Raw genomic sequence first — 56,144 nt, 5'->3', positions numbered from 1 at the left:
CGGCCCCGGCAAGCAGCAGTTTGATGGCATCTTCAGCGGTGTGCACGCCGCCTGTGGCACCTAGGGAGAGGGTGGTTCGGCCATGCAGGATGGCGATCCAGCGCATCGTCAGCAGCGATTCTGCTGAGACTGAGGTGTGCAGGCTGGAGACCAGGCGCAGATTGTCGATATTGATGTCTGGTTGGTAGAAGCGGTTGAACAGGGCGACCCCTGATGCGCCGGCGTCCTCCAGCTGTTTGGCCATGTTGGCCACCGAACTGAAGGCCGGTGAGAGCTTCATGTTGATCGGGATCGTGACCTGCTGGCGCAGATCCTTCAGCAGTTCCAGGTAGCGCTGTTCGATCTCGCTGCCCGGGGTGTTCAGGTCCGCTGCCACGAAATAGACGTTGAGTTCCAGGGCATCGGCGCCTGCCTGTTCCATCTCGGTGGCGTGCTCGATCCAGCCGCCGGGGGTGATGCCGTTAAGACTAGCGATCACCGGGATCTCCAGGGTCTCCTTCAGAGCACGCAGGTTTTCCAGGTAGAGATCCTGGCCGTTGGAGAAGTCGTAGTGATCGGGCAGAAAGCTGTCGGCCTCACTGAAACCGGTGTCCTGGTGGTGCAGAAAACGCACCATCACCTCCTCCTCTGCAGTTACCGCCTCCTCGAACAGGGAGTACATGATCAGCGCCGAGGCGCCAGCATCCTCGAGCCGCCTGGCATCGTCAATGCTGCGCGACAGGGGCGAGGCGGAGGGCACCAGCGGATTCTTCAACTGCATGCCGAGATAGTTGGTGGTCAGATCCATTTCAAACTCCTGTGCTGTAAACGCAGAGGCCGCGGAGGTGCAGAGTACGTTGAGGATTTATCAGTTTCGGTCAATAGGTGCCTTCCGCAGGAAGAGACTCCGCGTACTTTGCGTCTTTGCGAGTCCTGCATTTTCATCCCAATTCATTCAGAGGATTGTTCCGGTCTCTCTTCCATATTAGCCATTGCGAGCTGGGCCAGCTGTTCGTAGAGGAAGAAGCGCGTCTTGACCTGCTTCTGGGCGCTGCGCAGGAAGCGCTCGGCTGCCTCCGGGTGGGTGCGCGTGAGCACGCTGAAACGGGCCTCGGTGGCGGTGAAATCCCGGTAGGGGATCGACGGCGCCTTGGAGTCCATGTGCAGCGGGTTCTCGCCCTGCTCCGCCTTGCGTGGATCGTAGCGAAATAGTGGCCAGTGGCCGGAGGCCACTGCCAGATCCTGCTGGCGGATGTTGTGGGAGAGGTCTACGCCGTGGGCGATGCAGGGGGAGTAGCAGATGAGCAGCGAGGGCCCGTCGTAGGACTCCGCTTCGAGGAAGGCCTTTAGGGTCTGCACATCCTTGGCGCCGAAGGCGACCTGGCCCACGTAGACGTTGCCGTAGGCCATGGCCATCATCGCCAGATCCTTCTTCGGCGTGGCCTTGCCGCCGGCGGAGAACTTGGCCACCGCGCCCAGTGGGGTTGCCTTGGAGGTCTGGCCGCCGGTGTTGGAGTAGACCTCGGTATCGAGCAGCAGGATGTTGACGTTGCGTCCGGTGGAGAGCACATGGTCGAGACCGCCGTAGCCGATGTCGTAGGCCCAGCCGTCACCGCCCACCAGCCAGACGCTCTTTTTCACCAGGGTGTCGGCGATCCCCTCTAGACTGCGGGCCTCCCGCTTGTCGATACGCTTCAGTTTCTCCTTCAACGCCTTGACCCGGTCGCGCTGCTCGAAGATCCCCGCCTCGCTGTGCTGGTCGGCACCTAGCAGGCCGTCCACCAGTTTGTCGCCGATCTCGCCGCGTAGGGTCTGTAGCAGCTCCCGAGCTTGTTCCGCCTGCTTGTCGATGGCCACCCGCATGCCCAGGCCGAACTCTGCGTTGTCTTCAAACAGGGAGTTGTTCCAGGCCGGGCCGCGCCCATCCGGATTGGTGGTGTAGGGCGTGGTGGGCAGGTTGCCGCCGTAGATCGATGAGCAGCCGGTGGCGTTGGCGATCAGCATGCGGTCGCCAAACAGCTGGGTGGCGAGTTTCACATAGGGGGTCTCGCCGCAGCCGACGCAGGCGCCGGAGAATTCGAACAGGGGTTGCATCACCATCGCCCCCTTGAGGGTGTTCTGGCGCAGCTGGCTGCGGTCAAATTCCGGCAGCCCAAGGAAGAAGGCCCAGTTGGCCCGCTCTTGTTCTTGATAGGCCGGGTCGTCGACCATGTTGAGGGCCTTGCGGTTGGGGTTCTGACGGTCGCGGATCGGGCAGATCTCCACGCAGAGGCCGCAGCCGGTGCAGTCGTCCGGGGCCACCTGGTAGGTGATGCGCAGCCCCTTCTCGAAGCCGCCGCCCTTGACCGGGGCGCTGCGGAAGCTGGCCGGGGCGTCGGCCAGGTCCGCCTCGCGGAACACCTTGGAGCGGATCGCCGCATGCGGGCAGACCAGCGGACACTTGCCGCAGTGGGTGCAGAGGTCGATCTCCAGCTTTGGCCACTGCAGGCCGATGTTGCGCTTTTCGTGGGCGGCGGTGCCCAGGGGCCAGGTGCCGTCCGCCGGGATCGCACTGACCGGGATGGTGTCGCCCTGGCCGGCGATGATCTTTGCCGTGACCGACTGTACAAAGGCTGGGGCATACGCCGGTACCGGTGCTCGGCGTTCGAGGTGACTGCTTATTTCGTCTGGTACTTCGACTTGGTGCAGGCCGGCCAGGGCGGCGTCGATGGCGGCGTAGTTGCGTTCCAGGAGTCTCTTCCCCTTGCGTCCGTAGGTCTTTTTCACCGCCTGTTTGATCAGCGCGATCGCCTTGGTCTTGTCGATGATACCGGTGATGGCGAAGAAACAGGTCTGCATGATGGTGTTGATGCGTCGCCCCATGCCGGTCTGGTCGGCGATGCGGTAGGCGTCGATGACGTAGAACGCGAGCCGCTTGTCGATCATCTGCAGCTGCATCGGGCGGGGCAGGGTATTCCAGACTTTGGCCGGATCGGTGGGTGAGTTGAGCAGGAAGGTTGCCCCCGGCGCTGCCTTGTCGAGCATCTCATAGCGATCGAGGAAGATCGGCTGGTGGCAGGCGACGAAGCTCGCCTCGTTGTCGCCGATCAGGTAGGTGGAGGCGATGGGCCGGGGCCCGAAGCGCAGGTGGGAGACGGTGACCGCGCCGGACTTCTTGGAGTCGTACTGGAAGTAGCCTTGGGCGAAATTATCGGTCTGCTCGCCGATGATCTTGATCGAGTTCTTGTTGGCGGAGACGGTGCCGTCGGCCCCCAGGCCGTAGAAGACGCAGGCGGTGACCCCTTCTGCGGCATCGGGGCGGAAGGCCGGCTCCCAGCCGAGGCTGGTGTGGGTCACATCGTCGATGATGCCCACGGTGAAGGGGTGTTTGGGCTGATCCTGCGCCAGCTCGTCGAAGATCCCCTTGACCATTGCCGGGGTGAACTCCTTGGAGGAGAGGCCGTAGCGGCCGCCACTGATGCGGGGCATGGTGTCGAGGGCGCCGCGGCTGAAGGCCTGGGCGAAGGCGCTGGCCACATCCTTGTAGAGGGGCTCGCCGTCGGCGCCCGGCTCTTTGCAGCGGTCGAGCACGGCGATCTTCTGCACGCTGGTGGGGATCGCCTCGAGCATCTTGTCGGCAGCGAAGGGGCGGAACAGCCGCACCTTCAGCAGGCCGACCTTTTCTCCCCGCTTGGTTAGGTGCCTCACCGTCTCTTCGGCGGCGCCGATGCCCGAGCCCATCAGCATGATCAGCCGCTCGGGGTTCTCTGCGCCGATATATTCGAACAGGCGGTAGTGGCGGCCGGTGAGTTCGCCAAAGCGGTCCATCCATCTCTGGATGATCTCAGGCAGCGCCTGATAGTAGGGGTTGACCGTCTCCCGGCCCTGGAAGTAAACATCCGGGTTCTGCGAGGTGCCGCGGATCACTGGGTGATCCGGGGTCAGGGCCCGGGCGCGATGGGCGCTGACCAGTTCTTCGTCGATCATTGCGCGCACGCTTTCGTCGCTCGGCAGCTCGATCTTGTTCACCTCGTGGGAGGTGCGGAAGCCGTCGAAGAAGTGGAGGAAGGGGATGCGCCCCTCTAGAGTGGCGGCCTGGGTGATCAGGGCGAAGTCCGCTGTCTCCTGCACGCTGGCGGAGCAGAGCATGGCGTAGCCGGTGGCACGCGCCGCCATCACATCGCTGTGGTCGCCGAAGATCGAGAGGGCCTGGGCCGCCAGAGAGCGGGCTGAGACGTGCAGCACCGTGGGGGTCAGCTCGCCGGCGATCTTGTACATGTTGGGGATCATCAGCAGCAAGCCCTGGGAGGCGGTGAAGGAGGTCGAAAGCGACCCTGCCTGCAGGGCACCGTGGATCGCCCCGGCAGCGCCTCCTTCACTCTGCATCTCCACCACGTCGGGCACTGTGCCCCAGATGTTTTTGATGCCCCGGGCCGACCACTCGTCTGACCACTCGCCCATCGGGGAGGCGGGGGTGATGGGGTAGATGGCGATAACTTCGTTGGTGAGGTGAGCGATATGGGCGGCGGCCTCGTTGCCGTCGATGATGACCATCTTGTTTGACATCTATGGATTCCCTGACGCAGTGGGTGAAGCTAGCTTCCTGAAAAGGTATAGCATCTATTCTGGACCTTGGTGAATGGATCGCCGATGACCGAAATCAACCTAAATCGCCCCGCATTTAGATGAACGCCGTTCACAAATCGATCTGTCGGGACCAGGCACTATTTCATACTGTCTGCACCCCAGATAGAGGCGCAGGCACCTTGCGCGGATGCGTTTTTTCATAGCGTGTTTTGCAGAGGCTTGGGAAATAATTCAAACACGAGGATCGATATGATGTACCACAAGGCTTTGAGTGGAGTATTGGCCGGATCACTGGCGCTGATGGCGGGTTGTGCGAGTCAGCCGGATGAGGTGTCGGCGGCCTATGTCTCTCCGGTAAAATATATGAACTACGATTGCGAACAGATCACCTTCGAGATGGATTATGTCTCCAAGCGGACGATCAATCTCTACAGCAAATTGAAGGATAAGGCCGATTCTGATGCGGTGCAGATGGGTGTTGGCCTGGTCTTGTTCTGGCCGGCACTGTTGTTTCTGGAAGGTGGTGATGGCCCCGAAGCCGTTGAGTACGCCAATCTGAAGGGTGAGTTTGAGGCGCTGCGTTCAACCGCCCGTGAGAAACACTGTTCGATGGCTTCGTTGCCACCATCGCCGGAAGAGATCATCCAGAAGCGGGTGGAAGAAGAGAAAGCCTCGCAACAGCAGCAGAACAGTATCGACATTTAGTACGACCTGTTGGGCAGAGGGCAGAGGGCAGAGGGCAGAGGGCAGAGGATGCCAACTGCTCGACTTGGTTAGTCGAACCGCCCATGCAGCCATGCTGGGATGGCTGCATGGGCAAATCAAGCTGAACGTTTGCGGTTATCAAGCCGGTAACACGCTATTTGATTGCCGGTTTAGCGGCGCCCGCGGCCTCCGCCTCCACCGAAACCGCCCCCGCGCCTCTGGCCACCGCCGTCACCTGAGCCATCCCGCAGGCGGGAGCGGGTCATACTCCCCTGGCCCTGCTCGGCACCGGCCATGTTTCTATACCCGCCAGAGCTTGTGCCCATCTCGCTGCGCATGGTCTGTCGCTCCTCCTGACTCATGCTCTGCATACGGCTCTGTCGCTCACTGCGATAGGCATCACGATCTGCTTCGCTCATGTAGCGGACCTCATCCCCCATCTGCAGCAGATCAGGGGTCGAGTATTGTGTGTAGTCCTCTGCTGCCAGGGCGCCGGTGGCGGGGAGCAGGCCGCTCAGGATGAGCGTTGTAATCAAACTTTTTTTCATCAGATAGTCCTCAATTCATCGTCTTGTTTTGGTTTTTAGCGTCTGCCGCGTGTCGTGCGACCTTGTTCCATCGGCTGCTCCAAGATTATCTCCACCTGCAGCTGATCCAGTGCCTGTGCTGTGTAGGGAACGCCCAGGCTTTCAATCTGCCGGACAAATGCTCTGAGATGGTTGCGTGAGCCGCGTATCAGGTTTTCGTAGGTCTGGGTAAGATCCGGGTGAGTGGAATCTGCAATGGCGTGTTGCAGATCTTCAATATCGATCTCTTCGATCAGGGCGCCGACCATGAGTGCATTGATGAGTGATGTCTGCCCCTTGGCGATGAGTTCGGCGTAGAGGTTGGCCAGATCGGTATTGGTAAACATGCCGATGCTGTCATCCATGACCGGGTCGACAATTTCATAGTTGTCGAGCTGTCTCTCCATGGCCTCCATATGTCGTTGTTCAGAACTGGAGATGTTGGAAAAGACCGGGTGTTTCCACTGCTCGTAGAGGGTCAGGTAGACATCCCGTGCCAGTTTCTCCTCCTCCCGCATGAAGGTGAGCTTTTCGCTCTCTTCGAGGCTTAATGGCTCGGATGTGATCGGCTGACTAGTGTAGCTGTCTGGCTGCTGGCCCTGATGTTTCCAACCTGCATGAACAGGTGCGGCAGTGAGCAGGGCGACAATCGAAAGTGCAATTATGGGTTGCTTTGGCTTCATACTTAATCTCCTGAAGGATTATCGGCGATACTCAACTCGCCGCGTGTATGACAGAGGTTAGGTATGAATAGTTTCTGTGCTATTTCTGTAGACCTGCAGAGTGTTTCAATCTGTTTCCGTGAGCAGACTTGTTGCCTGAAATCAGTCCATATAGATGATGATTTTGGTGTGGGGGATATGAGAAGCAGCAGAATCTATGGCGTTAAGCCATGATTGTGGAGCAAGGCCCACTAGCGAGCGTAACGCAATTGTATTCCAACAGCGGCATCCGGACTGGCATTGGAGAAGCCGGCTACGCCATAGCCGTTTATCGACCAGCTATTGTCCATCTCCCAATTCAGGTAGGCAACCCATTCCCTCAATTCAGCAGCGGTCGCTGAGTATGCCTGCCGGTAGTCGAAGCTGATCCCGCTATAGAGCGAATGGCTCAGGCGATAGTCGAGGCCGAGTGAAGCAAAGCTGACGTTACTCAGCTCCATTTGGGGTAGATCCCCCATCAGGCGGTAACCGAGGGTAAAAAAAGGTGTTAACCGGCCTTGGGTGGCAGCCATATTGAGTTGTAGGGAGTAGTCATTGCTGCCGCTGCCCAGCTCTTTTTCCGCATCCGCGGTGGCAAGTTTTGCCTCGCCAATCAGGTCAACTGCATACGGCAGATTCCATAATGGATCGAGCGCGTAGGAGAGACTGGTTACGATATCGGCTAATCCCTGCTGGGTGCGTAGCGTTGGAGTCTCTCCACCACTGCCTCCCCGGTTGCTGCGACGATCTGTATCATCTTTGACGATTATCCCACCACCATTACCGCCAATCACTCCGCCTGGGCCGGTTATACGTAGGTAGGGGATGGTGATGGCCAGCCGCCAGGGAAATTGACTGTATTCCAATGTTGCCGGCAGATAGAGCATCTCGGTGTCGGCCGCGAGGCCATAGTCGCCGGAGCTGTAATCCATGCCGAGACTAAAACTGAAGCTCCCCGATTCATATTCAGAGGCATCCAGACTGCTCATCGCGATGCTGCAGAAGAGAATGAGGGTGTGGGTGCGCCACCCAGGCAGGAACGCAACGGGGTGTTTTGAGCAGGGTCTTATGAACTGCAGATACGCTCTCATCGTCCGGGGCGGTTCGGTCGAACCGGGCGATGTGGACGCGCTGGCCGGTGGCTGCGCCCAGGTCGTTGCATCTTCATGCGGTACTCATAACCAACGCCAAATCGGGTGTGCTTCTTGTCTGGAGTGGATGCCGCGCGATTGCCGGCAGCGGCTTGGCTGTCGACCTTCATAGGATTGTCCCTGCCTTGAACGGCTTTCTCTTGGTGGTGTGGCTCAGGCGACGTGGCTGATTCCTCCAGTAACAGTGGCGCGCTGATGGTATCGTCAGACCACGCCGGGCTGGCGAGCGCGATCCCCCCAAACATGGCTGCTATCGGCCAGCGTGCTTTCACGATTCAGACCCCCCTAAACAGTTATCCCGGTCACACTTCCATAACTGGGATGATAATGACAATTGAGCCCAAATCCATTCCATTTCACCGCTAAAGTGTTTCAACCTATTTCAGCCGGCCACTCTCGGAGCCAGATCGAGGCCGCCTCTGGTAGACTCGCAGGGGTGGACACAAAAAACACCAAGCTGCTGATCGTTGATGATGACCCCCGCCTGCGGGAGTTGCTGCAGCGTTACCTGGGTGAACAGGGGTTTCAAGTTAGCGCCTGCGAAGATGGGGTGGCGATGCAGCGTCATCTGGCAGAGGCGGTGGTAGACCTGATCATCCTGGATCTGATGCTGCCTGGCGATGACGGTCTGACCCTGGCGCGGTGGATTCGGGCGCGCCAGGATACCCCGATCATCATGCTCTCTGCCCGGGGTGAGGATGTGGATCGGATTGTCGGACTGGAGGTGGGGGCGGATGACTATCTGCCGAAGCCGTTTAACCCCCGCGAACTTCTGGCCCGGATACGGGCGGTGCTGCGGCGCAGGCAGCCAGGGGAAGGCGCTGAAGCGATGCAGCCCCCCTCGAAGCTGCTGGAGTTTGGCGAGTTCCAACTCAATCTGAGTACGCTCACCCTGACCCGCGATGGCAACCGGATTTCCCTTACCAGTGGAGAGTTGGCCCTGCTGGAGGTGTTTGTCGAACACCCCAATCAGATCCTGAGCCGAGACAGACTGGTCGATCTGCTGAAAGGATACGATCGCTCGCCATTTGACCGTAGTATCGATGTGAGGATTACCCGCCTGAGGCGCAAGATCGAGACCGATCCGAAAGTCCCCGAGTTTATCCGCACCGTGTGGGGCAAGGGGTATCTGTTTACCCCTCAGGGTGAAGCCTTCCGGGGATAGCTGTGCCGCGCAGAAAGACCCTATTAAGATACACCGGCCAGATCATGGCGGTGTCTATGCTGACCTTTTTGTTGTTTTCCAGCGGGGTGATCGTCTACTACATCCTGGTGCCGATGGCACGCCAGGCGTCTGGGGATCTTGCCGCACTGATCGTCCTGTCGGCACAGACCTGGGTGGAACTGCCACCGGATACGCGCCCCGATTTTGAGGATGAGTTGTATCTTCAGCATGGCCTTTCACTGGTCTCTGCCGAGGCTCAGCTAAAGCCGGTGCGCTACAAGAGCCCCTATCTGAGATTTCTCGAGACGGCACTGTCGCGACGGCTGGGCCAAGAGATCCAGCTGCTTGATGGTGGCACGGCAGATGACTGGGCCTGGGTGGATGTGCCGATGGCAGAGCGGACCGTGCGCATCGGTTTCTCCTCTAAGCATAACGACGCCAGTCCGCCGCTCGCGGTGCTCCTGCTGCTGCTCGGTGGCAGTATGATCACTCTGATCAGCTCGCTGCTACTCGTTAGGCGCCAAACCTATTCGCTGGCTCAGCTTGCCAGTGCGACATCCCGCTTTGGCCGGGGGGAGCGGCCTGAGTCTCTGCCGGAAGAGGGGCCTGAAGAGCTGGCGGTGCTGGCGCGTAACTTCAACCGCATGACCGGGCAGGTCCAGCAGCTGCTGACCAACCGGACCACCCTGTTGGGGGGGATATCCCACGACCTTCGCACCCCGATCGCGCGCCTCCAGCTGGCGCTGGCGTTACTCGATGAGAAGAGTGAACCTGAATTGATAAACGGCATGCGCGAGGACTTGCAGGAGATGGATCTGCTGATCAGGCGCACCCTTGAATTGGCCAGAGGTTTGGAGGGTGCTCCACAGGACGAACAGCTGCTGGATCTGGCTGCATTCCTGGCAGAGGTCGTGGCGGACTACCGGCAGCAGCCGGTTGCGATCGAGTGGGCCGATCCGCCGCCATGCCCGATGCGCTTCAGCCCGCTGGCGTTACGCCGGGTCCTATCCAATCTGCTCGGAAATGGCCTGCAGTATGGTGACGGGAAACCGCTTGAGGTGCGGCTGCAGTGTGATGGAGCGATGGCAGAGATCCAGATCCTGGATCGGGGGGCGGGTATCCCTGAAGCGCAGTTGGAGGCGGTGTTCCAGCCCTTTTTTCGACTCGAAGGGTCGCGCAATCCTGCAACAGGAGGCAGCGGACTGGGGTTGGCAATCGTTCGCCAGCTTTGTGACTTATATGGTTGGCAGATCCAGCTTGTGCCACGCCAGGGTGGCGGGACAAAGGCGTGCCTGAGCCTACCCAACTCGCGCAGTGAGAAAAACTCCCACTAAGCCCATCTTGGCAGGAGAGTATGCAGCCGTGGAAACGCGGAGCGGGGCGCAGGGTTCAATGCCTGACCCGGCTCATCGGCGTTGCCTGGGGCGGCTTTTGTTGTCGCTCCTGATCCCCTCGATGCCCAGATAGAGTTCGACCTCTTTCGATGCCGGCCCTAGATTGTAGTCGCTGCCGAAGTCGGCCAGGGCGAAGCGGGTGTGGCCCTCAAAGCCGCGCCGATAGCCACCCCAGGGGTCCGTGCCGCTGCCGATCTGGGTGACATCGATGGTGACTGGCTGAGTGACCCCGTGCAGGGAGAGATTGCCGTGCAATTTAGCCGTGCCGTCGGCCAGTTCCTGGAAACTGGTGCTGACGAACTCTGCCTTGGGGTAGTTGGCCACGTCGAGGAACTTTTTGCTGCGCAGGTGTTTGTCGCGCTCGGCGTGGTTGGAGTCGATGCTGCTGACATCGATCTCGACCCGGACCTTGGCGGCCGCCGGGTTGTTCTCGTCGTAGCTGAAGCTCCCCGAGAAGTGGTTGAAGCGGCCCAGCAGCCAGCTGTAGCCGAGATGGGATATCTTGAACTGGATGAAGGCGTGGGCGTCTTTGGTGTCGATGGTGTAGTCGGCGGCCTGGGTCGGCAGGGTGGCGAGGCAGAGGCCGGCGGCGAGTAGGCCGCTGATGATCTTGTGTTGCATTAGGGTTGCTCCTTGGTGGACCCCAAGATGTGGGTCAGGGTGGTGTCGTGGTCAAAAAAGTGGTGTTTCAAGGCACCACTGGTGTGAACCGCTGCGGTGCCGATCAGGCCCCAGGCGAGCAGCTTATGCAGCCTGCCCATCACCTCCTCCTGCTGCTCCAGGCCAGTCAACAGCGCCGGTAGCTCGAACCAGTCGAACACTGAGACAGCCCGGCCATCGGCGGTGGAGATCAGGTAGCCGCTCAGCATCACCAGCAGGGGCAGCAGATAGAGCAGCCAATGCACCAGCCGCGCGGCTAAGTGCTCCCAGGGCAGGTGGTTAGGTAGGGCGGTGGGGGTGGGGTTGAGCAGTCGCCAGCCGAGCCGCAGCAGCACCAGCAGAAACAGCAGGCTGCCGATGCTGCGGTGCAGATCGGGGGCTCGACGGTACCAGGGGTGGTAGTAGTCGAGCCCGGTCATCCACAGCCCCAACCCAAACAGACCGAACAGGCCAAGGGCCACTAGCCAGTGCAGCAGGATCGCTGGCAGGCCCCAGGCGTCTGTCGTGTTACGCCACTGCATCGGGTGTCTCATCGAGCCTGCCGAACAGGCCGGCCTGGTAGTCCCGATAGGCCTGCTCGATCTGCTCGGTGCTGTTCATCACGAACGGGCCGTGGCGTACTACTGGCTCACCGATCGGGCGTCCGGCCAGCAGCAACAGACGACTCGCCTGGTTCGCCTCGATGACGACGCTGTCGCCATCACTCAGCACCCCCAATTGTCGCGGTTCGATCCGGTTGTTCTGCGTCTTATCACCGGCAATCGTTAGGCTCCCTGAGATCAGATAGATGAAGGCATTGTGGCCGCTGGCCAGTCTCTCCTGGTAGGTCTCGCCGGCAGGCAGGGCGATATCCAGATAGAGTGGCTGCACACTGATCCCATTGACTGCACCTCGGGTGCCGCAGGCGGTCTGCCCGGCGATGACCTGGATACGGGTGCCGTTTTCATGCGGCTCCAGCGGTATCTCCTGTGGTGCAAACTCCTGGTAACAGGGGGTGGCCATCTTCTGTGCGGCGGGCAGGTTGACCCAGAGCTGGAACCCCTCCAGCAGCCCCTGCTCCTGTTCAGGCATCTCGGAGTGCTCTATGCCCCGCCCGGCGGTCATCCACTGTACCCCGCCCGCTTCTTCCACCACCCCGCTGTGGCCGGCGCTGTCGCGGTGCCGCACCCGTCCGGCCAACAGGTAGGTGACCGTTTCGAACCCCCGGTGCGGGTGGGGCGGAAAGCCGGCGATATAGTCCTGTGGATTGTTGGAGCGAAAGCTATCGAGCAGCAGAAATGGGTCGAGCAGCGGCAGGCTGTGGCTCGGGATGAACCGGGTCAACTGCACCCCAGCGCCATCCTGGGTGTCGCTGCCGCGGATGATGCGGATCAGCTGGCGTGGTTTTTTAAAGATGGTGGTCATCGTGTCCCTCCAGATTTTGAGCATCATGTGGAGAGAGTTTAGGCGGCAATAGCTGACTAAACCAGTCGGTCAAGTCGGGATGCAAGCCCCAAATCTATGGAACAAACTGACAATCTGCCGTGCCGTTGCCAGGTTCACCTGTTCAGGATGGAGGAGTCACTGTTGGTTGGCTATGCACCAATATTTTGTTCATAGTCCAAAATTTGTAGGAGCGTCCGCTTGCGGCGCGAATCAAACGACACTGAAGATATTTGCATCGCAAGCGGTCGCTTCTACAGGGTTTTGCTGTCGTGGAACAGGAGCCATAAGTGCGGCTCAGTGAAGATCCCCCGCCAGCGATGCCCTGATCGGCTCCTCCAGAGTGATCTCTGCCTGGTAGTGCGGGTGATCGATGCCAGCCTTGATGGTGGCCCCCTGCTTGACGGCGGCAGCCATCTCCGGGGTCAACTCAAAACGCACGAAGTGTACCGAGGCGGTCTTCTCTTCGGTTTCACGCTCCAGATCCTCATTGGCGATGGGGCGCACCTTAGCGAAACCTTCAACCGCCACCCACAGCGCCCGCTCGATGCCGATCAGGCGGGCGAGTGCCTGGTGTCGCTCCTGCGGGTCTTCGTACTCCACCATGAAGGTTGCCTTCCAGTTCATACCGTCGGGGATCAGGGGATTGTAGACATCCAGTTCGTCCTGAATCCCTTGATGCTCGAAGATGCGCTCGATGCGCAGCATCTCCTGAATCTGGTACTGCATGGTTAGGGCGTCCTCGAAGTAGAGAGCAGCATGCTCGCCCAGAGGTACCCGGCGGTTTTTCTTGTGTTCCATCACCTTGCCGCGGAATTCGCCGCGCATGTTCGAGTACTCTTCCAGACTGTAGAGATCGTGGTGTGACAATTTGCTCATCAGTTCTTCTCCGTTAACAGGTTTCTCTCTCGTGCGGGTGTTGGTTTGGATCGTAGGTCCGACTTCAGTCGGACCTACAGCCGGACCCGCAGGATGATCCATTGGGCTATCAGATCCCATAGGCCTTGCGCAGTAGGCCCATCGGGTGTTCGGTGTGGCTGCCATCGGCCATGCCCTGTTCGATATGGTGTCCGGCCATCGGGCAGTCGCTGCCGTAGTGGTCCGCTTCGGCCTTTTTGACCCGGTTCACCACCGGCCGGACAATCTTCATCGCGGCGTCGTGGGTCTCTTTTTTGACGGCGTAGGTGCCGTCGTGGCCGGAGCAGCGTTCGATCGCCTCGATGGTGGTCTCCGGTATCAGCGACAGCAGCTCGCGGGTCTTGGAACCCACGTTCTGTACCCGCTGGTGGCAGGCGGCATGGTAGGCCACCTTGCCCAGAGGGGTCTTGAAATCGGTATTCAGCTTGCCAGCTTTGTGGCGCTGCATCAGGTATTCGAAAGGGTCGAAGATCGCCTTGGAAACCTTGATGACATCGGGCTCGTCGGGGAACATTAGCGGCAGCTCTTGCTTGAACATCAGAGCACAGGAGGGGACCGGGGCGACGATATCCCAACCCTCGTCCACCAGTCTGGTCAGCACCGGGATGTTGGCATTCTTCGCCGCTTCCACCGCCTCCAGATCGCCTAGCTCCAGCTTGGGCATGCCGCAGCACTGCTCCTTCTCGGCCAGGGTCACGGGGATGCCGTTGTGCTCGAACACCGCCACCAGATCTTCGCCAATCAGCGGCTCGTTGCGATTGCCGTAACAGGTGGCGAATAGCGCCACTTTGCCCTTGGTGGGGCCGGCCAGTTCACCTTTCGCCTCTCTGCCGCGCCTGTCGGCCAGACGTGAACGCAGGCTCTTCGAGTGGAACTCTGGCAGGCGGGCTTCGGCATGTACCTCCAGCACGGCCTCCAATGCCTTGCGGGCGGGCTTGGCCTTGTTGATTGCGTTGATGACTCCGGCAACCACTGGGATTCCGGCGATGCTGCCGACCGCATCGGTGCTGGTGAGAATCCTGTCGCGCAGTTTTACATCGCCCTTTTTGTACTTCACCGCTTTGGCGCGCAGCATCAGGTGGGGGAAGTCCAGATTCCAGTCGTGGGGTGGGACATAGGGGCACTTGGTCATGAAGCAGAGATCACAGAGGTAGCAGTGATCGACTACCTTCCAGTAGTCCGCCTTGGCGATGCCATCCACCTCCAGGGTCTCTGATTCGTCCACCAGGTCGAACAGGGTGGGGAAAGATTGGCAGAGACTGACGCAGCGCCGGCAGCCGTGGCAGATATCGAATGCCCGCTCCAGCTCCTGAAACAGCGACGCTTCGCTGTAGAAGTCTGCCTCTTTCCAGTTGAGTGGGTGGCGGGTGGGTGCTTCCAGGTTACCTTCTCTGATACTCATGGTGTCGTCTCCGCTGATTACTGTTGAGATGGGGAGGTGCCGGGACCATCCGGCCCCGGCGTCTACCGCTTACTCCATCTCGTTCAGAGCCTTCTGGTAGCGGTTGGCGTGGGAACGCTCTGCCTTGGCTAGGGTCTCGAACCAATCGGCGATCTCGTCGAAGCCTTCGTCACGGGCGGCCTTGGCCATGCCGGGGTACATGTCGGTGTACTCGTGGGTTTCGCCGGCCACTGCGGTCTTGAGGTTGTCGACGGTGCTGCCAAAGGGCATGCCGGTAGCGGGGTCGCCGCACTCTTCCAGGTATTCCAGATGGCCATGGGCATGGCCGGTTTCGCCTTCAGCGGTGGAGCGGAACAGGGCTGCCACATCGTTGTAGCCCTCGATATCCGCCTTGGAGGCGAAGTAGAGATAGCGGCGGTTGGCCTGGGATTCGCCGGCAAAGGCGTCTTTCAGGTTCTGCTCAGTCTTGCTGCCTTTCAGGGACATGGTCTCTTTCTCCTTGCGGTTCAGTTGGTTTGTGCCTGCTAGGCACGGAGAAAATATAGTTGCTGACCTGAAATACCTCTAATTGTTTGTTTGAATCCAAATGATTGACACTGTGAATGAATGTGTGATTATTTATTCATAGGAATCACGGGTGGGGCGTCATGAATCTAAGAGATCTGAGCTATCTGGTGGCGGTTGCCGAGACCGGCCATTTTGGGCGGGCCGCTGAGCGCTGTTTTGTCAGCCAACCGACCTTGAGCAACCAGATCAAAAAGCTCGAGAAGAGCTTGGGTGTCACCCTGTTTGAGCGCACCAACCGCTCGGTCCGGGTGACGCCAGTGGGTGAGGTGATCATCGAACACGCCCGTCGCAGCATCCAGGAGGCGGAGGCGATCAAACATATCGCGGAAGGCTTTCATGATCCTTTTTCAGGCCCTTTGCGGTTGGGCGCCATCCCGACTCTGAGCCCCTATCTGATCCCGCTGATCCTGAAGCCGTTGCGGGAGCGCTACCCCAAGCTGCAACTGGCCCTGACGGATGAGGTGACCGCATCGTTGACCGACAAGCTGGCAAACCATGAGATTGATGCGGCGCTGCTGGCGACACCGATCAAGGCGCCTGGTTACGATTCGCTGCTACTGTTTGATGAGCCGTTCTGGCTGGCGCATCTCAGCAAGCACCCGCTCTACACCAAGGATGAGATCAGCTGCGAAGATCTGGCGGAGGTGGAGATGCTGCTGCTGTCGGATGTGCATTGCCTGTCGGGGCAGATTATGTCTGTCTGCCCCCACCAACGAAGTTCACAGGAGTATCTGCGAGCATTTGGTATGGAGACGCTGATCCGGCTGGTGGCGGCAGGATATGGCTGCACACTGGTGCCCGCGTTGACAGTACATGGCAGCGGGCTGATCGGTTCCGGGGTGATTGCACGCAAGCTCGAGATCCCCACTGCCTTCCGGCGCATCCGTCTGGTCTACCGATCGAGTTTCCCCCGCAAGACGATGCTGCAAGGTTTGGCGCAACTGATCGACGAACAGCTGCCGAACACGGTCAGGCGCTTGGATGCTGATATGGAATAGCCAGATATGCTGGCCACTACTCGATTTACTTAATTATTAGTCAACGGGATGTCGATGTGATCTACATACATATGCATACCCTACAAGATATGCATAGAAAACAGTAAAAACTATACATGCAGGCTCTTCACTTTTGCCGACCAGATCGAACAGCGGCACAAAGATGCCCAGGCACCTGTCAACCACCTCACCCAACCCATCCTTGCCAAAGCCTTCCGCGGTGAACTCACCGCCGAGGCGCTGCTGCAACGAATCAAGGCCGAGGGGGAGAAGATGAAGTCTGTTAAGCGGGGGAGAAAAAACGGGCGGCTTCTTGATGTGCGGCGCTCCTACAGGGTCAGGTGGCGCCCAATAAAAAAACGCCCTCAAACGAGGGCGTCAAATGGAGAGTTAAGATCGTTATTGTTATAGGTCAGGAACTAAGCCTGTTTGCGCCGCAGACGCTTGCGGCTGGCGAAGCCGATCAGGCCGATGGCGAGCAGTACCAATGAAGCGGGCTCCGGCACCTGGGCGTGCTGCATATCGAGCTGGATCCAGTCGTTGTTGCAGTTTGCAGTCCAGTGCACGCGCAGGTCGAAGTCATTCAGCGAGCCCAGGTTGAGCAGAGCCAGATCGACGCTGGTCTCAATCATGTAGTGGCGGTCCTTTTTATACTTGCCGATCTTATCGGGCTTTGAGTCACCAAAGTTCATGCTGCCGTGGGTCATCTCACCGTAGGCGAGGTCCACGCTACCCAGCAGATCACCAGACTTGATACTGGTGGGGTGGGAGAGCTTGTAGGTATTCATCGCGCTGCTGGTCTTTTTGGGCTTGACCCAGAGGCCGTAGTTCCAATTATCGACCGAGTAGACGTCACCCTGGCTCATGCCGTTGTGATCGCGGGTGACGATGCCATATTCGAAGGAGGTGGCGTCGCTGCCGAAATCGAAGTTGAGGGCGATATCACCGGCGGCCCAGCCTTTGGCGTGGGGGGCACGGCCAGTGGCGATACCGATATTGAGCATGCTGCCGACTAGCTCCACATACATCGCCTCGGCATCATACTTCTGACCGCCATAGCCGGGGTTGAGATACCATTTGTGCTGATCCTCGACCACTACCGAGATGCTGCTGCGCAGGGTCTTGTTCCAGTCGGATGCCTTGCCCTTGGGGGCCTTGATCCAATCACTGATATCAGAATCGATGGTGATCGCCTGAGCGGCGCTGCCGGCGAGCAGTAGCAGTGCGGCAGCGCTCAGTTTGAGAGCCTTCTGGGTAAAAGTGGTTGCGTTAGCCATGGTCCCAATCTCCTGATGGATCTGCTGAAAGTGAACTTGCCTGCTATGTGGCAAGTGGCGGGCCAGCTTGGGATGAGGCGATCTCAGCTGCGGAATTAAACGCGGATGAGGTGGCGATAGTTGCGCAAATAATGACGAAACTTATTGAATATTAAAGATAAAAATTAAAAGGAATGGGTTTCTCTGATGAGCGTGTTTGGAGAAGGATATTCTCGCCGGAAAAGGGCATGGGAAAGCGGGTCATAGTCTGGGGAATAAAAGTCGAGTTTGTCAGGCAGACCGACAGAGAGAAGAATGGATTTCCGGGGAATGGAATCGATTTCCCGTGATCTGAACGGGCTTCTTGCCCAGCCAGCGGATAGGAAGCAGCTTCAGCGTCAGTGGCCGGAATGGGGCGGGGCTTCCTGTCGGAGTGTAAAGCCAAGCGACGGATTGGGAAGAGTGATCTCTCTTTCTGAGTCATGGATGTCGTCTACACTGCTAGAGGATTGCAGCAAAGGTGTGTTGCCCTGCCGATTTCAGGCTCCGGCGAATGGAGAGAAGTAAGGGTGGAGAGTTCAGTATCTTCAAGCGGCGCACGGCGACCGGGATTTCTGCCACGAAACGCATTCGATCGCCTGCTCAATGCGATCTCGGAGGCGGGATGGCAGTTGCTCGGTCCGGTGGTTGAATCTGGGGTGATCCAATTTCGTCCGATCAGCGGTATGGCCGCCCTGCCGACAGGGGTAGTGAACCGGCAGCAGCCGGGCAGCTATCGTCTTGAGCAGCGAGAGGATCAGCGCCTGTTCGCCTGGAACCAGGGCCCGCAGGGACTGAAACCCCTCTGCTTCGCGCCGGAAGAGTGCCTTTGGCAAGAGTCCCAGGGGCCGGATGGGAAGATGCAGCTAGAGTCCGGGCTGGCTGAGGCGACTCCGATCGCGGTGATCGGTGTGCGCGGCTGTGACCTGGCAGCCTTGGCGATCCAGGACAGACACTTCCTCTCCAGCACCGCCCCCGATCCTCATTATAAAGCGCGGCGCGAGGCGCTGTTTCTGGTAGGGGTTGACTGTGCCGAGTCGGCAGAGACCTGTTTCTGTACCTCCACCGGCGATGGCCCTTCTTTAAACGGGGGGTTCGACATCGGGTTGGCAGAACTGGATGCGGGTTTTCTCACCTGGGGAGGGTCACAGCGGGGCGAGGCGCTGCTGCAATCTTTGGCCTTGCCGCTCGCCAGCGACCCACAGCTTGCCGAGATGAATGAGGCGACAGACCGGGCCGCCGCCGCCCAGCAGCGACGTTTGCCGTCGCCGGCGGTGCTGCGCCGTCTCTACGACAACCTGGCCCATCCAGACTGGGATCAGGTCGGGGAGCGCTGCCTCTCCTGCGGCAACTGTACCGCGGTCTGTCCCACCTGTTTTTGCTACTCCACCGAATACCGCACGGCGCTGGACGGGACAAGCGCCGTGCGCATCCGCCAGTGGGACTCCTGCTTCAACCCGGCCCACAGCAGCATGGGCCGTTTCAATGTGCGCACCACCATCCCGCAGCGCTACCGGCAGTGGCTGACCCATAAGCTGGCCGGCTGGCAGGATCAGTTCGGGCGCATCGGCTGCACCGGCTGCGGCCGCTGTATCAGCTGGTGTCCGGTAGGGATCGACCTGACCCGGGAGGTGGGTTTGGTGCTCGGGGAGGATGATTTTGATGTTTGACCCGCACCTGCCCCGTATCGCCATCATCGATCGCCGTACCCAGGAGTCGGAGACGATCTTCACCCTACGGTTGGAGTTTGAGGATAGTGATCAGCAGCAGGCGTTCGAGTTTAAGCCTGGGCAGTTCAACATGGTGTCGTTGTTCGGTGTCGGCGAGATCCCGATCTCTATCGTCTCCGATCCGCAGGACAGCCACTTCTTCGACCACACCATCCGTGTGGTGGGCCGAGTGACACGCAAAATGCAGAGCCTCAAGCCGGGCGACCGGGTGGGCATTCGCGGGCCCTTCGGTCGTGGCTGGCCGCTGGCCGAGGCCGAGGGTAAGGATCTGTTGCTGATTACTGGCGGCTTAGGCTGCGCGCCGCTGATGTCGGTGATCGGCTACCTGCTGCGGCGGCGTGAGCGGTTTGGTCGCATCTATATCCTGCAGGGGGTCAAACACTGCGACGATCTGATCTGGCGTGACCAGTATGATCAGTGGACCCAGCAGCATGATGTGCATGTCCACCTGGCTGCCGATGTGACAAGCCGGGATTGGCCCTGGCAGCAGGGTATGGTCACTGAGCTGATCGGGATGTTGGAGTTGCACACCCAAAAGACCCTCACCATGCTGTGTGGGCCGGAGATGATGATGATTGCCGCCATTGCCCAGCTGCGTGACCTAGGGCTGCCTGATCGGCGCATCTGGCTGAGCATGGAGCGCAACATGCAGTGCGGCATCGGTCAGTGCGGGCACTGCCAGATCGGGCCGAAGCGCGTCTGCCACGACGGACCGATCTTCAGTTATGAGGAGGTGGCAGACTTCCTCGGCGTAAAGGGGTTTTGATGATGAGAGAAACAAAACCCACCCTTGCAGTGCACAAATTCAGCTCCTGTGATGGCTGTCAGCTTGCCCTGCTCAATCTGGGTGAGGCACTGCTCGAGCTGCCAAACTATCTCGAGATCGTCCACTTTGCCGAGGCAGGGCCCAGTGATCCGACTGCCCATGTCGATCTGGCGCTGGTGGAGGGCAGCATCTCCACCCCCGAGGATATCGAGCGCATTCGCCAGGTGCGGAAGAATAGCGACTACCTGATCAGCATCGGCGCCTGCGCCACCGCGGGCGGGATCCAGGCGCTGCGCAATCTGGCCGATGCGGCTGCCTGGATGGCGGCACTCTATCCCCACCCAGAACAGATCGAGATCCTGCCGGAGTCCGGTGCCATCGCTGCACATGTCAAAGTGGACCTGGAGTTGCCGGGCTGCCCGGTCAATTCAAACCAGCTGCTGCGCGCCCTGCGGGACCTGCTGAACGGGGTTGAGCCGGTGCGGGAACGGCGTGCACTCTGCATGGAGTGCAAACGTCAGGGGTTGGTCTGCACCCTGGTGAGCAGCGGTCAGCCCTGTCTGGGACCGGTGACCCTGGCTGGTTGCGGCGCACTCTGCCCCTCCCAGGGGCGGGGCTGTTACGGCTGTTACGGGCCGGTGGAGTCGGTGCACCATGAGAGCCTGGCGCAGCGCTTCAGTGAGCTGGGGCTGGATCAGGCAGCCAGCGCACGGCGCTTTCTCTTCATCCAGGGTGGCGCGCCGACGTTTGCCGAGGCGGGTGTGCGGTTGCGCGCCAGAGCGACGGAGGAGGAATGAGGAGCATGGGCGACTCCCGCGAGATCCACATCAATGTGCCGGTGCTGACCCGAGTCGAGGGCGAGGGTGCACTGGAGCTCGATATCGTTGATGGCAAGATCGAGCAGCTGCGGCTGCGTATCTTTGAGCCGCCACGGCTGTTCGAGAAGTTCATCGAAGGCTACGAGTGCGACCAGGTAATCGACATGGTGGCGCGCATCTGCGGCATCTGTCCGGTCGCCTACCAGATGAGTGCGGTGCAGGCCTTCGAGAGCATTTTCGGCATCGAGCCGACACCCTGGATCAAGCGCATGCGCAGGGCGATGTATTGCGGTGAGTGGCTGCAGAGCCATGCGCTGCATATCCACCTGCTGGCCGCGCCCGACTTCTTCGGCTACGAGAGCGCCATCGCGATGGCCGTGGATCACCCCGAGATAGTGCGCCGCGGGCTGCGCCTGCAGAGCCTGGGCAACGATCTGATTGCGCTGTTTGGTGCTCGTTCGGTGCATCCGGTGGGGGTGCGGGTGGGCGGCTTCTACCGTGCGCCGGAGCCGGCTGCGGTGGAGGCAATGGTGCATCGCCTGGAGGCGGCTTTGCTGGAGGCGGAGGCGCTGTTGCGTTTGTGTGCTGGGCTCGATTTCCCGCAGGATGAGCAGGCTTTTGTCAGTGTCGCCCTGAGTGCGCCAGATGAGTACGCCATCGGTGTGGGGCGGCTGATCTCCGGGCAGGGGCTCGACATCCCGATCAACCAGTTCGCCAGCCACTTTCGCGAAAAGCAGGTGGACCACTCCACCGCCTTCCACTCCGAACTGGAGGGTAGATCCTATCTAGTGGGGCCGCTGGCGAGGCTCAATCTCAACTTTCATCAGCTGCCGCTTGGGCTGCGCAGACTGCTGGATGAGTGCGGTATTCATATCCCCAGCCACAACATGTTTCACAGTATCTTGGCACGGGCGGTGGAGCTCTATCTGGCGGTCGCTGAGGCAGTCGAGCTGCTGCAGGATTACCAACTGCCCGAGATGCCGGCACTGCCCTTCACGCCCCGCGCCGGTACCGGCTTTGGCTGCACTGAGGCGCCGCGCGGCATCCTCTGGCATCGCTACGACGTGGATGAGCAGGGACGGGTGTTGAGTGGCCGTATCGTGCCCCCCACCAGCCAGAATCAGGCGCGCATCGAGGAGGATATCCACAATTCGCTGACGCTGATGGGGCTAGACAAGGATGACCTGGCATTGCGCCTGCGTGCCGAGCAGGTGATCCGCAACTATGACCCCTGCATCTCCTGTGCGACCCACTTCCTGACACTGAAGGTCCGCCGCCGCTGATGCGAGTGATTGCAGTCGGATCTCCCTTCGGCGCTGATCGTGTCGCTTGGCATGCCGCCGAATGGCTAGGTGCGGAGTTACCGGATGTGGAGGTGGTGTGTCTCGACCGTCCCGGCAGCGCCTTGATCCCCTGGCTAGAGGAGTCGGTGGTGTTGCTAGATGCGCTGCGGGCGGAGGGGCAGCCGGGGCAGATCCGCCGGCTCGATCTGGCGGAGCTGGCCGATCCTGGCCAGATCAACGCGGTGCATGGTTTTGGTGTGGCGCAGGCGTTGGCGCTGGCGCAAGCCTTGGGGGAGCTGCCGCAGCGCCTGCTACTGCTCGGCATTGTGATCGATGCCGCTACACCCTCTCCCCCTGAGCTGGATGGTGCCGCACTGTTGGCGCAGCTCGAAGCGTGGCAGCGGGGCGCTATTAACCCGGCAATTAAATAGATATAGGGTGGCCCGTGGCCAGCGCGTGTCACCGATTGAAATCAAGGATAATGTCGAGCACAGCCCGACCAATACATGTGCCATATTTAATTGCCTGGTTAATAAGGTAAGAAATTCCCTGTATGGCCGATAACCCGGCAGAGCTATAGGGGAAAGTGGATGACGCTAAACCAGATCGGGCGTTTCAAGGTGGGCAAGAAGCTGGGGGCCGGGGCCCAGGGCACGGTCTATCTGTGCTTCGACACCCAGCTGCAGCGCCGGGTCGCGATCAAGCTGCTCGATCGCTCGGTAAAGGAGTCGGCGCAGTGCGGCGAGGCGCGCGCCATGAGCCGGCTGCAGCATCCCAACATCGTCTCCATCTACGAGGCCGGCGAGCAGCGCGGTCTGCCCTTTATGGTGTTCGAGTATGTGGAAGGAGAGCTGCTCAGCGATCAGATCCGTTCTGCCAGGCTGGAGCTACCCCTGGCACTGAATATCTTCCGCGGCATCCTTCAGGGTATGGCGGAGGCGCACCGGGCCGGTATCGTGCATCGGGATCTGAAGCCCGGCAACATCATCATCAATCCGGATGGGGTGGCCAAGATCATGGATTTTGGCATTGCCCGTCTGCTTTCGGAAGGGCGTGAGCGGGATCGGTCGCGCATCGGCACGCCGCGTTACCTGGCCCCTGAGTACATCAGTCGCGGTGAGGTGGGAGCGCCGGCGGATGTCTTTGCCCTCGGTCTGATCCTGGATGAGATGCTCACCGGGATGCCGGTGTTCAGTGGCAGCAGTCAGCAGATCGTATTGGACAGCATTCTCAAGGCCCGGGTGCAGCCGCCCTCGCGCTTCAATGAGGCGGTGGATGAGCGCCTCGACCGGTTTGTTTTGAAGGCGCTGGAGAAGGATCCTGATGCGCGCTACGCGGATGCCGGTGACATGCTCAAGGCCTTCGAGGCGCTCAAGGGCGAGCCAGCAGAAGAGGTGGATGGCGCCCATGGCACGGTCGAATTTCTGCTGCGTCGGATGCGCCGCAAGAGCGACTTCCCGGTGCTCTCCCAGTCGGTACGCCGGATCAATGCCATGTCGCAGGTGAGAGGCAAGGATGCGGGGCAGATGGCGAGCGTGATCGTGAAAGACTTTGCGCTGACCAACAAGATCCTGAAGGTGGTCAATTCTGCCTACTACGGTAGATTCTCCGGCAAGATTGGTACTGTCTCCCGGGCGGTGGTGGTGCTCGGTATCCAGGCGATCCGCTCACTGGCAGCTTCGCTGATCTTTTTTGAACACCTGGGGGACAAGCAGCAGGCAGAGCGGCTGCGGGAGCAGGTCTCGGCTGCGATGTTCAGTGCGGTGTTCGCCAGTCAGCTGGCCCGGCAGCAGGGTGAGAACGATACGGAGGGGTTCTTTCTGGCCGCTATGCTGCGGGATCTGGGCAGAATACTGGTGGCGTTCTATCTGCCTGATGAGAGCCGCGAGGTGGAACGGCTGCAGCAGCTGGAGTCGTTGCAGCCAATCCAGGCGCAGCACCAGGTGTTGGGGGTCAGCTTTGAGACGGTCGGTATCGAAATTGCCCGGCAGTGGAACTTTCCCGACTTGTTGACGGATGCAATGAAGCATTGGAAGGAGGATCGGCCACCAACGAGTGAGACCGAGCGGCGACGCATGCTTGCCGCCTTCGCCGGGGATGCCACCCGACTGATGGCAGAACAGGGAATCGGCGACAGTCAGGCTGTCAGCAGGTTGCTGGAGCGTTATCGAAAGGGCCTTGGTTTTGATCGCAAAACCTTTCTTCACCTGAGCCACAACGCGATGGATGAATTCAAGGCCTATGCCAAGGTACTGAACAGCGATATCTCGCAGGGCTTTGTCAGCAAGATTGTATCCGGCAGTGGCAAACCGCCAGTAACTGAGCCCGTGGGCGATGCTCAGCCGGGTGGCGGTGCGACGCTTCCGGATGGCCTGACAGAGACCCGCATCCTCAATGGCAGTAATGAGCAGGAGGAGGTGGAGCAGGCAGTGACAGCGGAGAGCCTGATCACGCCGCAGGAGAGCGAGACATTGCTGATGGACGGACTGCAGGAGGTGACCAGTCTGATGGTGGCGGATTGTGAGATCTCCGAACTGTTCAATGTGGTGTTGGAGACCATGTACCGCTCGATGGGATTCCGCCGTGTGGTGCTGGCGTTGTACAACCGCCAGAGTGGTGAAGTGATGGGGCGCAGTGGCTTTGGGGACGATCTGGAGCCGTTCATCAAGGCGTTCCGTTTTCCGATGAAATACAGCGTGGATGTGTTCCATGGGGCGCTGAAAAATGCGGTAGATGTCTACATCGCCAATACTGCAGAGCAGAAGATGCAGCAGGACATCCCGCAGTGGTACAAACAAATCTCCAACGCCGGCTCTTTCCTGCTGTTTCCATTGGTGCTGAACGGTCGGCCGCTGGGACTGATCTATGCGGATCACCCGCAGCCCGATGCGCTTGAGATCGATAAGAAAAAACTCAACCTGCTGAAGGCGCTGCGCAACCAGATCCTGCTCGCACTGCGCAGCCAGTGAGTCGATGGGGGTATTGAGCAGGTGCTCAATGCGCAGGAGAGTCGAGCTTGCTTGTGGTTGCAATGGGGGCGTCGGTTTCTCCAATATCAATGTGCAAATAATATCGACAGCCGTTTGAAAAAGCCCCGGGTTTCCTTGTGATTACCTGTGATAAACGTGGATCGTTTTACGACCAGGTCGAGGGTGTGGAAAATTCACACCAGATACGTGGGGGGGGGCCGGATCAGGCAGCTGGGTGGTTTGGGCGGTGATTTAAAAACGGGGAACTGGAGGTGAGTGGAGAGGAGTTGATAAGCTCCTGGGAGACTTCACCCAATTGGAGAAAAATATGCAGATCGGCACCCCTCTCTCAGCCTCGGCAACCCGTGTGATGCTGCTCGGTAGTGGCGAACTGGGCAAGGAGGTGATCATCTCCCTGCAGCGGCTTGGAGCAGAGGTGATCGCGGTGGATCGTTATCCGCATGCGCCAGGGCATCAGGTGGCGCACCGTTGGTATGCCATCGACATGAGCGACCCGGCGGCACTGCGGGCGCTGGTGGAGCAGGAGCGCCCACATCTGATCGTGCCGGAGATCGAGGCGATTGCCACCGATGAGCTGGCGCGCATCGAGACCGAAGGGCTGGCGGAGGTGATCCCGACGGCACGCGCCGCCCAGCTGACCATGAATCGCGAGGGGATACGTCGGCTGGTCGCCGAAGAACTTGGCCTGCCCACCTCAGGTTACGCCTTCGCCGAGAGCCTGGAGGCGCTGCAGCAGGCGATCGATGGCGGGGTGGGATACCCCTGTATCGTCAAGCCCGTGATGTCATCCTCCGGCAAAGGGCAGTCGACATTGCACGGACCGGAGGATCTGGAGTCGGCCTGGAACTATGCGATGCGCGGCGGACGGGTGCAGCGTGGCCGGGTGATCGTCGAGGCGATGATCGAGTTTGACTATGAGATCACCCTGCTGACGGTGCGTGCTGCAGATGGAGAGGGAGGCATTGCAACCCACTTTTGCGAACCCATCGGCCATCGTCAGGAGCAGGGGGACTATGTGGAGTCCTGGCAGCCACAGGCGATGAGTGCACGGGCTTTGGAGAAGGCGCGGCAGATCGCGCAGCAGGTCACCAGCGCCCTGGGCGGGCGTGGCATCTTCGGCGTGGAACTGTTCATTCGCGCTGAGCAGGTTTGGTTCTCGGAGGTCAGCCCACGCCCCCACGACACTGGCATGGTCACCATGGCGAGCCAGTACCAGAATGAATTTGAACTGCATGCCCGCGCCATTCTCGGCTTGCCGGTGGATACCAGCCTTAGGGAGAATGCTGCCAGCGCCGTGATCTACGGCGGGCTGGAGGCGAAAGGGATCGCCTTCGAGGGTGTGGCCGAGGCGCTGCAGATACCGGGTAGCGACCTGCGCCTGTTCGGCAAACCCCAATCCTTTACCCGACGCCGCATGGGCGTGGCGTTGGCTCGCGCTGAGAGTGTGGAACAGGCCCGCGAACGGGCGCTGGAGGTGGCGAGGCGGGTTCGGCCTGTACCCGGAGAGTGACCCGCTTCAAGGAGAGAATATGAGGCGGACTTGGTTGATCCCACAGCTGAGGAAAGCCCGGCGCGGAGATTGCCTGAGGCTGTTTGGCTCTTGATGAGGGGGCAGATGAGTCTTAGCGAGAGCTGAACTGCCAGCCGATCAACATTAGCAGGGCGGGGGCAAAAAGAACTTCCATACAGCCAGATAAGCCGCAATGCCCCAAAAGGTGACGAACGAGAGTGTCAGCAGATTAATGATCATACAGAGCGGAATGTAGGCGCTGTGCCGCCTTGCGGTTAAACGTGTAGCTAGTTTCGCAGCTGGTGACGTGCCACGGGTGCGGGGGAACCGCAGATTCAGTAGCGGAGATAATCGACACTCCGGGCCTATCCCCGCGAGTGCGGGGAACTCCAGTTATTACGCGAGGCGATTAGATCGTAAGTAGGTACATCCCCGCGGGTGCGGGGAACACACGGCATTGGGTCGCGCGAATTCAACAGGCACAGGTTCATCCCCGCGGGTGCGGGGAACACGTCAATGGGCAGATAAAATCACCCAGCTATTCCGGTTCATCCCCGCGGGTGCGGGGAACACGTGACAGCTATAAAGCCGCCCTGGCCCAACAGCGGTTCATCCCCGCGGGTGCGGGGAACACTGATTGACGCAGTACACAAGATTCTGCCTATTCGGTTCATCCCCGCGGGTGCGGGGAACACGCTTGCCTCTGCCCAAGGCAGTTTCGTCGCGTCGGTTCATCCCCGCGGGTGCGGGGAACACTAAATTGTCCGTGTTTATTGCGCTTGTTATAACGGTTCATCCCCGCGGGTGCGGGGAACACCGCCCAACGCGTTTTTTCTCGGCGTCATAGCTCGGTTCATCCCCGCGGGTGCGGGGAACACGCCCTGGCTCACCGCCTCGCGCTCCACTCCAGCGGTTCATCCCCGCGGGTGCGGGGAACACATGTTGTTAACGTGATCGAAGCCCTTGAGGAGCGGTTCATCCCCGCGGGTGCGGGGAACACATGCTGGCGTGGGGTATGTGATGCCGATTAGTCGGTTCATCCCCGCGGGTGCGGGGAACACGTCTCAATTACCGGGTGTGGGTTGCGTTTATGCGGTTCATCCCCGCGGGTGCGGGGAACACCAGGTGTCGCAAAAGTGGATTGGGTCTTTGTCCGGTTCATCCCCGCGGGTGCGGGGAACACCTTTGTGATGCTAAGCATTAGGTAGTCGTCGCCGGTTCATCCCCGCGGGTGCGGGGAATACCCACCAGGTTTGCTCTGTGCGTTGCGATTTGCCGGTTCATCCCCGCGGGTGCGGGGAACACGACACGGCGGCCGCTCGATAATTATTTTGTCGCGGTTCATCCCCGCGGGTGCGGGGAACACTGATAGAGGAGGCCCTTTGTAGGGCGCACGACCGGTTCATCCCCGCGGGTGCGGGGAACACCACGTCATTAAAGGCGATTAACCAATGATAAACGGTTCATCCCCGCGGGTGCGGGGAACACGGAGCAGAAGACCGCAGCGATCTGGCCGTCGAACGGTTCATCCCCGCGGGTGCGGGGAACACTGCAATTATCGGCTGCGGGACAGGCGCGGATTGGGTTCATCCCCGCGGGTGCGGGGAACACAACGTAGGATAGAACGCGACTGGACGCCCTAGCGGTTCATCCCCGCGGGTGCGGGGAACACCCAAAAATACAACACACAACAGGACGCCAGATCGGTTCATCCCCGCGGGTGCGGGGAACACGCACAGCCGCACTATCCCGCTGATCTGGCCGTCCGGTTCATCCCCGCGGGTGCGGGGAACACCATTAGCTCAACATCGTCGTCGCTCAAACGCGCGGTTCATCCCCGCGGGTGCGGGGAACACCAAGTGATTGTGCCCAGAAAAATAACACAGACCGGTTCATCCCCGCGGGTGCGGGGAACACCCAACGAAGTTTGACAGCCAGATCGCTGCGTTCGGTTCATCCCCGCGGGTGCGGGGAACACTCAAGTGGATTGACCAGGCAGGCTGGAATTTCCGGTTCATCCCCGCGGGTGCGGGGAACACATTTTGGCTTGCTGCCGTTGTCTGCTGTGGCGCGGTTCATCCCCGCGGGTGCGGGGAACACTTGGTGGGTCGATGAAAACGAGTTGCATTCAGCGGTTCATCCCCGCGGGTGCGGGGAACACGTTGCAGCTGCCATTCGTAGATCCTAGTCTAGCGGTTCATCCCCGCGGGTGCGGGGAACACCATTAGCTCAACATCGTCGTCGCTCAAACGCGCGGTTCATCCCCGCGGGTGCGGGGAACACAGCAACGCCACCAGCGGACGGCGTACTGGCGGCGGTTCATCCCCGCGGGTGCGGGGAACACTGTGAATCACCAACAGTTGACGATTTGATGATCGGTTCATCCCCGCGGGTGCGGGGAACACGGTGATTATCAACTCAGCCAAAGTCGAGGTCGACGGTTCATCCCCGCGGGTGCGGGGAACACTAGGCACAGCACTACTGAATTAAGGCTCGACTCGGTTCATCCCCGCGGGTGCGGGGAACACTTGATAATCGCCTGAGCGACGCCACTAATTGCCGGTTCATCCCCGCGGGTGCGGGGAACACTTTTGATCGCGAATTAGAAGTGGTTTTGACCGCGGTTCATCCCCGCGGGTGCGGGGAACACTCACTTGGCGGCGACGCATGGCCCTCCCTTTGAGGTTCATCCCCGCGGGTGCGGGGAACACTCTTATTCTATCTATTTGATAGAGATAAGAAAAATCATCGTGTTGATTTCTACCGATCTTTTTGGCCGATCGGATGGTTTCCAATCGAGGTGCCTGAAGGTCATTTCCAGGTTGTTAAAGAGCATTTGTTTCTTCCTTTTCGGGAAGAAAGGCGACCAGGCGGATGCCGTCGAAGTCGACGGGGATTCTGCGGTTCGTACCAAGGGTTTTGAAGTCGTAGCCCGATTCGGTGTTGGTGCTCCAGGCCATGATGGCGTTCCCGTTCTCGAGTCCTTCTTCCACCTGTTCCCAGATGAAGTCACGCAGCCGGGCGGAGGGGTTGCCGACGTAGACGCCGGCGCGCACTTCCACCAGCCAGACGCCGAGGCGTCCGCGCAGTCGGGGCGGGATGGCTTCAGTGACGATGACCAGCATCGCCCAGGCCTTTCTCTTCGGGGATGGCGACGGGCTGGGTGTCCGGCGCCGGTTTTGGCATCTCGAGTTCGCCGGCGGTGAGTATCTCTTCGATGGCCGGGATGATCTTGCCGAGGAGTTTGCTCTGGCGGAAGTGGTCGCGGCAGGCGAGGCGGACCTGACGTTCCGGCTGGGCGGGGGCGCGGGCGGCGATCTGGAAGGCGATGGGCACCACGCTGTCGAATTTGAATATGTCGGCGATGTCGTAGACGAAGGAGAGGGGCTTGCCGGTGTGGATGAAACCCACCGCCGGGGCGTAGCCGGCGGCCAGCACGGCGGCCTCGGTGATGCCGTAGAGGCAGGCGGTGGCGGCGCTGAGGCAGAGGTTGGGCAGGTCGCTCTTGTCCCACTGGCTGGGGTCGTAGCTGCGCCCTTTCCAGGCCACGCCGTGACGCTGGGCGAGCAGTTTGTAGGTTTTGCGGACCCGTGCCCCTTCGATGCCGCGTAGCTGATCGACGCTGCGTTTTGCCGGAGGCTCTTCGTCGAAGCGCATGGCGTACATTTTGCGCACCACCTTGAGCCGGGCCTTTTCGTCCAGGGCGAGTTTGGCCTGGTAGAGCAGCCGGTCGGAGCGCGCCCCGCCGGGCTGGCCGGAGGCGTAGAGCCGAACACCCGCCTCGCCGACCCAGACCAGCAGGGTGCCGACCCGGGCAGCGAGTGCGGCAGCGCGGTGGGAGACCCGGGTGCCGGGTTCGAGCATCAGGCAGGCGATGCTGCCGACCGGGATCTGGGTGCGGACGCCGGTCTTGTCGATGACGACGAAGGCGCCGTCGAGTACGTCGATCTCACCGTATTCGATGAAGAGCATGGAGATCCGTTCCTTCATGGCGATGGGTTTGAGTGGCGGCAGCATGGTTTATTGGTCGCTCCAGCCTAACGGAGAACGTTTCTGGTGCAGTACGGCATGGACAGTGGTTTTGTTTGCAGTTGGCTGGTAATAAACCGCATATGGAAAACGATGGGTTAGCGCTCTATGAATGCCTGCGCGTACCTCGGGAAAGATCCGTGGGTTTTCGATGATCTGCTCAAATAGTCGATAGATCTCGGTGAGGAGTGAGTCACCTACGCCAATCTGCTGTTGGTTGTACCAGTGTATTGCGGAAGAGATGTCTTGCTCCGCTTCCTTGCGGATTATTAAGATCATTGTTTGCCAAGTCGTTTTTTTACGTTTTCCCAAGAGTCTGTTTCGGCGTTCTCGTCAGCCAGACGTCTATCCAATATATCTTTGTGCCATTGTGGTACGGGTACTGCTTCTGGTGAGGTGGCAATTGAATCCCAGATGGCTTCGACAAGCGCCAGCTTAGTGTCGATCGGCATGGCATCAATATCGGCTTGGGTGATTTTGCTCATGGTATTGGAGGTCATGTGAAATCTTCCTTGAGTATGATCTAGAGGCGGCGGACGAGCAATAAGCCGCAGCCGAAGGCCTTGGCGGGGCCAAGACCGGTATAGAGCAGTTGGGTGAATGGCTCGGGGTCTTCCACCTGCAGGGTGCCCTCGAAATCCAGGCTGCTATGGGTGATCGGTTTTTTGGCCCCCTTCTTGTGGCTGCTCTGGGGTTGGTAGCCGTCGACCCGCACCGCTTCGAGATTGGCCCCATGGCGGGCGAGTCGTTCGGCCAACCAGCGCTCACCTGCCTGCTGGATCAGCGTCGGCAAGTGGGGACGCTCGGCGGCAGGAAGTGTGCTCCAGCTGATCTGTTTTTTTGCGTCCATGATGATGTCGTGGCGGCTTGATCGTCCCTGTGCGTTTTTGCGTGTGACAACCGGGTTGGCGCGTAGCTGAAAGGCGAGCCGCTGGCCGCTGTGGAGTCTGGGGCGGTACGTTTTTGTCTCGACCTGCCAGATCGCCGGGTCGGCCTCCGGCTGGCGTTGCGAGAGTAGCAGGTAGCGCTGGGTTCCGTTCCTTTTTTCGGCACGAAACAGAAAGTCGCGCTCGGCGTTTGGATCGCGGGGGAAGAGCTGCCAGATGAGCTGGTGTTCCCGGTAGGTAGATGAGTTGTCAAACTGCCGGGCGAGGCGCATTGGGTCGGTGTCTGGCCGCAGGCGGATTTGGCTGATGAACATTAGCTATTGTCCTCCTTGACGGGTTGCGCGGCATAACATTCATTGCGTGGATCGAACTGCCAGCGTCTGCGGCTGCGTAGGCAGTCGCGGCGTGGGTAGATCATCTCTGTCTGCATGCCGGGGGTGGGTTCGCTCTCTTCCCAGAAAAAACGGATCAGATCTGGGCGGGGGAGGCCATCACCGTAGGCGCGGCTCTCCTGGGTAATCTCATTGAGCTGGGCGAGGCTGTCGGGGTAGGCAGCGAAAGCGCTGCTGAGGCTGTCAGCGATGATGATTTCCGGGGCGAGCGGCAGTGCCAGAGGACAGGACTTCCGGCCTAGGTAGAGGGGCAGGGCTGGACGTTGCAGAGCGTGTTTGATCCTGTCGAGACTGATCTTGGCGTCTGTGCCCAGGCTCAGGGCGATGCTGGCGGCGGTGTCGGTGCGGTAGTCGCGCTGGGAGAGGATGGTGTGCAGCTTGTCGGCGTTGAGTTCGTCCCGGCGGGTGTAGTGACGTCCCTTGCGCTGCTGCGGTGGCACCTGGGTGGTGTGGTAATCGCGCAGCAGTTCACCGGGGGCGTCGAGGCGCACGGCGATGCGGCAGCCCCGGTCGAGTGCCAGCAGCTGTGCCTCGTTATCCCGGGTGATGCCCAATGCGGCAGCGACCAGCCCGAGCACCCCGGTGCGGGTGGGGTGGCCGTGGCTGGGGCGGAACTCGCCCACTGCGGTGTCGCCCCAGGCGGCCATCGGGCCGTAGAGACGGAAGAGCAGGTAGTCGGCCATGATCTACTCTCCGGTGGCGCAGGCGATGATGGCGTCGAGGCTCCCCTCGCCGGTCCGGGCATTGAGGCGCGCCGGGTTCTCGATACCATCGCCGTAGACCGCGTCCATCCGCTCCCGGGTCTGTTCCAGGGCGTCGATGGCGTTGGTGAGCAGATCCTGACCGGCCACCGGTTTGAGGAAGGCGACGGAGAGGGAGCGGGGCTGGGCCTCGCCCCGTTCGCAGAGGATGTAGGAGGCTCGTGCCCGGGAGGCGAAGCTGTTCTGCTTGCCGCAGGGGGCGACGGTGGCGGCGGCTCGGATCAGTGCGTCGAGAGTCTTGTCCGCCAGCTCCGTATCGCCGGAGAGGTTCTTTCTGAGCAAATCCCGGTCGATGCAGATGTATTGATAGAAGAGTCCGGCGGCGAACTCGGTCTCGCCCATGTGGCCGGCCCCCATGTCCTCTTCGCCGTTGTTCAGGTCGTCCACCGCGGTAAAGAAGTCGTCCTCTACCGTGACCTTGTGCACGCTGATGGCGTGGGCCACCTGGGCGGCGGCCTCGGTGTTGTATTTGGGGCTGGAGGCGAGCATGCGGCCGAACAGGGCGATGTCGGCGGCGGTGTGACGCTCCCGCAGCAGGGCGAGCCGTTCCTGGGTGGGGGCCTCGCCGGAGGCGGCCAGTTCGTCCACCAGGGCGTCGATGGCGGCCAGCTCCTCAGGACTGAAGTGGGCGAGTTGTTCGATCTCCAGTTCAACCATTAGCTTGGCGGTTTTCTCAGGCTCTTCCATCTGCTTGACGGCTTCCAGCTCCTTTTTTGAGAGGCTCTTCAGCTTGCCGAATTGACCGGCGATCTGTTTGGCCCAATCCATCGCCTTTTTTCCAGACACGTCTTTGTCGATCAGCGATTGGTAGATTTTTGGCCCCATCTCCTTGGTGCGAGTGCCAAGGTGGTCCTTGAGCGCCTGCTCGAAGCTGTCGGAAGTGCGCCAGGCCCGCTTCAGGCTCTGAGATGAGACCCGCAGCCGGTTGGCGCCGCCCATCATGGCGGTTTTGGGGCGGCCCAGGTCGTCCCGGTTGAGGTTGGCGGGTGGGTAAGAGGTGAGCAGGTGGAGCTGTACGAATTGAGTCATGGTTTCTTCCTTGTTGCTTTGTGTCCGGGGTCGGAGTCAATTTTGTTCGTGAGTATTGCTGTCATTAGTTAAGGGAGGAGCCAAAATTGACTCCGATCCCTGGCCAATCAGCCTGCGGCTTTTTCTGGGGTGTTGGGAAAGTAGTCGAAGGCCCAGTCTTTTCTGACCTTGTCGCCCCAGTAGAAGACCGAGCTGATCAGGTCGGGCAGGTTGGCCCTGTGGTCGAGCATGCGCAGGATGCGGATCATGGCGCCGTAGAGGTCGGTCCGGTCCCGTTGCAGCAGGCGGCGGAAGCGCAGTTCGCTGACGACAGGTGGGTTGCCCGCCATTTGATAAGCGAGCTTCTGCCCGGTGGTGTACCGCACATGGGCCAGCAGACCGACCACGCTGGCGAGTTGGCGCTGTTCCTGTGGCTCTGGTTTCAGTCGCTGGCAGAGGCGTTGGAAGGCGGGCTGGAACATCACTTTATCGGGGCTGGTGCAGCGGCGCAGTTCCGCCCTTGTGCCTTTGTTGTTCTCCAGTCCCTGCCACCATTGGATGAGGATCTCGGTGGTGTGTGACTCCTTGTTCAGGGTGAGGCTCATGCGGCTTTCTCCTTGTGCTTTGGCAAGCCCAGAATCTGGGTTCTCAGTTTCTTGCCGTGCAGCCAGTTGTTGAGTTTTCGATGGGCTTGGGCGATACGACGTGGGTTGACTGCCTCGAAGTCGCCCCGGCTGGTCCAGTAGTCGAACAGGTCGAGCGCGGCCTTTTTCAGTTCCCCGTGCCAGACCTCCAGCAGCGCCTTGCCATCCTTCCCTGCTTTCAGTTGCTGTTTGAGCTGTTGCAGATGGGCATAGAAGGCACTTTCGGTGTGGCTGAAGAAGGCTTCGGTTAGAAAAGCAGTGTCCCCCTTGGCTTCACCGGGGCGCTTGAACCAAGCCTCTTTGATGCAGCTGCGGGTGATGCCGGCAGTATCGGTCGCGGCCTCTATCAGCTGTTTGGTGCGCTGGGTGAAAGTTTCGCGGATGGCATCATCGAGCGGGTAGAGGGGGAAGGTGGTTTCGTACCAGCAGCGGGCCTTCATGTTGTCCATGTCGTAGCCAAAGGTGTGCAGGCGAAATTGTTCCTCAGGCAGTTTCCGGTAAGAGAGAAAGGTGCTGACCACCTGTGCCGGTTGTCGATTTTCCTGTTTGCTGACCAGACCAAGCCAGTGGCGGTAGCTGAGTCCGCCGGGTTGGGCGTGTTGCGGCAGTAGTCCTCCCTCCTTGTTGGCAACGTGGGGGCTGAGGGGATGGACCCAGGCGCCACTGTAGTTGATGCCGTAGTTTTGTGTAACGTAGTTGCTGACCAGTTGGTTCGATGCCCGGTCACAGAGATCGCAACGACCATCCTCGGTGGTGTGCCATTTGAGATGTATCCGGCGCGGCATGCCCCAGTACATCTGCAGCGGGTGCCCATCCAGCGGGGTGGTGTCCTGGCCTGTCTTTGCCTCGCTGGTGCGGGTGGCGGCGAGCCAGGGGAAGGTGGCCTCCGGTTTCTTTGGGAAACCGTCTCCAAGCCCACCAATCACGCTTTTTTCTAGTACGTTGAGCCAGCAGGCCCGCCAGAGGGTGTTGTCGAGCTGGCTGCCGGCAGGGTCAAGGGCAATCAGTGTGCTCAGCGGGCCGCCGCCGCGCAGGGAGGTGCGGTGTCCTGCGCCGCCGGCGGGAGCATTGGTCTGTAGCGTAAAGAGGGCGGTGGCGGCACAGCAGGGGCAGATTTTTTCAATGCCACCGCGCTTGATGAAGTGGTCGGCGTTTTGTTTCAGAGTCTGTGCGCCCGGGGCGTCGATCAGCAGGTTGGCAATGGGTTTCTCATCGCCATTCAACGGCTCGAAAGCCTGCATGAAGAGAGGGCTATCCCCCATCAAATTGAAAGAATCGGCGAATGGTTCGAAGTGTTGTTTGAGGCTGGCCGGTGAGGGCGGGTTTTCCAGCCATTGCTCCCACTTGTCGTCGCTTTCTGGTGGGTAGGCAGTCTGCAGCATCCCGATCAGGAATTGCAGCAGGGCACCGTTGAAGTCGGGGCGGGGGGCGGCGAGGGCGATGATCGGGTCGGCCGAGTCGGTGATCTGCCAGGGGGCGATCAGTTCTTCCCTGCCGCTGGCGCGGCGGATGGGTATCCAGGGGTCGTCGATCAGGTTCATTCCTTGTCCTCCATGGCCTGTTGTTCCCGTGCGGTGGTAAGGCCGGTTTCCGGGTTGTAGTAGAGGGCGGATGTGTCGCCCTTTGCGTCCTGCACAATACCCTGCCACTGACCGAGGGATTGTTCAATCAGCGGCAGCAGAACCCCCCACTTGCCCTTGGCGGGCAGGCTCTCCAGACAGGCGTCGATAGCCGACTGCGTGATTTCATCATTCGGTATTGATTCTGATATAAGCGCGCTGCGCAGGCTGAGACTGCTGCGTTGCCAGCGGAAGTCGCCCTCGTCGCACCAGGGTTCGAGCCGCCTCTCCCGCCAGCGAGCGAGCCAGACGGTGGTGCTCTCCTCGCCGAGACGGGTGGGGGTCTTGGCGTCGTCGATCCAGTTCCAGGCATCTTCCCGTGAGTAGCCGGATGGGAGGTTGAGGGCGTTTTGAATGGCGAAGCTGGCGGCGGCTTTGTCGTTGCCTTCGGCTCCCAAGCTGACCGCCAGTAATCCCTCGGGGGGTTCAGCCTCGTTGCCATAGACCCCTTCGATCAGCCCCCGGGCATCTTCCGGCATGGCGAAGCCGCCCCGTTCATGCAGCCGTTTCATGCCGAGCCAGAGCTGACCGTGGTCGGGGTAGATGGGGGCGACTCGAGGGAAGGTCGCCTTGAACCAGTCGCTGCCGGGCGTCTCCGTCCACTCGGGCGTGTGGAGGGTGAGGGTGGGCTGGCCGCGTCGGTCGTCACCGTCGATGCGGTTACCCTGGGGGTCGCGGCTGTGGCGGTGGAGGCGGCCTGCCCGCTGGATCAGCAGGTCAATGGGGGCCAGGTCGCTGATGAGTCGGTCGAAGTCAAGGTCGAGGGACTGCTCCACGACCTGAGTGGCGATGAGGAGGCGACCCCGGCGCGCCTCTTCGTCACTGTTAGGGCCGAAGCGGGCCACCACCTGCTGTTCGATGTTGAGCCGGTCGTCTAGGGCGAAGCGGGCGTGGAAGAGTTCGATCTGCCACTCGGGGTGATCGGCTTTGAGCTGTTGCCAGGCCTCCCGTGCATCGGCCACGCTGTTGCGGATCCAGCAGGCGCACTCACCGTTGGCGACGACCTCTTTCAGGATGGCGGTGATGGCGTCGATCTCGTGGACGCATTCGACCACCACACGCCGCCGCACACTGGGGCGGGTGGCGAGGGGATATTCTCGGATCTGTTCGCCGTTGTAGTGGCTGAGCAGGGGGTAGGCAGTTTGCTTGGGTTCAGGGTGGGGCTGTTGCAGGCCGTCGGCGAAGGCGTTGATCAGTGCCTGGCGCTGCCGCTGGGGCAGGGTGGCGGAGAGTAGGATGGCGCTGCCGCCGGCCATCGCCTGGGCGGTGAGCAGGCGGCAGAGCAGTTGCTGCATGTAGGCGTCGCAGGCGTGGACCTCGTCCACCAGCAACACCTTGCCGAGCAGCCCCAGCAGGCGTAGGGACTGGTGGCGGCTGGGGAGGATGCCGAGCAGGGCCTGGTCGATGGTGCCGACGCCGATCTCCGCCAGCAGGGCCTTCTTGCGGTGGTCGGCGAGCCACTGGCCGCAGTGGGTGGAGGCGGGGGGTGGGTCATCGCGGTGGTGGCTGCTCTCGGGGTGCTGGGTTTCCGGGATTAGCGATTGGCGGAACCGCGTCGAGAGATTGCGGGCGCTGTGGGCCAGCACCAGGGAGGGGGTGCTGGCTTCGCCGTAGAGTTGGCGGTAGCTGTCGCCGAGGCGGTCATACATGGCGTTGGCGGTGGCCATGGTGGGCAGGCCGAAGTAGATGCCATTGGCACTGCCTCTGCTCATCAGCCGGTGGGCGAGCAGCAGGGCCGCCTCAGTCTTGCCGGCGCCGGTAACGTCTTCGAGGATGAAGAGTTGTGGGCCGTCCGCCAACGTCAGTTCGTTCACCTTCTGTTGCAGGGGTGTGGCCTGCGGGTTGGGGGTGTTGGGGATGAGCTGTTCTAGCCCCAGGCGGTCGCTGGGGGTGGCGGGGATCAGCTCGCTGTGAGCGATGGCCTGCTCCGCCTGGTCCAGCGCTCGGTTCCAGTAGTCGTCGAGGGACTGCGGCTCCGGGTGGTAGGGGAAAAAGTCGGCGTTGGAGCCGATCCAGTCGCAGAGTACGGCGAACCCCGCTAGCCACCAGGAGGCGGCCTTCATGCGGTCGGTGGTGAGGTCGGGAAAGCGGAGGGCGTCGGGCAGCAGCAGTTGACGGGCATCATCGGCGAAGGCCAGCAGCGCCTGCTCATCGGCGGGGGTGAAGTGGTCGATCTGCAGCCATTCAGTTAGTTCCGGTGGCTGGCCGTGGTGGCCGGTGACCGCCAGCATCCAGTAGTCGGCGGGGATCTGGCCGCGCCGTCGGTGGGGCAGCACGCCCTGTTCCTGAAGCCTGGGTTTCAGCCGTGATTTCCAGATGTCGTAGCCGAGGGTGTCGTGGTGCCGGCTGTAGCCCTTGGTGGGCTGGTGGTTGGGGGCGAGGTCGGGCCGTAGTTGCTGGAAGCTGGTGGCGAACTTGCCGATGTCGTGGAGGGCGAGAAAAAATACCGTCCAGCGGATTAGTTCATCTTCGCCGAGTCCGGTGAGGCGGCAGAGTGATCGTCGGATCGGCTGATGCTGCTCCAGTAACCGCTGGCCCACCGCCGCCACATCCAGACAATGGTAGGGCAACAGGTGGCAGGCCCGGCTCTCCTTCTCTCCCGTCTTGCCCCAGTAGTGGTGGTAACTCGTATTCGCTTCCATGTGAATCTCCTGGTTGGGTTTCAGGCCGGCACCTCTGGGTTTACGCTGTAGGTACAGGTGAGCTTTGCTTCGGCCAGGATGTGCCCGACGATCGCCTCACGCACTTCAGGCCCGCCGAAGTTGCCTTCGACTGGGGTGCGTTCGATGTCTAGTGCGTAGAGTGTGAAGATGTAGTGGTGTGGAATGCTGTCGTTCCAGGGTGGGCAGGGGCCGTCATAGCCGAAGTATTGGCCTTCCATTTCGGCATCGCTACTGAACCAGTCGGTGTAGTTGTTGAGGCCGCGGCGGGAGCCGGCTGGTCCTCCCCGCGGGGATTTGCCGCGGGGGGTGACCTCGCTGGAGTCGGCGCCTTCGGCCAGCTCCCGACAGTCGGCGTGGATGTCGACCAGCACCCAGTGGAAGAAGTCGATTCGCGGCAGGTCAGCGGGTACCTGGCGCCCCTCCTGATTGACGTCGTCGGCGCGGCTGGGCACGTCCGGGTCGTGGCAGATCAGGGCGAATGAGCGAGTTCCCTGCGGTATCTCGTCCCATGCGAGATGGGGGCTGATGTTGTTGGCCAGGCTGACATGGCTGGTGGGGTCGGCTTGGCAGAAGGCAAAACGGCGGGCGATTGGTGCGCTATCGGTGAGGCTCTGGCTGGTCAGTTTCATCGGCTATCTATCTCCGGCTAAGGTTTTCTATTAAGGTGTCTGCGTGTGAACAAGGCTGATCCTCGACATGCTTGAGTATATCTTTTTCGACGAGCGCCCCTGGCGGCGTTTTATTGAGTTTCTTGATGAACAGAAGTTGGCGCCGATTATCTCTCACGGCCCTGAGGAGTGGGTGGTGGGGCTGCCGGAGGACCTGGACGACGAGCTGGATGCGCGTATCGAGGCCTTCTACGATGAGATGCTTGCCTACAATGAGGCGCTGGTGACGGAGGAGGAGGGGGCGCAGCAGGTGCATACCACCGGCATTAATGTGACCCTGAAAGATGGCCGGCAGGTGCAGGCGGCGATCGATCCACTGCTGATGAACCGGCTGCTGGAGGCGGTGACGCCGGAGGAGCTGGGGGTGTTTGTCAATGCCATTGTGGATGCGGTGGAGCATCCGGACGAACGCTCGCTCTGTCAGCGCTGAGGTATCTGCCTGATGGCCTGCTCGGCGCGCCGGGCCCGTTCCTGGGCTGCCTGTTCGAGCTGTTGCGCTTCAATGCGCGCCGCTTTTTTGCGCTCTACCAGTTCGATGTACTCTTTGGGGGTGAGGGTGATCCCTTTTTCCGGTGGCTGTTCGGCGTTTTGCAGCGCCCAGATCACGGCCCCGATCAGCACGATCAGGACGATGAAGAAGACGTTGCGGTTGGTCTGCTGCTGTTTAACGTGACGGTCGAACATCCCCATGCTTTTGCCTTGCCTCGTGTGTGGTGCTTGTCCCTCTGATTATGGACGATTATCCGACCTGCGCTGGTCTGATCGGTAGAGGGGGCTTCACTCTCTGAGGCTGATCACCGGCCAACCGCGCTGCCGGGCGGTCTCGGCCAGGCTTGGGTCCGGGTCCACCGCCACCGGGTGGTCGACCTGTTCCAGCAGCGGTAGGTCGTTGTGTGAGTCGCTGTAGAACCAGCTGTCGCGCAGGTCGAACTGGTGGTCTGCCATCCACTGCTGCAGCCGCCGGACCTTGCCCGCCTGGAAGCAGGGTTCCCCCGCCACTTCGCCGGTGTAGTGGCCGTCGATCTGCTCCGGTTCGGTGGCGATCAGCTGCTGCACGCCGAAACGTTCAGCGATCGGGCGGGTGACAAACGAGTTGGTGGCGGTGATAATTAGCAGCTCATCACCGGCCTTGCGATGTCTCTGCAGCAGCGCTTGTGCCGCATCGCTGATGATCGGATCGATTTTCTGCGTGAGAAACTCCTCCCGCCAAGCCTGCAGCTGTTCTGGTGCATGCTCGCGCAGAGGGCGCAGGGAGAAGCGCAGGAACTCGAAGATGTCGAGCCGACCCTCCTTGTACTCCTTATAAAATCGCTCGTTTTCCTGTTCGTAGTAGTCGCCGTCGACTATGCCCTGTTCCACCAGGAAGCGGCCCCAGAGATAGTCGGAATCACCCAACAGCAGGGTGTTGTCGAGGTCGAAGAGGGCGAGCGCCATAGGTCAGTCCTGATCTTGTGCGGAGGAAGTCGGAAAACACTACAGGAAAGTTGTTTATAAGCAAAGACTGATCCTGTGGCGGCTTGCCGGCTCAGGTTGATTGTGGAAAAATCCGGGCAACATCAAAGACTAGCGGCGCTATTGTGATCGACACCGACGGCTTCCGACCCAACGTTGGCATTATCCTCTGTAACGGCAATCGCCAGCTGTTCTGGGGGCGCCGTATTGGGCAGAATTCCTGGCAGTTCCCCCAGGGCGGTATTGATTCTGATGAGACACCGGAGCAGGCGATGTACCGCGAGCTGGAGGAGGAGATCGGCCTTACGGAGGACCAGGTCGAGTTGCTCGGCGCCACCCGCGGCTGGTTGCGCTACCGACTGCCGAAGCGTTACATTCGCAAGAACTGCCAGCCGCGCTGCATCGGGCAGAAGCAGGTCTGGTTTCTACTCAAGATCGACTGTGGTGAAGAAGCCTTCTGCTTCGACACGACCGGAACCCCTGAGTTTGACAACTGGCGCTGGGTAAAATACTGGCAGCCAATCCGGGAAGTGATCTACTTCAAACGCAATGTCTATACCCGGGCCCTTGAGGAGTTGGCGCCGCTGCTCTATCCCGATGGGGTGCCGGTGCGCAGCCACTCCAACTATCTGCGCCAGAACCGGCGCTGAGTTCTCACACCAGGCCTCGTCTCAATGGACCGGCGGGCCTTAACCAGATAGGGAGTTGATGCTCGAGACCCTCCATCGGATTGTCAATGAGGTAAACGGTGCTGCCGATCTGGGTTCGGCACTGGATATCATCGTCTCGCGTGTAAAGTCCGCGATCACGGCGGATGTCTGCTCTGTCTATCTAACCGATTTTGAGCGTCGCGAACATGTGTTGCGCGCTACTGATGGTCTGGCGACTGAGTCGGTGGGCAAGGTACGTCTGCCGCTGCATCGCGGCCTGATCGGGTTGGTCTGCGAACGGGCCGAGCCAGTCAATCTGGCGGATGCGCCGAACCACAATCGTTACCTGTTTGTCAGCGAGACCGGCGAGACTCACTTCAGCGGCTTTCTTGGGGTGCCGATCATTCAGAACCGGCGCGTGCTCGGGGTGCTGGTGGTGCGTCAGTTCGAGCAGCGCAGTTTTGACGATAATGAGGTGACCTTCCTCTTCACTCTAGCGGCGCAGCTGGCGGGGGCGATCATCCATGCGCAGACTAGTGGCGACCTGGTTATCATCGAAGATGAGGCGCCACTCACCCGCTTTCTCAAAGGTCGCTCTGGTGCGCCAGGTGTCGCCCTGGGACATGCTGTGGTGGTCTACCCGCCGGCCGATCTGAGGGCGATCCCCGACCGCCCTTGTGTTGATTCCGACGCGGATGAGGATGAGTTTCGTAGCGCAGTGGCGGCGGTGGTCGAAGACATGATGGCGCTGGCGGACCGGGTCGATGAGAGCCTGCCGGCGGAGGATCGGGCGCTGTTCGATGCTTGGTTGATGATGCTCGGTAGCGACTCCTTGATTGGCAAAACGGTGGAGCGCATCCACGCCGGCAACTGGGCTGCCGGGGCGTTGCGTCAGACCATCGAAGAGCACGCCAAGGTGTTCGATGCGATGGACGATGTCTATTTGCGTGAACGCGCCTCGGATGTACGCGATCTGGGGCGGCGTATCCTGATGCATCTGCAGCAGGCGCGTTCTGAACCGATAGAGTATCAGCCCGGTACCATTCTTGTGGGGGAGGAGGTCAGCGCCATGCAGTTGGCTGAGGTGCCCGAGGGGCGACTAGCGGGTATCGTTTCGGCAAAAGGTGCCAGCTTCTCCCATGTGGCGATCCTGGCCCGTGCCATGGGGGTGCCAGCGGTGATGGGTGCCAGAGATCTGCCGGTGGGGCGGATCGATGGGCGCCGTCTGATCGTGGATGGTTATCGTGGGCGGGTCTATATCTCCCCCGCCTCCTCGGTACAGAAGGAGTATCAGCGCCTCGCCGATGAGGATCGGGCGCTGAGCCAGGAACTGGAGTCGATCCGGGCGCTCCCCTCCGAGACCACCGACGGGGTTGAGGTGCCGCTGCACATGAACACTGGGCTGGTGTCGGAGATGAGCAGTCTGGGGCTGGCTGAGGCGGCCGGGATCGGCCTCTACCGCACCGAGGTGCCGTTCATGGTGCGTGACAGCTTCCCCGGTGAGTCGGTGCAGACTGCCAACTACCGAAGTGTGCTGGAGACCTTCGCACCTCGCCCGGTTACCATCCGTACCCTGGATATTGGTGGCGACAAGCCGTTGCCCTATTTTCCGGTCAACGAGTCGAACCCATTTCTCGGCTGGCGCGGCATCCGTATCTCGCTGGATCATCCGGAGATTTTCCTCACCCAGGTGCGCGCCATGCTGCGAGCCGCCAGCGGCCTGGATAATCTGCGCATCCTGCTGCCGATGATCAGCACCGTGAGTGAGGTGGACGATGCGCTGTTGCTAATCCAGCGTGCCAGGGATGAGTTGATCGATGAGGGTTTTGTGGTGCAGATGCCCCAGGTGGGGGTGATGATCGAGGTGCCTGCCGCGGTCTATCAGGTGGAGGCGCTGGCGCGGCGGGTCGACTTTCTCTCCGTCGGCACCAACGATCTGACCCAGTACCTGCTGGCGGTGGATCGCAATAATTCTCATGTGGCGGCACTCTATGATGATCTCCATCCTGCGGTGATTCAGGCGCTGATCCGGGTGCTGGAGGGGGCGGCGAGGTTTAACCGGGAGGTAAGCGTCTGCGGTGAGATGGCTGGTAATCCGGCGGCGGTGCTACTGCTGCTGGGGATGGGGGTACACACCCTCAGTATGAGCGCCGGCTCCCTGTTGCGGGTGAAGCGGGTGGTGCGCTCGGTGAGCCGGGCTCGGGCCAGAGAGTTGTTGCAGGCAGCGTTGCGTTGTGAGCGGCCGGCTGAGGTCAGTGAGCTGTTGAATAACGCCTTGGAACAGATCGGGCTTGGCGGCCTGGTGCGGGCCGGCAAATAATCCTTCTTCAGCTCTTGGTGCTGGCCTCCTCCAGCGTTTTTTCCTCCGGTGTTTGCTGAGCGTCGATCTCAGCGATCTGGGTATCGGTCGGTGAATAGAGCACCGTGGAGATGTCTACCAGCATCTGGGTGATGCGCCTGGCGTTGGCGCTGTCGTTGATCAGGGAGCTGGCCATGCGATCGCTGATCTCACCTTTCATGATCAGTTTCTGGATCCGCCCGCTCTCCAGCACGTCCAGCTCTTCAGCCTTGGCGCGCTGAAGTTTTATCTTCTGCAGATGTTCCTCTAGGTGTTCAGAAGAGCCGATGCGGTGAATTTCCCGCACTACCTTGAGGATGCGCCGGCGCAATACGTTGTACTCGCGTCGGATCTCCTGGTTGTCTGAGCCGATGAAGCGTTCGATGTTGCGGTTGAGCGGTTTCATCTGTTTCACCACCTGCACCAGCATGCGGTTGGCGATCAGAATATTGCGGATGCTCTCGATTTCCGGCTGCTGTAGCGGGAATTTGCTCTGCAGTTGTGTGGCGTACTCGAGGATGCGGCCGTAGATGGTCTTGATGCGGGTGGCGTAGACCTGGTCGATGTCGATCGGGATGGCCTGGTTGGATTTCTCCAGGATCTGTCGCAGCTTCTGCTCTGATTCAATATCTCCGCGATGCACGCTGAGACCGTGGGCAAGGATCTTGTAGGCACTGTTTTCCAACAGTCGTAGTGATTCATCCTTGAGTGCCTTGATGCCGGTTTGGGGAAACCTCAGGGAGGCTTCAGTGAGGAATTTGGGTTCGTCGATCTCGCGTTCTTTTTCAATCACTGGCGGCACCCAGGCCTCGGCGATCTTGACGATGCTGGGGACAAAGCCGAGCAGGAACAGAGTGTTGAGGATGTTGAAGCTGGTGTGGAACAGGGAGAGCGCTACCGGGATGGCAGTTGCGTTTAGGAAAGGGGACTCTCCCGCCAGTTCTTCTGCTATCCCGCCGACCCAATTGATGAATGGATAGAACAGCAACAGGATGCCGATGACCCCAATGAGGTTGAACAGCAGGTGTGCCCGGGCTGCACGCTTGGCATGATAGTTGGCCACCAGCGCAGCCAGATTGGCGGTGATGGTGGTGCCGAGGTTTTGTCCCAATACCATCGCAGCGGCGCTGTCGAAGGGGAGCCAGCCTTCATGACACATCACCAAGGTCAGGGCCATGGCGGCACTGGATGATTGCACGATCAGAGTCAGCAGAGTGCCAGCCACCATGAAGAACAGCACCGAGAAGTAGCCCAGCGTGGTGTACTCTACGAGAAAGGCGAGGACCTCGGGGTGGTTGCGGATGTCGGGCACCGAGTCTTTAAGAAACTGCAGGCCGATGAACAGAAGGGCAAAGCCGATGATGAATCGGCCCCAGTTTTTGTTGGTTTTATGTTGTGACAGGCTGAGCAGAAAGCCGGCGCCGATCAAGGGGATAGCGATGGCGCTTATCTTTACCTTGAAGCCGAGGATGGAGATCAGCCAGGCGGTGACGGTGGTGCCGATGTTGGCTCCCATGATCACGCCGACCGCCTCGGTCAGGGTCAGCAGGCTGGCATTGACGAAGCTGACCACCATCAGGGTGGTGGCGGAGGAGGACTGAATCACGGCGGTGATGAAGAAGCCGGTAAGCACGGCAAAGATACGGTTGGAGGTGGTGGTGGCCAGTATCGAACGCATCCGGTTACCAGCCAGATGCAGCAGGGCATCGCTCATCACCGTCATGCCATAGAGAAACAGGCCGAGTGAGCCGAGCAGTGTCAGGATGTTGGTGAAGCCGTAGTCCATAGGCGGGTTATCTGGGTTGACCCTGTTGTCTGTTTAAGCGCTGCGGGGCTTGCTTGGTGTTTATCAATTGATGACTCTTCGCATTATTCACTTGTTTGAAATGTGGAGGGAGAGCGCAAATATAGCGACTCGTCTGCGGTGTGTTAGCGGCATATGAAATAATTAGCAGTATGGCTTGAAAGTGGCAATGCAAACCAGTCGATTTTGCAATCTGTTGTCAATATGTGGATGCGAGAAAGAGGAGGAGTGGATGGGCTACAGGCATCGATGGACAGATGGTGAGGCGCTGGATCTGCCGAACGGCAAGGTGGTCTGTGTGGGGCGCAACTATGTGGGTCACGTCAAGGAGTTCGATAGCCCGCTCCCCACCGAGCCGCTGTTGTTTGTCAAACCCGACACCACCCTGGTTGATATGCAGCAGCCTGTTGTGATCCCCACTGACAAGGGTGCGGTGCATCATGAGGTGGAACTGGCGATGCTGATTGGTGAAACGCTCACTCACGTCTCAAAGGAGCGGGTAGAATCCGCCATCGTTGGAGTTGGACTGGCACTCGACCTGACCCTGCGGGATATTCAGGCGCGGCTGAAAAGCGCTGGCCATCCCTGGGAGAAGTCGAAGGCGTTTGACGGTAGCTGCCCGCTCTCCGGTTTTCTGCCGATGGGGCAGCTGACGTCGCTGAGCTCCATCGAGTTCAGTCTGGTGGTCAACGGTGAACAGCGGCAGAGTGCAAACAGCGCTGACATGATCTTTGATGCTCTGACCCTGATCGCCCACATCAGTGAGTTTTTTACCCTCCGCCCGGGGGATCTGGTGCTCACCGGCACCCCGGCTGGGGTAGGGTCGCTCAAGCCCGGGGATCGCTTCTCCTGCTCGATTGGTGAGCTGCTGCAGGTTGACTCGGTGGTGGTGTAGGAGCACTGCTCGCGGCGCGAACATTCGCACTGCAAGTGGTGCTCCATTTGGCGTTGCCAAATGTTATTTGACAGAAGTCTGTTCTTTTATGGCTGCCTGTGAGGCATCCTGCAGGTCAAATGCAAGCCGGTAGGCGGTGTAGTATTTGAGGATGTTGCGCACATATCGCACCGTTTCCTGTCCGACCAGGCGCAACGCCGCTTGCTCCACGTTGCCGAACCAGCGGTTCGAGTCGAGACCCATCGCCTTGGCTTTGTCGCGCATGCGCCGCACCTTGGCCGGGCCGGCGTTGTAGGCTGCGAGACTGAAGAAGAGCCGATCCTGCGGCAGGATCTCGGCATCGCTGAAGTAGCGATCCCGGATCCAGGCCAGGTACTTCACGCCGGCATGGATGTTGTTCTCCAGCTGCTCGATGCTTGTGATTGCGACCATCGTGTCGGCAGCGGTGGTCGGTCGGATCTGCATGATGCCCAACGCCCCCGAGGGGTTGCGTTTGCTCTGGTCGAGCCCTGACTCCTGATAGGCCTGGGCGGCGATGGTGAGCCAGTCGAAGTGGTACTGTGTGGCGTACTTCTCCATCAGACCGCGCACCCGCATCAGCTTGTCCTGCTCGCCCGGCTGCAGCGGGTTTTTGATCCAGCGGGTGTTGCGATAGTAGCGTTGAAACAGCATGTTGCCGAGCAGGGTGCCCTTTTTGATCTTGCCGATGAAATCGTTCAGGCTGGCGCGCAGTTTCGGGTTTTCTTTGCGTACCGCCCAGGCGATCTTCCCGCCACTGTGGATCTGCAGGGTGCGGTGCAGCACCAGGTTTGGCAGCAGTCTTGCCCAGATGGTGGCGATGTGGTCGTCGGCAAACGTGTAGTCGATCACCTGGGCACTGAGCATCTCGAGCAGGTCTTCCGTCTGCAGATGCGAGTCAACCTCAACCAGTTTGATCGGTTCGATATGAGCCTGTTTGAAACGTTGGTTTAGCGCTCGCAGATGATCGACATAGCTGCTGCCTCGCAGCAGGTGAACCCGCTGCCCGGCCAGATCCTCTAACTTATCAACCGGTTTCGCCTTGTCTGAAGCGACCAGAATCTCCTGCACATTGGGCAGGTAGGGCGCGGTGAAATCGACCAGCTGACGGCGCTGTGGTGTGATCGTCATACCGGCGGCAACGACATCACCGCGTCCCTCGATCAGCGCTGGCAGCAGCTGCTCGAAAGGGAGTGGGATGTAGATAAAGCTGGTCGCGATCTGGTTGTTTTTCTTCTCCTGATTGAGGTGTTTGCGGTACTGCTCCATCAGTTCGAATTCAAAGCCTTGGTGGCGTCCATCGTGCAGGAAAAAATTAGTGCGGTTGTGGTTGACCAGGACGCGGATGGCGGTGCGTTGCTGCATCGCCGGCAGATCATCAGTGAAAGGCTGGTTGGCTGGCTGCAGGGCAGAAAGTCCGTTTGCCTCCCTGGCCGACAGGTGGGGGATGCAGAGTAAAAAAAGCGGCAGAAAAAGAGACGCTGTTTTGCTGAATATCGACACAGGACAGATCCGCTGGGATTTGAATCATTCTGGCACAGAGGTAGTCGGCTTGCAGAGCAATGGATACTGTATATAATTACAGTATTCGTGATATGACTGGACCGAGCCGATGAAACTGACTCCTCGCCAAACGCAGATTCTGGAACTAATTCGCAGCCATCTGGCCGACACAGGCTTTCCCCCGACTCGTGCCGAGATTGCCGAAGCTCTGGGGTTTCGTTCGGTAAATTCGGCAGAGGAACACCTGCGCGCGCTGGCGAAAAAGGGTGCTATCGAGCTGTTGAAGGGCACCTCCCGCGGCATCCGTCTGCTGGAGAGAGAAATGCCTGAAGCGGGACTGCCGGTGGTGGGGCAGGTTGCTGCGGGTCAACCGATTCTGGCGCAAGAGCATATCGAAGAACGCTATGACTTCTCTCCTGATCTGTTCCAGCCACGTGCGGACTATCTGCTGCGGGTGCAGGGTATGAGTATGAAGGATATCGGCATTATGGATGGTGACCTGCTGGCAGTGCACTGCTCCCAGGATGCACACAATGGCCAGATCGTGGTGGCAAGGATTGAGGATGAGGTGACGGTGAAACGCTTCTTCCGCGATGAGCGCAGTAGTCACTTGGTGGTACTGCTGCCGGAGAATGATGATTTTGAACCGATTCGGGTCGACCTGCGCGAGCAGTCCCTGACGATCGAGGGGCTTGGGGTCGGTGTTTTGCGCCAGGGATTAGGTGCTCCATTCAAGTTTCGCTAGAGGTGGGGATGGAACTGGAGCAGCTGTTATACGAACAACAAGATCTCTGGCATGGAGGGCAGAGCAAAGACGATTCGGCAGCGGTGCTGGCCACTGGCTTTGATGCGCTGGATGAATTGGTGGGAGGCTGGCCGCGAGGTGATCTGAGCGAGATCCACTGCGATGCGGAAGGGCTGGCTTGTCTCAACCTAGTGATACCGCTGCTGGCCCGCCTCAGTGTGGAGTCGCGCTGGATTGCCTGGATTGCGCCGCCGGCGATTCCCGATGCGTTGGCGTTGCAGGCCTGGGGCGTAGACCTGTCACGGGTCTTGCTAGTGCATCCACCGGATTCTGCTGGGAAGCTTTGGGCGCTGGAGCAGGCGCTGGCATCGGGTACCTGCAGTGCGGTACTTGCCTGGCCGGAGACGCTGAGCCTTTTGCAGGGCCAGCAACTGCGGCGGGCTGCACAGCAAGGTGATGCGGTGGGTCTGCTGTTTCAGTCACAGCAAAAGGTCGCCCACTCTTCTGCCGCAGCACTTCGTCTGCAGGTCCATCCGCGTGCCGACGGGATGCGTCTGGAGCTTCTCAATCTGCCAGATGGCGGGGGGCTGGCCTCACTCCACATCACACTCTAGCATTACAATCTGATCGATCGTCCGGAAACTATAGCAATGGCTGTGCATTTGCTGGCGACCGGCTAACCTGCTGCCCGTGGCTCTGTTTAAAGCGCGCCCCAGTTGTTGCGACGGCGCTGGAAGCGGAGGTGGGGCAGCAGCAGGCCGATCAGAATTCCAGCAATCACGACGGCTGCGCCGATAAGAAACCAGTCGCGGTTCGACTCGTTGCTGAGATCCCGGTTCTGCTGCCTCAGGTCGGCGACATTGCGGGTCAGGTCAGCAACCTGCTTGCGTAGGTCGTTGCGTTCGTTGGAGATGCGGATGGCGTTTGAGGCAGTGCGCTGGATGCTCTGCAGCTCCTGATTGAGCTGATTTTTGGTCTGTTGCAGGGCCTTGTGTTCCTGCTGCAGGCTGTCGTGCTGCTGCTGCAACCGGGCGAGTTTGCCGCTCAATTCAGCGGGGGCGGATTCGAGCTCATGAACACGTTGCTGCAAGGTCTTGAGCTGGTTGCGGGCGCTCGGCTGGTTCATCAGCTGGCGACTCAGTACATATCCTTCCAAGCCGCTGGCGGTGCGGATTTTGGAGTAACCGCTCTCTGAGTCGGTAGAGAGCAGATCGACCTGATCACCACTATTCAGCATGCGCAGAATGCGATGGGTTGAGCTTTCGCCGGAACGCATGGTCACCTTAAAAGTGTCGGTGATATAGGCAGGCTTTGCCTGGGCCAGCAGGGGGAGGGCCAGCAGAAGCAGAGCAATGCTTAATTGGAAGGGGAGCCGCATCACAGTATTCCGTTAAGTGGTGGTCCTGAAAGAGACGTATTGTCGCAGTTTTTCTCAGAAGAATTTCTGATCATTCCCACGTTTTTCTGTTTCGGGTCGCTAAAAAGGTGGCTATTTTTGCTTGCTAAGTAGTAGGAATTCGAGTAACGCCTTTTGTGAGTGAAGACGGTTCTCTGCTTCATCCCAGACGACGCTGTCGGGAGCATCGATGACTGCAGCGCTGACCTCTTCGCCGCGATGGGCCGGCAGGCAGTGCATGAATAGTGCGTCCGGATTTGCGATGGCCATCATCGCCTCATCAACCTTGAAATCGGAGAAGGCTTTTTCCCGCTGCTGCTGTTCCTCCTCCTGACCCATGCTGGCCCAGACGTCGGTGACGACCAGGTCGGCTGCTTTGGCAGCAGCCATCGGATCGCGAGTCACTCGGCAACGATCGCCCGCTGCGGTAAGGATCTGATTGTCAGGGTCATAGCCTTCCGGGCAGGCGATGCTGAGCTGGAAATCGAACTGGCGCGCCGCGTTGATGTAGGAGTGGCACATATTATTGCCGTCGCCGATCCAGGCCACGGTTTTGCCTTGGATCGAGCCGCGATGCTCCACATAGGTCTGCATATCCGCGAGCAGCTGGCAGGGGTGATAGAGATCAGTGAGCGCATTGATTACCGGTACCTGAGAGTATTCGGCAAAACGCTCAAGTTTCTCCTGCTCGAAGGTGCGGATCATGATGATATCGACCATACGAGACATCACCCGCGCGCTGTCCTCGATTGGTTCGCCACGCCCCAGTTGAGTATCGCGGGGCGAGAGGAACAGTGCGTGTCCACCGAGCTGGGTCATACCGACCTCAAACGAGATGCGGGTGCGGGTGGAGGATTTCTCAAACACCATGCCCAGGTTTTTTTGTTTTAACGGAGCATGGATCTCGCTGGCATGGGTCATGCGTTTGAGCTCGATGGCGCGGTCGATCAGGTCGGTCAGCTCCTGACTGCTGAGATCAAGCAGGGAGAGGAAGTGCCTGGGTTGAGTATCGTTCATGTCTGCTTCCTCAAGGGAGTGCTCAGAGAAAATCGTGAATCAGTGCACTAACGCCTGAGATGATCTGGTCCGCCTCCGCATCGCTGATGATCAGCGGTGGGATCAGCCGGATCACGCGCTCGGCCGCGACGTTGATCAGCAGTCCCTGTTGCAGGGCCTTGCTGACCAGTTCGCCACAGGGCCGATCGAGCTCGATGCCCAGCAGCAGGCCGACAGCGCGGATATCCACTACGCCATCGAGGTCGTCCAGCTGTTGCTTGAAAGCGGCGAGCATGCGCTCGCTGAGAGCTGCGGCGCGTTCTGGGATCGCTTCCGCTTGCATTGTCTCCACCACGCAGCATGCCACCCGGCAGGCGAGCGGGTTGCCGCCGAAGGTGGAGCCGTGGGTGCCCGGCCCGAGAACCTCGGCAGCCACCCCCTGTGCCAGGCAGGCACCGATCGGTACGCCGTTGCCGAGGCCTTTGGCGAGAGTCATTACGTCGGGCAGGATGCCGTTGTGCTGATGCGCGAACAGTTTGCCGGTGCGGCCCATGCCGGTCTGGATCTCGTCGAGCATCATCAGCCAGCCCTGCTGGTCGCAGATCTCGCGTACTTGGTTGAGGTAGTCGGAGGCGGGGATATTCACGCCGCCTTCGCCCTGTACCGGTTCCAGCAGAACTGCCACTACGTCCTGGTTGTTGGCGGCGACTTGGGCGATTGCCGCGGCGTCGCCAAACGGGACCCGGATGAAGCCCTGCACCAGTGGTTCAAAACCCGCCTGCACCTTGCGGTTGCCGGTGGCGGAGAGAGTTGCCAGGGTGCGACCGTGGAAGCTGCCTTCGGCGACGATGATCTGTGGTGTGGTGATGCCTCTGTTATGGCCGTGAAGCCGGGCGATCTTGATCGCGGCCTCGTTGGCTTCGGCGCCGGAGTTGGCGAAGAATACCCGCTGCATGCCAGAGAGCTGGGTGAGCAGGTCACCCAGCCGCTGCTGCTGCTGGATGCCGTAGAGGTTCGAGGTGTGGATCAGTTCGCCCGCCTGTTCGCACAGGGCCTGACGCACTGCCGGGTGGGCGTGGCCAAGATTGCAGACAGCGATGCCGCTCACCGCGTCCAGATAGCGCCGGCCATCAGTATCCCACAGCCAGGCGCCTTCGCCCCGCTCGAAGGTTACCGGTAGCCGTGCGTAGGTTGCCATCAATGAGTCAGCCATGAATCCATCCTGTAAAATAAAAAAGGCATCCTGATGGACGCCATTCTCACCAACATCCGCCGCTGTTTGGCCGGAAAACCGATTAGTTTACCTATGTGTGTCGCTTGGCGCAAACTCACATCTGGCAGTGTAGATTTATCTGCCGCATTGGGCAGAATGCACCGCAGGTTCAGCTTTTTCATCATTTGATTAGGAGATACCCATGTTCCTTGCGCTGACACTCCATCTGCTTGCTGTGATTGTCTGGGTAGGCGGTATGTTCTTTGCCCATATGGCGCTGCGTCCGGCGGCCAATGCACTACTTGAACCACCCCAGCGGTTGCCGTTGATGAAGCAGGTCTTCGATGGTTTTTTCCCCTGGGTGTGGGGCGCTGTGTTATCGATTCTCGCGAGCGGCTTCTGGCTGCTGTTTGTGCCCTTTAATGGTGAGGCGAAGACCTCAGTTTGGGCGATGACGCTGCTCGGTACCCTGATGGCGGTGATCTTCATCTTTATCTATGCGCGCCCCTACCAGTTGATGGGGCAGGCGCTTTCGGCGGGGGAGTTACCCAAAGCGGGGGCGGCGATGGCGCTGATCCGCCGTCTGATCGGTATCAATCTGATATTGGGCCTGCTGGTCACCGTGTTGGCGGTGATGGGTAAATACAGCGGTTTTTAATCGGCCACACGGCAGAAACCTCATGTTTTCCCCCTGACTGTCGATTGCTTGTTTGGGGATCTGCTTTTGGTGTCTAAGGGGGGGTGCGATGTTCCTATGTGGCAAAACAAAACGTGCATTGGGCGATGCTGAACAGCGGATTGAAGCGCTAGAACAGCAGCTTGCCGAGTTGTCGGAACAACAGCATACCCTGCAGCAGGAGCGTGACCACTACCAGGCAGAGGTGCAGCGCCTTAAACAGCAGCAGATGCTGGCGACCAGCATCTTTGCCAGCTTTGAGCACTTTGGCAAGAGCCTCGACCTGATGCAGGAGACAATGGGGGGCATGGCCAAACTGCTCAGCAGTGAGAAGGAGACGGCGGTGGTCTCTTCCACTGAATCGGAGGTGGCGCGGCATAAATCCTCGAAGATGGCTGATAACCTCAGTTCAATCTCCAGCGAGTTGAGTGATGCAGTCTCCTACATGGAGCAGCTGAATAGCCGCACCGATGCCATCGGCAATATTGTCGGCCTGATCAATGGAATCTCCGAGCAGACCAATCTGTTAGCGTTGAATGCGGCGATCGAGGCGGCGCGGGCGGGGGATCAAGGGCGTGGTTTTGCGGTGGTTGCCGATGAGGTGCGCAATCTGTCGCACAAGACCGGTGAGGCCACCAAAGAGATCGCCAGTGAGGTGAGCCAGATTCAGAGCAGCTCATCGGATGTGGAGAAGCGCATGCGCCAGATCGCCAATGAGTCACAGAAACTGGCGCAGATCGGCGGCACCTTGGTCGATGGCATGAATAGCATTATCGGCCTCTCGCGGCAGATGGAGCAGGCGGTCTCTTCCGGATCGCTGCGCAGCTTTGTTGAGGTGGCGAAGATTGACCATCTGGTCTTCAAGGTTCAGGTCTACATGGTGCTGATGGGGCAGCTAGAGAAGCCGGCAGAGGCGTTCTCCAGTCATACGGATTGCCGTCTGGGGCACTGGTACTACCAGGGCGAGGGGGTCAGCTGCTTCTCCAAGTTGGATGGTTACAAGGAGATCGAGAGACCTCACATTTTGGTGCATGAGGCAGGCAAGATGGCGGTCAACGCTTTCCATGCACAGGATTTTGATCGATGCGTCGAGGCGATGCAGCAGATGGAACAGGCCAGCCTTGATGTGTTGGATAGCCTGGAGCATCTGGCAAAGTCCGGTGAAAACATGCCCGAGCTGTTGTGTCACCATCAAGGATGAGTGGCTGATGTGAACGGGCGACGCCGACACAAATCGGCGTCGCGTCGTCTCAGTTCATGCGGATCAGTTCCGCGCGGCGGTTCATGGTTTGTCCCTCGAGGGATTCGTTGTCGGAGATCGGCTGTTCTTCACCAAACCCTTCCGCCGAGAGGCGCTCAGCGGCGACCCCATTGTCGCTGAGATAGTGCATCACAGTGATAGCGCGACGGTGGGAGAGGTCTTTGTTGTATGCCGCATCGCCGCGGCTGTCGGTGTGTCCCGCCACCATCAATCGAAGCCCCTGATGGTGAATCAGGGTTCTGGCCACCTTATCCAGGATGGAGACCGAACCCTGGGTGAGCTGGTCTGAATCGGTCTTGAAGTTGACGCCGTGCAGGGTGATGACCTCGGCCGGACTGCAGCCGGTGGTGTCCACCTCCTTGCCTGCCGCCGTGTTGGGGCAGAGATCGGCGTCATCGAAGATGCCATCCTGATCACTGTCGAGAGTCGATGCTGGGATGGGAGTGATCGGCTCTGCAACTTCGGGGCAGTTCGCTACAACGATCTCACAGCCGTCGCGGCTGACCTCTTTGCCGGCCGGTGTGTTGGGGCATTGATCGAGCCGATCGACCACCTGATCACCATCCAGATCAGTCTCGCAGCCTTTGTTATCGACCCTGGCCTCGGTGGGAGTACCCGGACACTGATCAAGTCGGTCGATAACTCCGTCACTATCCTGATCCAGCTCGCAACCTCTATTGTCGACCATAAAACCCGCGCCGGTGCCCGGACACTGGTCAGACTCGTCGGCCACGCCATCCTTGTCGGTGTCGATCACGATCGGCACCTGGGGCGGCAATATGCGTTCACAGCCGTCGGGGGTGACCTCTCTGCCGGCGGCCGTGTTCGGGCATTGATCGAGGCGGTCGATCACGCTGTCCCCATCCTGGTCTGTTTCGCAGCCGTGGCTGTCGACCCGGGCGCTGGCAGGGGTGTTGGGGCACTGATCGAGATGATCCACCACCTGATCCTGATCCCGATCGGTCTCGCAACCTCTGAGATCGACGCTGAGCTCGCTCGGGGTGGCTGGGCAGTCGTCCTGGCTGTTGACCACGCCGTCATTGTCGCTGTCCACCTCACAACCGTTCGGCTTCACTTGCGCGCCCTGGGGGGTGGCCGGGCAGCGGTCGAGTGCGTCCGGGATCAGATCGCCATCGTTGTCGAGGCGGCAGCCGTCGGTGTCCACCACCGCGCCCTCAGGCGTATTGCGGCACTTGTCGTGGCTGTCGTCAATGCCGTCGCCATCGGTGTCGAGGGCGCAACCGAGATTGTTGACCAGGATGCCCGAGGCGGTTTTGGGGCAGTGGTCCAGGTTGTCGACAATGCCGTCCTGGTCGCTGTCGCTGAGCCGGTAGCGGATGGTGAAGACCAGATCATTCACCTGGTGGCCGTAGTAGGTGATGGTGTTCTCCCGCTTCACCCACTCGCCGTCGCGATTGCTTTCATAGGAGATCAGCTCGATGCCTTTGGGCAGCACCCAGGCGTAGACGAAGTTGTCGAAATCACCGGGCTTGTACCACATGCCGAAGTGGCCGTCGGCACGTTTCTCCTCGCGGGTGGTGAAGGTGTAGATGCCATCGTCAGAAAGGCTGAGCTGGTCGCTCAACTGCTCAGGATAGACCACCACATACTCCCCCTGGTTGAAGGCCAGGGTGTTGACAGCCGGGTTTGAGGTGCCATCCCAGTCGCGCTTGTTGGGGTAGATGTAGTAGAAGTCGTTCAGCTCCAGCGATTTGGTGACGTGAAAGAGGAGCTTTGAGGCATCCCCCCGCAGGGCGCGATGAAACAGCGAGCTTCTGCCATCGGTCTGCAGGTAGATAATGTTCTCGGAAGTAACCTCGGCATAGGCGCTGGAGGCGAGCAAGCCGCTTGCCAGCAGGCCGAAGAGAGAGATAAAGGTGCGAATGGAAGCCATGATACTATCCCAGCGTTTGGCAGATGACGGTGTGGCGGATTCTGCA

Annotated in this window: 50 protein-coding genes and 1 CRISPR repeat array (1 of these 51 only partly in view); of the genes, 19 read left to right on the top strand and 31 right to left on the bottom strand. The window is 60.1% G+C overall.

Annotation, left to right across the window (positions count from 1 at the left end):
- Positions 1 to 787 carry the 5' portion of a dihydroorotate dehydrogenase-like protein gene (locus tag L0Y14_RS13400; RefSeq protein WP_006475491.1) on the bottom strand. Its footprint begins 221 nt before the window's first position, so only the first 787 of its 1,008 coding nucleotides appear in the window; its start codon is at positions 785 to 787; its stop codon lies beyond the left edge, outside the window.
- Positions 788 to 930: 143 nt separating this feature from the next.
- A complete protein-coding gene (nifJ, locus tag L0Y14_RS13395) occupies positions 931 to 4,524 on the bottom strand; it encodes a pyruvate:ferredoxin (flavodoxin) oxidoreductase (protein ID WP_005963105.1) in 3,594 nt (1,197 codons plus the stop codon).
- A gap of 270 nt (positions 4,525 to 4,794) precedes the next feature.
- Between nifJ and L0Y14_RS13390 the strand changes: the two genes are divergently transcribed.
- Positions 4,795 to 5,250 carry a metal ABC transporter ATP-binding protein gene (locus L0Y14_RS13390; RefSeq protein ID WP_240991713.1) on the top strand — a complete coding sequence of 152 codons (456 nt, stop codon included), beginning with the start codon at positions 4,795 to 4,797 and terminating at the stop codon, positions 5,248 to 5,250.
- Between the two features lie 170 nt (positions 5,251 to 5,420).
- Here the strand turns inward: L0Y14_RS13390 and L0Y14_RS13385 are convergent, their stop codons facing one another.
- From L0Y14_RS13385 to L0Y14_RS13375, 3 genes are all read right to left on the bottom strand, one after another.
- Entirely contained in the window at positions 5,421 to 5,798 is a 378-nt protein-coding gene (locus L0Y14_RS13385; protein ID WP_006475493.1) for a hypothetical protein, read from the bottom strand.
- A gap of 35 nt (positions 5,799 to 5,833) precedes the next feature.
- Positions 5,834 to 6,499, bottom strand: coding sequence for a DUF2202 domain-containing protein (locus L0Y14_RS13380; protein WP_006475494.1), 666 nt, complete (start codon positions 6,497 to 6,499; stop codon positions 5,834 to 5,836).
- Between the two features lie 230 nt (positions 6,500 to 6,729).
- A complete protein-coding gene (locus tag L0Y14_RS13375) occupies positions 6,730 to 7,506 on the bottom strand; it encodes a hypothetical protein (RefSeq protein ID WP_006475495.1) in 777 nt (258 codons plus the stop codon).
- A 598-nt stretch (positions 7,507 to 8,104) separates the two neighbouring features.
- Here L0Y14_RS13375 and L0Y14_RS13370 point away from each other — a divergent pair.
- Together L0Y14_RS13370 and L0Y14_RS13365 are read left to right on the top strand one after the other, a co-directional pair.
- Positions 8,105 to 8,833, top strand: coding sequence for a response regulator (locus L0Y14_RS13370; protein WP_006475496.1), 729 nt, complete (start codon positions 8,105 to 8,107; stop codon positions 8,831 to 8,833).
- Between the two features lie 44 nt (positions 8,834 to 8,877).
- Entirely contained in the window at positions 8,878 to 10,167 is a 1,290-nt protein-coding gene (locus tag L0Y14_RS13365) for an ATP-binding protein (RefSeq protein ID WP_083825178.1), read from the top strand.
- A 72-nt stretch (positions 10,168 to 10,239) separates the two neighbouring features.
- Here L0Y14_RS13365 and L0Y14_RS13360 read toward each other — a convergent pair whose 3' ends face one another.
- From L0Y14_RS13360 to L0Y14_RS13335, 6 genes are all read right to left on the bottom strand, one after another.
- Positions 10,240 to 10,848, bottom strand: coding sequence for a YceI family protein (locus L0Y14_RS13360; protein WP_006475498.1), 609 nt, complete (start codon positions 10,846 to 10,848; stop codon positions 10,240 to 10,242).
- Positions 10,848 to 11,408, bottom strand: a complete 561-nt coding sequence (locus L0Y14_RS13355; RefSeq protein WP_251859210.1) for a cytochrome b — start codon at positions 11,406 to 11,408, stop codon at positions 10,848 to 10,850. The genes L0Y14_RS13360 and L0Y14_RS13355 overlap by 1 nt, the downstream gene beginning before the upstream one ends.
- Positions 11,395 to 12,291, bottom strand: coding sequence for a pirin family protein (locus L0Y14_RS13350; protein ID WP_006475501.1), 897 nt, complete (start codon positions 12,289 to 12,291; stop codon positions 11,395 to 11,397). The genes L0Y14_RS13355 and L0Y14_RS13350 overlap by 14 nt, the downstream gene beginning before the upstream one ends.
- Before the next feature lie 315 nt (positions 12,292 to 12,606).
- Positions 12,607 to 13,188 carry a DUF3501 family protein gene (locus L0Y14_RS13345; RefSeq protein ID WP_006475502.1) on the bottom strand — a complete coding sequence of 194 codons (582 nt, stop codon included), beginning with the start codon at positions 13,186 to 13,188 and terminating at the stop codon, positions 12,607 to 12,609.
- Positions 13,189 to 13,297: 109 nt separating this feature from the next.
- Positions 13,298 to 14,629: a heterodisulfide reductase-related iron-sulfur binding cluster gene (locus tag L0Y14_RS13340; RefSeq protein WP_006475503.1), complete on the bottom strand. Its 1,332-nt coding sequence runs from the start codon at positions 14,627 to 14,629 to the stop codon at positions 13,298 to 13,300.
- A gap of 69 nt (positions 14,630 to 14,698) precedes the next feature.
- On the bottom strand, positions 14,699 to 15,115 hold the full coding sequence (locus L0Y14_RS13335) for a rubrerythrin family protein (protein ID WP_005966510.1): 417 nt from the start codon (positions 15,113 to 15,115) through the stop codon (positions 14,699 to 14,701).
- A 161-nt stretch (positions 15,116 to 15,276) separates the two neighbouring features.
- Here L0Y14_RS13335 and L0Y14_RS13330 point away from each other — a divergent pair, with 161 nt between their 5' ends.
- Positions 15,277 to 16,194, top strand: coding sequence for a LysR substrate-binding domain-containing protein (locus tag L0Y14_RS13330; protein ID WP_006475504.1), 918 nt, complete (start codon positions 15,277 to 15,279; stop codon positions 16,192 to 16,194).
- 419 nt (positions 16,195 to 16,613) lie between these two features.
- Here the strand turns inward: L0Y14_RS13330 and L0Y14_RS13320 are convergent, their stop codons facing one another.
- Entirely contained in the window at positions 16,614 to 17,471 is an 858-nt protein-coding gene (locus tag L0Y14_RS13320; RefSeq protein ID WP_006475505.1) for a PEP-CTERM sorting domain-containing protein, read from the bottom strand.
- Between the two features lie 548 nt (positions 17,472 to 18,019).
- Between L0Y14_RS13320 and L0Y14_RS13315 the strand changes: the two genes are divergently transcribed.
- The 7 genes from L0Y14_RS13315 (at position 18,020) to purT (ending at position 26,586) form a co-directional block, all read left to right on the top strand.
- Entirely contained in the window at positions 18,020 to 19,159 is a 1,140-nt protein-coding gene (locus L0Y14_RS13315) for a 4Fe-4S dicluster domain-containing protein (RefSeq protein ID WP_006475506.1), read from the top strand.
- Positions 19,152 to 19,985 carry an FAD/NAD(P)-binding protein gene (locus tag L0Y14_RS13310; protein WP_006475507.1) on the top strand — a complete coding sequence of 278 codons (834 nt, stop codon included), beginning with the start codon at positions 19,152 to 19,154 and terminating at the stop codon, positions 19,983 to 19,985. Before L0Y14_RS13315 ends, L0Y14_RS13310 begins: the two co-directional genes overlap by 8 nt.
- Complete coding sequence (locus L0Y14_RS13305; protein WP_006475508.1) at positions 19,985 to 20,782, top strand: NADH-quinone oxidoreductase subunit B family protein; 798 nt, start codon at positions 19,985 to 19,987, stop codon at positions 20,780 to 20,782. Before L0Y14_RS13310 ends, L0Y14_RS13305 begins: the two co-directional genes overlap by 1 nt.
- Before the next feature lie 5 nt (positions 20,783 to 20,787).
- Positions 20,788 to 22,086: a Ni/Fe hydrogenase subunit alpha gene (locus L0Y14_RS13300; protein WP_006475509.1), complete on the top strand. Its 1,299-nt coding sequence runs from the start codon at positions 20,788 to 20,790 to the stop codon at positions 22,084 to 22,086.
- On the top strand, positions 22,086 to 22,517 hold the full coding sequence (locus L0Y14_RS13295; RefSeq protein WP_005965887.1) for a hydrogenase maturation protease: 432 nt from the start codon (positions 22,086 to 22,088) through the stop codon (positions 22,515 to 22,517). Before L0Y14_RS13300 ends, L0Y14_RS13295 begins: the two co-directional genes overlap by 1 nt.
- Before the next feature lie 159 nt (positions 22,518 to 22,676).
- Positions 22,677 to 25,055, top strand: coding sequence for a serine/threonine protein kinase (locus tag L0Y14_RS13290; protein WP_006475511.1), 2,379 nt, complete (start codon positions 22,677 to 22,679; stop codon positions 25,053 to 25,055).
- A gap of 328 nt (positions 25,056 to 25,383) precedes the next feature.
- Entirely contained in the window at positions 25,384 to 26,586 is a 1,203-nt protein-coding gene (gene purT / locus L0Y14_RS13285; protein ID WP_005965881.1) for a formate-dependent phosphoribosylglycinamide formyltransferase, read from the top strand.
- Between the two features lie 422 nt (positions 26,587 to 27,008).
- A CRISPR array of direct repeats spans positions 27,009 to 29,297; the repeat unit is 29 nt; unit sequence CGGTTCATCCCCGCGGGTGCGGGGAACAC.
- 114 nt (positions 29,298 to 29,411) lie between these two features.
- Here the strand turns inward: purT and cas2e are convergent.
- The 11 genes from cas2e to L0Y14_RS13235 form a co-directional block, all read right to left on the bottom strand.
- The gene (cas2e, locus tag L0Y14_RS13280) at positions 29,412 to 29,711 is read right to left on the bottom strand and encodes a type I-E CRISPR-associated endoribonuclease Cas2e (protein WP_006475820.1); all 300 of its coding nucleotides are present in this window, start codon (positions 29,709 to 29,711) and stop codon (positions 29,412 to 29,414) included.
- Positions 29,692 to 30,603: a type I-E CRISPR-associated endonuclease Cas1e gene (gene cas1e / locus L0Y14_RS13275; RefSeq protein ID WP_005966011.1), complete on the bottom strand. Its 912-nt coding sequence runs from the start codon at positions 30,601 to 30,603 to the stop codon at positions 29,692 to 29,694. The genes cas2e and cas1e overlap by 20 nt, the downstream gene beginning before the upstream one ends.
- 3 nt (positions 30,604 to 30,606) lie before the next feature.
- On the bottom strand, positions 30,607 to 30,894 hold the full coding sequence (locus tag L0Y14_RS16715; protein WP_039960601.1) for a type II toxin-antitoxin system RelE/ParE family toxin: 288 nt from the start codon (positions 30,892 to 30,894) through the stop codon (positions 30,607 to 30,609).
- Entirely contained in the window at positions 30,891 to 31,115 is a 225-nt protein-coding gene (locus L0Y14_RS13270; RefSeq protein WP_005966013.1) for an addiction module protein, read from the bottom strand. Before L0Y14_RS13270 ends, L0Y14_RS16715 begins: the two co-directional genes overlap by 4 nt.
- 23 nt (positions 31,116 to 31,138) lie before the next feature.
- On the bottom strand, positions 31,139 to 31,816 hold the full coding sequence (cas6e, locus tag L0Y14_RS13265) for a type I-E CRISPR-associated protein Cas6/Cse3/CasE (protein ID WP_005966016.1): 678 nt from the start codon (positions 31,814 to 31,816) through the stop codon (positions 31,139 to 31,141).
- Complete coding sequence (cas5e, locus tag L0Y14_RS13260) at positions 31,816 to 32,577, bottom strand: type I-E CRISPR-associated protein Cas5/CasD (RefSeq protein WP_006475821.1); 762 nt, start codon at positions 32,575 to 32,577, stop codon at positions 31,816 to 31,818. Before cas5e ends, cas6e begins: the two co-directional genes overlap by 1 nt.
- Positions 32,578 to 32,580: 3 nt before the next feature.
- Positions 32,581 to 33,684 (bottom strand): type I-E CRISPR-associated protein Cas7/Cse4/CasC, encoded by a 1,104-nt coding sequence (gene cas7e / locus L0Y14_RS13255; protein WP_005966018.1) that lies wholly within the window; start codon positions 33,682 to 33,684, stop codon positions 32,581 to 32,583.
- Positions 33,685 to 33,791: 107 nt separating this feature from the next.
- A complete protein-coding gene (gene casB / locus L0Y14_RS13250) occupies positions 33,792 to 34,268 on the bottom strand; it encodes a type I-E CRISPR-associated protein Cse2/CasB (RefSeq protein WP_005966019.1) in 477 nt (158 codons plus the stop codon).
- Positions 34,265 to 35,848, bottom strand: a complete 1,584-nt coding sequence (gene casA / locus L0Y14_RS13245) for a type I-E CRISPR-associated protein Cse1/CasA (protein ID WP_006475822.1) — start codon at positions 35,846 to 35,848, stop codon at positions 34,265 to 34,267. Before casA ends, casB begins: the two co-directional genes overlap by 4 nt.
- Positions 35,845 to 38,568 carry a CRISPR-associated helicase Cas3' gene (gene cas3, locus L0Y14_RS13240; protein WP_251859209.1) on the bottom strand — a complete coding sequence of 908 codons (2,724 nt, stop codon included), beginning with the start codon at positions 38,566 to 38,568 and terminating at the stop codon, positions 35,845 to 35,847. The genes casA and cas3 overlap by 4 nt, the downstream gene beginning before the upstream one ends.
- Before the next feature lie 20 nt (positions 38,569 to 38,588).
- On the bottom strand, positions 38,589 to 39,218 hold the full coding sequence (locus L0Y14_RS13235; protein ID WP_005965091.1) for a YbhB/YbcL family Raf kinase inhibitor-like protein: 630 nt from the start codon (positions 39,216 to 39,218) through the stop codon (positions 38,589 to 38,591).
- Between the two features lie 67 nt (positions 39,219 to 39,285).
- On the opposite strand from L0Y14_RS13235, the gene L0Y14_RS13230 reads away from it, so the two are divergent.
- Positions 39,286 to 39,687 (top strand): hypothetical protein, encoded by a 402-nt coding sequence (locus tag L0Y14_RS13230; RefSeq protein WP_005965094.1) that lies wholly within the window; start codon positions 39,286 to 39,288, stop codon positions 39,685 to 39,687.
- Here the strand turns inward: L0Y14_RS13230 and L0Y14_RS13225 are convergent.
- Together L0Y14_RS13225 and L0Y14_RS13220 are read right to left on the bottom strand one after the other, a co-directional pair.
- Entirely contained in the window at positions 39,678 to 39,947 is a 270-nt protein-coding gene (locus tag L0Y14_RS13225; protein WP_005965097.1) for a hypothetical protein, read from the bottom strand. The genes L0Y14_RS13230 and L0Y14_RS13225 overlap by 10 nt on opposite strands.
- An 87-nt stretch (positions 39,948 to 40,034) precedes the next feature.
- On the bottom strand, positions 40,035 to 40,691 hold the full coding sequence (locus L0Y14_RS13220) for a histidinol-phosphatase (protein WP_005965100.1): 657 nt from the start codon (positions 40,689 to 40,691) through the stop codon (positions 40,035 to 40,037).
- Positions 40,692 to 40,834: 143 nt separating this feature from the next.
- Between L0Y14_RS13220 and L0Y14_RS13215 the strand changes: the two genes are divergently transcribed.
- Both L0Y14_RS13215 and ptsP read left to right on the top strand, forming a co-directional pair.
- A complete protein-coding gene (locus L0Y14_RS13215; RefSeq protein ID WP_006475737.1) occupies positions 40,835 to 41,359 on the top strand; it encodes an RNA pyrophosphohydrolase in 525 nt (174 codons plus the stop codon).
- Between the two features lie 58 nt (positions 41,360 to 41,417).
- Complete coding sequence (gene ptsP / locus L0Y14_RS13210) at positions 41,418 to 43,679, top strand: phosphoenolpyruvate--protein phosphotransferase (RefSeq protein ID WP_006475738.1); 2,262 nt, start codon at positions 41,418 to 41,420, stop codon at positions 43,677 to 43,679.
- A gap of 7 nt (positions 43,680 to 43,686) precedes the next feature.
- Here the strand turns inward: ptsP and L0Y14_RS13205 are convergent, their stop codons facing one another.
- Positions 43,687 to 45,483 carry a Na/Pi cotransporter family protein gene (locus L0Y14_RS13205; protein WP_005965108.1) on the bottom strand — a complete coding sequence of 599 codons (1,797 nt, stop codon included), beginning with the start codon at positions 45,481 to 45,483 and terminating at the stop codon, positions 43,687 to 43,689.
- 250 nt (positions 45,484 to 45,733) lie between these two features.
- Between L0Y14_RS13205 and L0Y14_RS13200 the strand changes: the two genes are divergently transcribed.
- Complete coding sequence (locus L0Y14_RS13200) at positions 45,734 to 46,396, top strand: fumarylacetoacetate hydrolase family protein (protein ID WP_006475739.1); 663 nt, start codon at positions 45,734 to 45,736, stop codon at positions 46,394 to 46,396.
- 63 nt (positions 46,397 to 46,459) lie between these two features.
- Here the strand turns inward: L0Y14_RS13200 and L0Y14_RS13195 are convergent, their stop codons facing one another.
- Positions 46,460 to 47,917 (bottom strand): MltF family protein, encoded by a 1,458-nt coding sequence (locus L0Y14_RS13195; RefSeq protein ID WP_005965115.1) that lies wholly within the window; start codon positions 47,915 to 47,917, stop codon positions 46,460 to 46,462.
- 109 nt (positions 47,918 to 48,026) lie between these two features.
- On the opposite strand from L0Y14_RS13195, the gene lexA reads away from it, so the two are divergent.
- Complete coding sequence (gene lexA / locus L0Y14_RS13190; RefSeq protein ID WP_005965119.1) at positions 48,027 to 48,662, top strand: transcriptional repressor LexA; 636 nt, start codon at positions 48,027 to 48,029, stop codon at positions 48,660 to 48,662.
- Between the two features lie 8 nt (positions 48,663 to 48,670).
- Positions 48,671 to 49,276: a translesion DNA synthesis-associated protein ImuA gene (gene imuA / locus L0Y14_RS13185; RefSeq protein ID WP_006475743.1), complete on the top strand. Its 606-nt coding sequence runs from the start codon at positions 48,671 to 48,673 to the stop codon at positions 49,274 to 49,276.
- 86 nt (positions 49,277 to 49,362) lie between these two features.
- On the opposite strand, the gene L0Y14_RS13180 is transcribed toward imuA, so the two are convergent.
- The 3 genes from L0Y14_RS13180 to L0Y14_RS13170 form a co-directional block, all read right to left on the bottom strand.
- On the bottom strand, positions 49,363 to 50,040 hold the full coding sequence (locus tag L0Y14_RS13180; protein ID WP_006475744.1) for a TIGR04211 family SH3 domain-containing protein: 678 nt from the start codon (positions 50,038 to 50,040) through the stop codon (positions 49,363 to 49,365).
- A gap of 111 nt (positions 50,041 to 50,151) precedes the next feature.
- Positions 50,152 to 51,075 carry an ornithine carbamoyltransferase gene (gene argF / locus L0Y14_RS13175; protein ID WP_005965127.1) on the bottom strand — a complete coding sequence of 308 codons (924 nt, stop codon included), beginning with the start codon at positions 51,073 to 51,075 and terminating at the stop codon, positions 50,152 to 50,154.
- A gap of 22 nt (positions 51,076 to 51,097) precedes the next feature.
- Positions 51,098 to 52,267, bottom strand: coding sequence for an aspartate aminotransferase family protein (locus L0Y14_RS13170; protein ID WP_006475745.1), 1,170 nt, complete (start codon positions 52,265 to 52,267; stop codon positions 51,098 to 51,100).
- Between the two features lie 202 nt (positions 52,268 to 52,469).
- Here L0Y14_RS13170 and L0Y14_RS13165 point away from each other — a divergent pair, with 202 nt between their 5' ends.
- Positions 52,470 to 52,925, top strand: a complete 456-nt coding sequence (locus L0Y14_RS13165) for a CopD family protein (RefSeq protein WP_005965131.1) — start codon at positions 52,470 to 52,472, stop codon at positions 52,923 to 52,925.
- Positions 52,926 to 53,013: 88 nt separating this feature from the next.
- Entirely contained in the window at positions 53,014 to 54,144 is a 1,131-nt protein-coding gene (locus L0Y14_RS13160) for a methyl-accepting chemotaxis protein (protein WP_240991746.1), read from the top strand.
- A 49-nt stretch (positions 54,145 to 54,193) separates the two neighbouring features.
- On the opposite strand, the gene L0Y14_RS13155 is transcribed toward L0Y14_RS13160, so the two are convergent.
- Positions 54,194 to 56,098, bottom strand: coding sequence for a thrombospondin type 3 repeat-containing protein (locus tag L0Y14_RS13155; protein WP_006475747.1), 1,905 nt, complete (start codon positions 56,096 to 56,098; stop codon positions 54,194 to 54,196).
- Positions 56,099 to 56,144 lie beyond the last annotated feature (46 nt).

This window comes from Candidatus Endoriftia persephonae (assembly GCF_023733635.1).
In the GTDB taxonomy this organism is placed as follows: domain Bacteria; phylum Pseudomonadota; class Gammaproteobacteria; order Chromatiales; family Chromatiaceae; genus Endoriftia; species Endoriftia persephonae.
This window is presented reverse-complemented; position numbering and strand designations above follow the sequence as displayed.

Coding starts and splice junctions, on each gene's coding strand:
- L0Y14_RS13385 (WP_006475493.1), bottom strand. CDS start 5,798: ATGAAAAAAAGTTTGATTACAACGCTCATCCTGAGCGGCCTGCTCCCC.
- L0Y14_RS13200 (WP_006475739.1), top strand. CDS start 45,734: ATGGGCTACAGGCATCGATGGACAGATGGTGAGGCGCTGGATCTGCCG.
- imuA (WP_006475743.1), top strand. CDS start 48,671: ATGGAACTGGAGCAGCTGTTATACGAACAACAAGATCTCTGGCATGGA.
- L0Y14_RS13225 (WP_005965097.1), bottom strand. CDS start 39,947: ATGGGGATGTTCGACCGTCACGTTAAACAGCAGCAGACCAACCGCAAC.
- nifJ (WP_005963105.1), bottom strand. CDS start 4,524: ATGTCAAACAAGATGGTCATCATCGACGGCAACGAGGCCGCCGCCCAT.
- L0Y14_RS16715 (WP_039960601.1), bottom strand. CDS start 30,894: ATGATCTTAATAATCCGCAAGGAAGCGGAGCAAGACATCTCTTCCGCA.
- L0Y14_RS13295 (WP_005965887.1), top strand. CDS start 22,086: ATGCGAGTGATTGCAGTCGGATCTCCCTTCGGCGCTGATCGTGTCGCT.
- L0Y14_RS13230 (WP_005965094.1), top strand. CDS start 39,286: ATGCTTGAGTATATCTTTTTCGACGAGCGCCCCTGGCGGCGTTTTATT.
- L0Y14_RS13330 (WP_006475504.1), top strand. CDS start 15,277: ATGAATCTAAGAGATCTGAGCTATCTGGTGGCGGTTGCCGAGACCGGC.
- L0Y14_RS13360 (WP_006475498.1), bottom strand. CDS start 10,848: ATGCAACACAAGATCATCAGCGGCCTACTCGCCGCCGGCCTCTGCCTC.
- L0Y14_RS13155 (WP_006475747.1), bottom strand. CDS start 56,098: ATGGCTTCCATTCGCACCTTTATCTCTCTCTTCGGCCTGCTGGCAAGC.
- L0Y14_RS13165 (WP_005965131.1), top strand. CDS start 52,470: ATGTTCCTTGCGCTGACACTCCATCTGCTTGCTGTGATTGTCTGGGTA.
- lexA (WP_005965119.1), top strand. CDS start 48,027: ATGAAACTGACTCCTCGCCAAACGCAGATTCTGGAACTAATTCGCAGC.
- L0Y14_RS13270 (WP_005966013.1), bottom strand. CDS start 31,115: ATGACCTCCAATACCATGAGCAAAATCACCCAAGCCGATATTGATGCC.
- L0Y14_RS13180 (WP_006475744.1), bottom strand. CDS start 50,040: ATGCGGCTCCCCTTCCAATTAAGCATTGCTCTGCTTCTGCTGGCCCTC.
- L0Y14_RS13290 (WP_006475511.1), top strand. CDS start 22,677: ATGACGCTAAACCAGATCGGGCGTTTCAAGGTGGGCAAGAAGCTGGGG.
- purT (WP_005965881.1), top strand. CDS start 25,384: ATGCAGATCGGCACCCCTCTCTCAGCCTCGGCAACCCGTGTGATGCTG.
- L0Y14_RS13375 (WP_006475495.1), bottom strand. CDS start 7,506: ATGAGCAGTCTGGATGCCTCTGAATATGAATCGGGGAGCTTCAGTTTT.
- L0Y14_RS13390 (WP_240991713.1), top strand. CDS start 4,795: ATGATGTACCACAAGGCTTTGAGTGGAGTATTGGCCGGATCACTGGCG.
- L0Y14_RS13310 (WP_006475507.1), top strand. CDS start 19,152: ATGTTTGACCCGCACCTGCCCCGTATCGCCATCATCGATCGCCGTACC.
- L0Y14_RS13365 (WP_083825178.1), top strand. CDS start 8,878: ATGGCGGTGTCTATGCTGACCTTTTTGTTGTTTTCCAGCGGGGTGATC.
- L0Y14_RS13205 (WP_005965108.1), bottom strand. CDS start 45,483: ATGGACTACGGCTTCACCAACATCCTGACACTGCTCGGCTCACTCGGC.
- ptsP (WP_006475738.1), top strand. CDS start 41,418: ATGCTCGAGACCCTCCATCGGATTGTCAATGAGGTAAACGGTGCTGCC.
- L0Y14_RS13300 (WP_006475509.1), top strand. CDS start 20,788: ATGGGCGACTCCCGCGAGATCCACATCAATGTGCCGGTGCTGACCCGA.
- L0Y14_RS13340 (WP_006475503.1), bottom strand. CDS start 14,629: ATGAGTATCAGAGAAGGTAACCTGGAAGCACCCACCCGCCACCCACTC.
- cas1e (WP_005966011.1), bottom strand. CDS start 30,603: ATGCTGCCGCCACTCAAACCCATCGCCATGAAGGAACGGATCTCCATG.
- L0Y14_RS13235 (WP_005965091.1), bottom strand. CDS start 39,218: ATGAAACTGACCAGCCAGAGCCTCACCGATAGCGCACCAATCGCCCGC.
- L0Y14_RS13170 (WP_006475745.1), bottom strand. CDS start 52,267: ATGGCTGACTCATTGATGGCAACCTACGCACGGCTACCGGTAACCTTC.
- L0Y14_RS13345 (WP_006475502.1), bottom strand. CDS start 13,188: ATGAGCAAATTGTCACACCACGATCTCTACAGTCTGGAAGAGTACTCG.
- L0Y14_RS13350 (WP_006475501.1), bottom strand. CDS start 12,291: ATGACCACCATCTTTAAAAAACCACGCCAGCTGATCCGCATCATCCGC.
- cas5e (WP_006475821.1), bottom strand. CDS start 32,577: ATGGCCGACTACCTGCTCTTCCGTCTCTACGGCCCGATGGCCGCCTGG.
- L0Y14_RS13320 (WP_006475505.1), bottom strand. CDS start 17,471: ATGGCTAACGCAACCACTTTTACCCAGAAGGCTCTCAAACTGAGCGCT.
- argF (WP_005965127.1), bottom strand. CDS start 51,075: ATGAACGATACTCAACCCAGGCACTTCCTCTCCCTGCTTGATCTCAGC.
- L0Y14_RS13160 (WP_240991746.1), top strand. CDS start 53,014: ATGTTCCTATGTGGCAAAACAAAACGTGCATTGGGCGATGCTGAACAG.
- cas3 (WP_251859209.1), bottom strand. CDS start 38,568: ATGGAAGCGAATACGAGTTACCACCACTACTGGGGCAAGACGGGAGAG.
- cas2e (WP_006475820.1), bottom strand. CDS start 29,711: ATGCTGGTCATCGTCACTGAAGCCATCCCGCCCCGACTGCGCGGACGC.
- casA (WP_006475822.1), bottom strand. CDS start 35,848: ATGAACCTGATCGACGACCCCTGGATACCCATCCGCCGCGCCAGCGGC.
- cas7e (WP_005966018.1), bottom strand. CDS start 33,684: ATGACTCAATTCGTACAGCTCCACCTGCTCACCTCTTACCCACCCGCC.
- L0Y14_RS13355 (WP_251859210.1), bottom strand. CDS start 11,408: ATGCAGTGGCGTAACACGACAGACGCCTGGGGCCTGCCAGCGATCCTG.
- L0Y14_RS13335 (WP_005966510.1), bottom strand. CDS start 15,115: ATGTCCCTGAAAGGCAGCAAGACTGAGCAGAACCTGAAAGACGCCTTT.
- L0Y14_RS13305 (WP_006475508.1), top strand. CDS start 19,985: ATGATGAGAGAAACAAAACCCACCCTTGCAGTGCACAAATTCAGCTCC.
- L0Y14_RS13220 (WP_005965100.1), bottom strand. CDS start 40,691: ATGGCGCTCGCCCTCTTCGACCTCGACAACACCCTGCTGTTGGGTGAT.
- cas6e (WP_005966016.1), bottom strand. CDS start 31,816: ATGTTCATCAGCCAAATCCGCCTGCGGCCAGACACCGACCCAATGCGC.
- L0Y14_RS13380 (WP_006475494.1), bottom strand. CDS start 6,499: ATGAAGCCAAAGCAACCCATAATTGCACTTTCGATTGTCGCCCTGCTC.
- casB (WP_005966019.1), bottom strand. CDS start 34,268: ATGAGCCTCACCCTGAACAAGGAGTCACACACCACCGAGATCCTCATC.